The organism is Rhodococcus quanlei, from assembly GCF_055231015.1.
In genome coordinates, this window is record NZ_JBUYWD010000003.1 from 1 (window position 1) to 57,671 (window position 57,671).

Here is a 57,671-nt window from a genome sequence, read left to right on the forward strand (position 1 = left end):
CCTTCACTTCCCCACCCCCCCCCGCGCGGGGTTTTCCCAGCTTGCGCTGCACCCCCCCCCGCTTCGTCGTGCGGTCGGTCCTGCGTCACCACTTTCGCAATGTGGCAATCCGATCGGTCAACTGTTCGACGGTCGCGATTGCAGTCGGCGGTCCACCACACGTACGTCGCAATTCGCCGTGAATGACTCCGTGAGCCTTCCCGGTGCGGTGGTGGTGCATCGCCACCAGAGAGTTCAATTCGCGTCGCAGCTGGGCCAGCTGCGACGCTGCCGCCACCCGCTCGGCTGCCTGCGGCGGCGGATTGGGTGCTGCAGGCTCGGATGGGGTCTTGTCGAGTTGTTCCTGCTGCCGTTGTCGTAGCAGCGCCCGCATCTGCTCGGCGTCGAGCAGGCCCGGCAGACCGAGATAGTCTGCTTCCTCGTCGCTACCGGAGAACGTGGCCGATCCGAACGAGGAACCGTCGTAGATCACCTGGTCGAGTTCGGCGTCCGCACCGATCGAGGTGAAGGCTTTCTCGTCTTCGCCGGGCTCGTCCTTCTGTTTGTTCGCATCCGCAAGAAGCTCGTCGTCGAACCCTTCCTTCTCCCGATGCGGTTTGCCGAGAACGTGGTCGCGCTGTGCCTCCAATTGGCTGGCGAGGTCGAGGAGCACAGGCACCGACGGCAAGAACACACTCGCCGTTTCTCCCTTGCCCCGTGACCGCACGAAACGCCCGATCGCCTGCGCGAAGTACAACGGAGTGGACGCGCTCGTCGCGTAGACGCCCACCGCCAATCGCGGTACGTCGACGCCCTCGGACACCATGCGGACCGCCACCATCCACTTCTGGTCACTCGCGCCGAAGTCGGCGATACGCTTGGACGCGGTCGGATCGTCCGAAAGCACCACACACGGCTCTTCGCCGGTGACTGCCGTCAGAAGCTGTGCGTAAGCGCGAGCAACGGTCTGGTCCGTGGCGATGACCAGTCCACCGGCGTCGGGCATGCCGCCGCTGCGAAGTTGACCCAATCGGGTGTTGGCTGCGTGCAGCACGGCCGGTATCCATTCACCGGCGGGATCCAACGCGGTGCGCCACGCCCGGGCCGTCTGCTCCGCGTTCAGCGGCTCACCGAGACGAGCGGTGAACTCTTCGCCGGCGTTGTTCCGCCACCGCGCCTCACCCGAATAGGCCAAGAACACGACGGGGCGCACGACGCCGTCCGCAAGTGCGTCGGAGTAGCCGTACGAGTGGTCCGCCTTCGACCGCATGAGGCCTTCGCGGTCCGGCTCGTAAGTGACGAACGGAATGGCGCTGTCGTCGCTGCGGAACGGCGTTCCGGTCAGTGCGAGACGCCGGGTCGCTCCGTCGAAGGCCTCCCGGATGGCCTCACCCCAGCTCTTCGCATCACCACCGTGGTGAATCTCGTCCAGAATGACCAAGGTTCGGCGCGCCTCGGTACGAACTCGATGTTTGAAGGGATGCGCGGCGACCTGTGCGTAGGTCAACACCACACCTTGATAGTCGCTGGAGGTTTGCCCTGTGGAGTTCGAAAAGCGCGAATCGAGCGCGATACCCGAACTGGCCGCCGACTCCGCCCACTGATGCTTCAGGTGTTCGGTGGGAGCGACGACCGTGATCTGGTCGACAGTGCGGTCCCGAAGTAGCTCGGACGCCACTCGCAGCGCGAACGTGGTCTTACCGGCACCGGGTGTTGCAACCGCGAGAAAGTCCCGCGGGTTGCTGGCCAGGTACCTGGTGAGCGCCCGGCGCTGCCACGCACGCAGGGCGCGCCCCTGGGCCGGTGTAGCGATCGGTGTGATGTCTGCGGACGCTGTTTCAGCACTCACAAGCAGTCCTGCGCTGAGATGGCACTTGGTATTCGAGCTCCTCTGTACGTGAAGGTCAAGCGGGAAGCATATCGGTCCTCGCGGTCACGACACGCATCCGATCTTGGCAGACGAATTGCGACACGAGGACACCGGCGGTGGGCATCCGGGCGTGTCGTACGGAATGCTGGACTCCATCATGAGCGAAACGCCTGCGACGAATCCCGACAGTGGGACCGCTGTACGCAGATCCGCATGGCATCCGCTTCGGACCGCGCTGCGCGTCGTCGGCCGCACGGCTGGGAACGCCTGGGACGATTCGATCTTCGCCAAGGCGGCCACTGCCGCGTTCTGGCAGACGCTCTCACTGCCGCCACTCCTGCTCGGGTTGCTCGGAATGCTCGGTTACGTGGGTGGATGGTTCGGCCCCAACACGGTCGACATCATCCAGTCGAAGATCATCACGTTCAGTGGCAGCGTATTCAGCGACAGTGTTGTCGAACAGATCATCGCTCCCACCGTCGAGGATGTGCTCCTCCGTGGCCGACCTCAGATCGTGTCGCTCAGTTTCGTGCTGTCCCTGTGGGCGGGGTCGTCGGCGATCTCGACGTTCGTCGACTCCATTGTCGAGGCGCACGGCCAGCAGGATGCTCGCCATCCGGTGTGGCAGCGAGTGTTCGCCCTCTTGCTGTATGTGATGTTTCTCATCATGGCGGTGTTCACGTTGCCCCTCGTTGCACTCGGCCCCACCCTCATCGGCGAGGTGCTGCCGACGTCCTGGCACAACACCGGCGCCGAAGTGGTCGACACGTTCTACTACCCCGCCGTCGGGCTGCTTCTGATCGTGGGACTGACCACGCTCTACAAGGTGGCGCTCGCCAAATCGCTGCCGTGGCACCGGTTGCTCGGCGGCGCATTCGTGGCGGGTGCGTTCTTTCTCGGGGCCAGCTCCGTCCTGCGGTGGTACCTGACCTGGGTCACCCAGACCGGGTACACGTACGGGGCCATGGCCACCCCGATCGCATTCCTGCTCTTCACCTTCTCTCTTGGCTTCTCGATCGTGATAGGTGCCGAGTTCAACGCGACGGTGCAGGAATTCTGGCCTGCTCGTGCCACACGCATCGAGCAGATGCGCGAATGGATCGCAGCTCAGGCAGCGCTGGACGATTCGGCCGGTGGCCCGGTCACGACGATCACGCGACGACTGACGACGGGCCCGATCCGCACGAATGACGAACACGCCGAGCCGAAGGCGCCGACCACCACAACTACAAGCGCACGACCGCGGCAATGAGCGAACATGGCACGGGGAGCGGGGAGCGCGCCGGTCACTCGCCTTTGCGCAGCCCCTCGTAGACCTTCTTGCAGTCGGGGCATACCGGAGAACCCGGCTTCGCCGACTTGGTCACGGGAAACACTTCACCGCACAGCGCGACCACGTGGGTGCCCATGACCGCGCTCTCCGCGATCTTGTTCTTCTTCACGTAGTGGAAGACCTTGGGAGAATCGTCGTCGGCCGACTCGTCGGTGTTGACGTCGGGACGTTCTTTCGTTTGAGTACTCACACCTCGATAATGCCGTACCACCCCGGTGCGTGTCTTGCCGCACGTCGAACACCGTCGTGCCGTGGTTCCCACGCACCGATGTGCAATCGAGAGCTCACAGTGGAACAGTGGGGGCATGGCACGAAGTGCAGGATTCGGTGGCAGTCACGAGGCCGGGTCCCCCGAGAATCCGTTTGTCATCACCGAGGCCGCCGATTCGGTCGAGGCGCAGCACCGTGCCCGCGTTCGCAAATACATGATCATCATGTCGGTGCGCTTCCCTGCGCTCATTCTGTCGGCGATCGCTTACGGCCTCTGGAGCAACCCTTGGATCTCCATGGCAATCATCGGGATCTCGATTCCACTTCCCTGGATCGCCGTTCTCATCGCGAACGACCGCCCGCCGCGCACGAAGGACGAGCCGAGCCGGTACGACCATCGACCGAGTGACGCGCCCGCCATCGCTCCCTCGTCGGACAGAACGATCGAGCGTTGATCGCTGACATCGCATCGGTGCCGACACCTGCAACAATGCTTCGGTGATCACCCGTGAACCGCTGACCGCGATCTGCTCCTCGCTTCGGCAGGCGCTGACCCGAAACCGTTACGACACCGACACGCTGATCGAGGTGCTCGGCCCCGAGGTGCACTCCGCGCTCGGGCGAAACGAACCGGTTCCCGTGCGGCGCGCGAGCGCCTCGTGCGGCGAACTCGGAACCTTGATTCGCCTGTTCCTGCTCGTCGACACCTGTCCCGAGCGCGATGTCGCCGCAGCACTCGCGCCATTGCCGATCGACGATGCAGTGGCCGCCGGCCTACTCGAACGCGAGGATCTCGAGGGCGACGACATCGTGACTCCAGGGGTGCGAGCCGCCGTCGACTTGCGTCCGGTCGACACCGGCGCAGGCGTCCGCTGGTTCTTCTCCGACCTCGATGGCGGAATGCGGCCGCGGACGACCACACCGGAGCACGTGATCGGTGTGGGGCACGCCTCCCTGTCGCTCCTGCGGGCCACCCCCACCGACCCGGTGAAGACTCTGCTCGATGTGGGAACAGGCTGCGGCATACAAGCGATCCACGCCGACGCCTATGCCGAGCACGTCACCGCCACCGACATCAATCCGCGCGCCCTCGCCCTCACTGCGGCAACCCTCGAGCTCAACGACTTGGACATGGAATTGATGGAAGGTTCGTGGTTCGCTCCTGTCAAGGGCCGACAGTTCGACCGGGTGGTAGCGAATCCACCGTTCGTCGTCAGTGAGGCCAAGGTGGTCGATACCTACCGCGACTCGGGGTGCAACCTCGACGGCGCGAGCGAACTCATGGTGTCCCGGGTGGTCGACCATCTGGCGCCTGGCGGAACCGCGGTTCTGCTCGCGTCGTGGCTGCACGTCGAGAACGAAGATTGGCGGGCGCGCGTTGCGTCCTGGATTCCCGCGCACGGCGTCGACGCCTGGGTGCTGCAGCGTGACGTCGCGGATCCGACTCTGTACGTCGGCACCTGGATGCGGGACGGGGGTCTCGATCCCTGCGATCCTGCTTCGGCGCAACGCACCGAAGAATGGTTGACCCACCTCGAGGACGCGAACGTAGAAGGAATCGGATTCGGATTCGTGTACCTGCGCCGCACCGACTCGCCATCGGATTTGCTCGCCGAGGATCTCCGGCACGGCTTCGAGGACTCGCTGGGGTTCGAAGCACTCGCCTATTTCGATCGCGTCGCATGGCTACGCGACCACGATGTTCTCACGGCACGGTTTCGTGTCGACGAGCACACGGCACTCGAACGCGTCCATCTGCCAGGTGACGAGGGGTGGAAACAGGTGGTCGTGCGAGTACACCGCGGCAACGGCCCGTTGTGGCAACACGAGGTGGACGACCTCACCGCAGCGCTCCTCGCCGGGATGCGCGCCGACGGACTTCCTCTCGGTGAGCTCCTCGAGATTCTGGCCTACGCGCACGACGAAGACCCCGCAGCCATCGCCGAGGCAGCGGTACCGCTCGTCCATTCACTCGTGCGTCACGGGTTGGTGTCGCCGGCCGGCCTCGCAACCACCACACCGGTTCCATGATTCGCCCCTGAGAGCATCTTCTCAGCAACTTCTCAGGACCGAACCGGAAAACCAGCAGGTCAAAGCCGATGCCCGGTTGTCGCCTCGGGAACTTTTCGGGTGCCACGGTGCGTTGATCCTTATGAGACACCACCGATGAGGAGGCAAGTCATGACAAGCCCCAGCACCACTACTCGTGTTCGCCCCAGCGCCGCCGACATGGATGCGCAGAGCCCGGCAGCCGACCTGGTCCGCGTCTACCTGAACGGAATCGGTCGCACCGCGCTGCTCACCGCTGCGGAGGAAGTGGAACTGTCCAAGCGAATCGAGGCGGGGCTCTACGCCAAGCACGTGATGGCAACCGGTAAGCGACTCACCGCTGCCAAGAAGCGGGATCTCGCAACCATCATCCGGGAAGGCGAATCGGCACGCGCGCACCTCCTCGAGGCCAATCTTCGCCTCGTGGTCTCCCTCGCGAAGCGCTACACGGGACGCGGTATGCCGCTGCTCGACCTCATCCAGGAGGGAAATCTGGGGCTGATCCGCGCGATGGAGAAGTTCGACTACGCCAAGGGGTTCAAGTTCTCCACGTACGCGACCTGGTGGATCCGTCAGGCGATCACCCGCGGCATGGCCGACCAGAGCCGCACGATCCGACTGCCAGTACATCTCGTCGAGCAGGTGAACAAGCTCGCGCGCATAAAGCGTGAACTGCACCAGCAGCTCGGCCGAGAGGCAACCGATGACGAACTCGCAGAAGAGTCGGGCATCCCGGCGCACAAGATCTCCGACCTCCTCGACCACAGCCGCGACCCGGTGAGCCTGGACATGCCGGTCGGTAGTGACGAGGAAGCACCGCTCGGCGACTTCATCGAGGACTCGGAGGCGACGTCTGCGGAGAGCGCCGTCATTGCCGGTCTGCTGCACACCGATGTGCGCAGCGTCCTGTCGACCCTCGACGAGCGTGAACAGCAGGTGATCCGCCTCCGCTACGGCCTGGACGACGGCCAGCCGCGCACACTCGACCAGATCGGCAAGCTCTTCGGGTTGTCCCGTGAGCGTGTCCGCCAGATCGAGCGTGAAGTGATGGGCAAGCTGCGTCAGGGTGATCGGGCCGAACGTCTGCGGTCGTACGCCAGCTGATCTCCGGGTTCACCCGACACCACGTCCGCGGGCATGTTTCCTCCCCCTCTGGAAACATGCCCGCGGATTTCTCGTGGGTAGCGTCAACGCAAGCGTCGTGGACCCAGATCCACGACGCCCAACTCCGGACCGATCCGCACCCGCGCATCCGTGATCTGGGCTCCCGTCGCCGACGCGAGAACCGGTTCACAGGCGAGTTCGCGAACCTCGGGTAGGTCGTCGGCCAGAGCCGAAATTCTCTGAACCAGATCGATCAACGCAGGCTTGTCCACCGGAACCGAGTTGCGATAGCCGGACAACAGGGGTGCGGCTTTGGGCGCGTCGATCAACTCTGTCGCGGCATCTTCCGTCAACGGCAGCACGCGGTACGCCCGGTCGCCGAGCAGATCGGAGATCACACCGGCCAATCCGAACGAGATCAGCGAGCCGAACGACGGGTCGTCCTGCACACCGACGACACACCCGATCCCTTTCGCACCCATCTTCTGCACGTGCAGCAACGGCTCACCGGACGCAGCCGCGAGGTCGCGGTATGCGGCCTGCACCGAATGTGGACCTCCGAGATCGAGCCGCACTCCCCCCAGGTCGGGGCGGTGCCGCCACTGCTCCCCCGTGGCTTTCACCGCGACCGGGTAACCCAGCTGTCGGGCGGCCGCGACGGCCTCCTCCTCGGATGTCGCCGACCGAAACGGCAGAACCTCCACGCCGTAGCAGGCCAACAGGTCTGCGGTTTCGGCGTCCGAAAGCCATCGCCCTGCAGGACCGGGATCCTCGCCGAGCCATCCCGAGATCAGATCCTTCGCTCGATCGGTGTCGAGCGACTGTGGTCGCACGACCTTCGAGATCGGTCTGCGCTGCCACTGCGCATAGCGCCACGCACGTGCCAGTGCCATCGCGGCGCGCTCCGGGCCGGGATACGACGGCACCGACCCCCGAATCGGGCGTCCGCCGGGTCCGCGAACAGCCAGTGCATCGGGAACACCTTCTGCGGCGAGAAACGTCGAGAGCACCGGCTTGTCGCTACCGCGAACGGCCTCTTTCACAGCCGCCGCGTACGGTTCCACGGCCAGCGCAACCGGCGGCACGAAAACTGCGATCACGGCGTCGACATCGAAAGACTGCAACGCCGTCCGCACCCCGTTCGCGAACTCGGTGGGTCCGGCCTGCGGGCCGAGATCGACCGGCTCTCCGACCTGGAGGCCCTCGCTGCGCGCAGCATCTGCAGCCAATACCCCCAACGCGGTCGAGTTACCGACCACTGCCACTCGGGGGCCGCCAGGCAACGGCTGGTACGCGAACAGCAGCGCACAGTCGAACAACTGCGAGATGGAACCGACCTGTACTACGCCGGACTGCTCGAACAGCGCCCGCACGATCGAATCGTCCATCTCGGTGCCGGTCGCCAATGCCGGCGGCACCGCGTGACGGCCACTCTTCACCGCGACAACAGGTTTCGTTCGCGCCACCCTTCGAGCAATCCGCGAGAACTTGCGCGGATTGCCGAAGCTCTCGAGGTAGAGCAACACCACCTCCGTGGCAGGGTCCGAATCCCAGTACTGCAGTAAGTCGTTGCCGGAAACATCCGCCCGGTTGCCGGCCGAAACGAAAGCCGACAGGCCGATCCGGCTGCGTGCAGCCTCGTCCAGGATTGCGATGCCGAGCGCACCCGACTGGCAGAAGAAGCCGACGTTTCCCGCCGCCGGCAGCACGGGCGCCAGCGTGGCATTCAACGAGATCTCGGGGTCGTTGTTCGCGACTCCGAGCGCATTGGGTCCGATCAATCTCATGCCGTGCTTCCGGGCCGCGTGCACCAGCCGCCGCTCCGACGTTCGACCTTCCTCTCCCGTCTCGCTGAATCCCGCCGACACCACCACGAGCGCCTTGACCCCCTTGTCGAGGCAGTCGTCGAGCACAGCGTCGATCGCCTCGGCGGGAACCGCGACCACTGCGAGATCGACCTCGTCCGGGATATCTCGAACGGTTCGGTATGCGCGCACACCGCGGATGGACCGGCTCTCGGCGTTGACCGGGTAGACCGGACCGGTGAATCCGCCCCGCAACAGGTTCACGAGGACAGCACTTCCCACCTTCGACCGGTCACCGGATGCACCGATCACCGCCACCGAACGTGGGTTCAGAACGTTCTTCATGCTGCGCGTCTCCGCGGCGCGTTCGCGCGAATTGCGCACTGACACCAATGCTTCGGTCGGGTCGATGTCGAACTCGAGACGAACCACTCCACCGTCGTACGATCTGCTGACCTGGTACCCGGCCTCCCGGAACACCGTGACCATGTTCCGGTTCTCCGACAGCACCTCGGCGACGAACTTCGTCAGTCCGTTCTCGGCGGCAGCTCCTGCCAGATGCTCGAGCAGGATCGGACCCAATCCGCGACCCTGATGCGCGTCGGCGACCACGAACGCGACTTCTGCGGAGTTACCGTCTCCGACACCGAGAAGCCGCTCGTATCGCCCGACGGCGATGATCTCGTTGCCGAGAACGACGACGAACGCGACGCGATTGTGGTGATCCACCGTCGTGAAATTCCTGATGTCCTTCTGCGACATCGTCGGATACGGACCGAAGTACCGCAGGTATCGGGTGCGCTCGGACAGCTTGCCGTGGAACGCGACGAGCCGCTCTGCATCGTCCGGCATGATCGGCCGCAACGACACCGCACCACCGTCCGAGGCGAGGATGTCTGCCACCCATGCCCGCGGAAACGGATGCGGTCCGTCACCGATGCGCTCCTGCAGTTTGGAGATATCGATAGGTTCAGTCACGTGGGTCCTCCGGGTCCAGACCGAGCAACGGGAAGCACGCGCGTCGCGTCGCCATGATTGCGGAGTCGACACGGGTGAGTGCCCGGTCAGCCACCGGGACACCGGTTTCCGGCGCCCCACCGGGACCGTCCCAGTGTCTGTAGTCGACGTCGCCCCCTTCACCCATGGTAGTGGGCAATTCGACGCCGGGTACGACCGTGCGAGCCTTCTCCGCCCACTCTTCGGGTATCGACCGAGCGGGCTCGATCTCGCGGTCGAGGGCAGCGCCGATCAGATGCGTCCACGCCCTCGGAACGACCCGCGCCAGGCCGTATCCCCCGCCACCGACGGCCAACCAGCGACCTTCCGCATAACGATCGGCAAGATCGCGCATCGCCAGAAACGCCGAACGCTGACCGTCCACGGTGAGTGAAAGATCGGCCAGTGGATCTTCGCGATGACTGTCCACGCCGCACTGACTGATCACGATCTGAGGCCGGAAAGCCGCGACTGCTGCCGGTACGACTGCGTGGAATCCGCGCAGCCACAGGTTGTCCGCGGTGCCGGGCAGGAACGGAAGGTTCACCGCCGTCCCCTCCGCCGGACCCTCGCCGATCTCGGCGGCCCAGCCGCTGTTGGGCCACAATGTCGCCGGGTGCTGATGCAACGACACGGTCAACACTCGCGGATCATGGAGGAACGCGTGCTGCACCCCGTCTCCGTGGTGGGCGTCGACATCGATGTAGGCGATACGATCGAACCCGTTGTCCAACAGCCAGGAAATCGCGACAGCCACATCGTTGTACACGCAGAATCCCGACGCTCGGTCGGGCATGGCATGGTGCATTCCGCCGCCGATGCTCACAGCGCGCTTGGTTCTACCCGAAGCGATCTCCTGTGCGGCGGCCAGGGAACCTCCCGCAAGGATTGCGCTCGCCTCGTGCATTCTCTCGAACACCGGGTTGTCCTCGGAGCCGAGACCGTGAGGTGGGTCCACATTCGTGATCCCCGGTCGACCGGAGTGGCCGGCCCGCTTCACCGCGTCGATGTAGGCGGGCGTGTGAATGCGGAGAAGATCCGCGTCCGTCGCGGACGCGGGACGCAGGAGTTCCGTCCCGGACAGCAGACCCAGACTTTCGGCAAGTGCCATGGTGAGTTCGAGGCGACCGGGGTGCATTGGATGATCCGAACTCCAGCGATAACCGAGGTAATCGGGACTCCACACCACAACGTGATCGGGTCCGGGTCCGGCTGTTACATCGGCGGGTCGGGACGACGCGGTCATGCGCTCACGCTACTGGCCGAATCGATCCGGTGCGAGCAACACCACAGACGACCGCCGCTTCCGTCCCCGACCACACCATCGGCGTTCGACACTCGGCGCTGCCCGGGGGAACGGCCGGAACAGGCCTCGCCCGGTAGACTCGCCTACGACGAAGGGGTGTGAGTGTGAAGGATCTGGTCGACACCACGGAGATGTACCTCCGAACGATCTACGATCTCGAGGAAGAGGGCGTTGTGCCACTGCGGGCACGCATCGCCGAACGACTCGAGCAAAGCGGTCCCACTGTCAGCCAAACGGTGGCTCGCATGGAGCGCGACGGACTGCTGCTGGTGGCGGGCGACCGCCACCTCGAACTGACCGAGAAGGGTCGTGAACTGGCCGTATCGGTCATGCGTAAACACCGGTTGGCCGAACGCCTGCTGGTCGACGTCATCGGCCTCAAGTGGGAAGAAGTCCACGCCGAGGCATGCCGTTGGGAACACGTCATGAGTGAGGAGGTCGAACGCCGTCTCGTCGTCGTCCTCAACAATCCGACGACGTCGCCCTACGGCAATCCGATCCCCGGCCTCGATCAGCTCGGGCTCGAGCAGGGCGCCGCGCAGACCGAAACCCTGGTCCGCCTTACCGAGGTGCCTGCCGGAAAACCCACTGCGGTGGTGGTTCGACGGCTCGCCGAACATGTCCAGTCGGATCCGGAGATCATTTCGCAGCTTCGCGAAGCCGGCGTGGTCCCCGATGCTCGTGTCACGGTCGAGACTCGTCCTGGCACCGTCACGATCACCGTTCCAGGCCACGACGCGGTCGACCTCCCTGAGGAAATGGCGCACGCGGTGCAGGTCAAGCGGGTTCAGGGCTGATCGATGAAACTTCTGGTCACCGGCGGAGCCGGTTACGTGGGCAGCGTGTGCGCCACAGTGCTTCTGGAACGCGGCCACGAGGTCGTCGTCGTGGACGATTTGTCCACCGGCAATCTAGATGCGGTTCCTGCCGGTGCCCAGTTCGTCGAGGGCGATATCGCCGAACTTGCCGACTCTGTGCTCGGGACTCCGGAACGCTCCACCGGTTTCGACGGGGTACTCCACTTCGCCGCACAATCGCTCGTCGGCGAATCGGTCGAAAAACCGGAACAGTACTGGCAGGGCAATGTCGTGACCACGTTGCGGTTGCTCGAGGCCATCCGAAAGTCGGGGACGCCCCGATTGGTTTTCTCGTCCACTGCGGCAACGTACGGGGAGCCGGAGCGATCCCCGATCACCGAGGCGGACCCAACGCGCCCCACCAACCCTTACGGGGCAACGAAACTTGCGATCGACCATGCCATCACGTCGTACTCGGCTGCCCATTCGCTTGCCGCGACCAGCTTGCGCTACTTCAACGTCGCCGGCGCCTACAAGTCGGCCGGCGAGAACCGAGTGATCGAAACGCACCTCATCCCCCTCGTCCTCCAGGTCGCGCTGGGTCAGCGCGACAAGATCTCCGTCTTCGGAACCGATTGGCCGACAGCGGATGGAACGGCAATCCGGGACTACATTCATGTTCTCGATCTCGCCCATGCGCATCTGTTGGCGTTGGAGTCTTCGGCTCCAGGCCGCCATCGCATCTACAACCTAGGCAGCGGCGCCGGATTCAGTGTTCGCGAAGTCATTTCCGCGTGTGAACGAGTCACCGGACTCCCGATCGCCGTAGAGGACGCGCCGCGGCGTGCCGGCGACCCCGCAGTTCTGATCGCGTCGAGCGAACTCGCCATCGACGAATTGGGATGGGAGCCCAAGCACACCGACCTCGACGAGATCGTGGCCGACGCCTGGACCTACCTCCAGGCTCTCGGCGATCGCTCTCACGCTGCGCGGCGCTGATCCCGTACGGCCGACCACGGCTCACATGTCGGTAGGCGGAGGCAACCGGACGCCGAGTGTGCGGGCGCACCCGAATCCGACATCCGCCAGTTCACGCACGACGGTCGGCCGAACTCCCGACTGCAGTGCGACATCCAGCATTCGTGCCAGGTTGTGGTCGGGGTCGGAATCGAGCGCTGCACCCAGCGCAACGCCGGCCAGCGGCCCATCCCCGCGCACATAGGCGCTGAAACCCAGGAGCGATGCGGCGCCTGCTCGCTCGGGGTCGGGAAGCGTCCTGCACAGCAGCATCCACATGCGCTCCGCATCGTCGGCACTCTCACCCACTGCCAGAGCCAACAAGCAATCCCGCACAGTCATGTTGGCGAGGGCGAGTGCAAGCTGAGCGCACGTTTCCGGCTGCGGGTCATGCCCCGATGCGAGGTCGGCGATCTCGCCGAGAACGAATGTCAGTTCCCGGCGATGACCGCTGTGGGGATCGTTCCGCTCCGACGCAAGGTCTCGCGAACCCGTGATGTCGTCGTATTCCTGATCGATCAGGGCACCGATCCGATCGCTGTCCGCTGTGAGTTCCATCTCCACCAACCGCTCGAGTTCTCGACGCGAGCCACGGATCACCCGCCCTCCCAGAACTTGTGCGAGGGCAACGTGTGACGCTGCGGGATCGGACTGCCGCCCGCTTTCTCCGTCGGGCAACAGACTGAACCACTCGCTCCCTTCCGAAATCTGTGCAGTCAGATACGAATCGATCAGTTCCACCCCTTGACGATTCACCGCATCTTCCAGGTACTCGACGACATCGATCACGGACGACCGGTGCCGTTCGAACGGCTCCCGGCAACGGTCGTCGACGAACACGACAAGCATCCCGGATGCGCCATCCCGACCACACACGGTGGCGAACTGATCCACCGCCATCCGCATGATGTCCGAGATTCCGTGACTCTCACCGAGAATCAAGTCGTGTCGCATCACCGCGCCGAGGGTGGGCCTGGTCTCGCCCGAAATGCAGATCGCGACGATCGATCTGGTCGGTGTGAATCCCAGCAGTGCAGGTATGGCGGCGATCAGGTCGCCGGGTTCGGACAGCCGAACCGTCGTGTGTGCGATTCGACCGAAGGCGCTCGAGGAGTCGGACGTGGAGCCGTGGGGGGACGCTGAGGTTGTCATGCCGAGAACTGTGCCTGCTGCCGCCGCCCCGAAACCGTCAGAATTCCAGGTGAAGGACCGGACTGGGGAATGTGCCTGCGGCTGTGCAGAATCTGCGTCCACACCACGCTGACGACGATCGCATCCAGGGCAGGTGTCGGACCCATGAGCTAGCGTGACGAGCAGCCCCGCCGTCCCTCACCGATCAGAAGTTCTGCACCTTCTGAACAGCGGAAACGAACGTGGCATCCAGCGGGGCCAGGTGCGGCCGCGAGGGGCCGAACGACATCATGGTCGCCGCGACGCGCACATCGTCTACCGCGGCGACAAGTGTCGTCATCGATTGCACGACAGCATCTCTGCTTCCCGACCGAACCGTGCGACGAAGAGCAAGAGTGTCATCGGCATCGACCACAGGTGGCGGCAGCACCTGCGTTGTCACGGTCGATTCGGTACCGCTCGACTTCACGGTGAAGCTGCCACACTCCGTCGCTTGACCCTCGAGTTCGTCGACGGTGGCCTGCGACCTGGTCAGCTCGACGGTGATCGTTGTGCGAGTATCGTTGTCGGTCCCCACCGCCATAGCGGTGGTGACCGGCCCGTAATCCTGTTGGGGTGGAGTGCATCCCGACGGTTTCACAGCAGCGTTCGCAGGCACTCCGGTCAGATCCGGCGCAGCAACCGACACCGCCTGCGGCGGTAGTACGACTGCGTCGAAACCATCCGGGAACTCGGCCGGATCCAACAACAGTTTGGACAGATCTACGAGCTGTTCCGGGCGAGCGTGTCCATCGACGGTGGTCGAACACGAGGCAAGAGGAACTGTGAACAACCCTGCTGCCACACACACAGCGCCGAAGGACGTCCGCCGACTGTTCGCCACGTGCTCTCCTGTCGTACGCCATTCGAACCAGCGAGGATGGAACGCGGTCAGTGGCCGCGGTTAATCCACTCTTCCAGGTGCGGCGATTCAGCACCGATGCGGGTGGCGGGACCGTGTCCGGTATGGACGGTCGTGTCGCCGGGAAGCTCGAGCAGACGAGACCGGATGGACTCGATGATGGTGGGGAAATCGGAATACGAGCGGCCCGTCGCCCCAGGCCCCCCTTCGAAAAGGGTGTCGCCACTGAAGAGCTCACCGGCCTCCGGGAGATACAGGCAGACCGACCCCGGCGAGTGACCGGGCGTGTGAATCACCTGCACATCGGTACCGGCCACCGAGATCCGCTGTCCGTCCTCGAGACCGCGGTACGTCACGTCCGGGTGCGTCTTCCGCCACAGAACATCGTCTCCGGGGTGCAGAAACATCGGAGTGTCGAACGCCGCCGACAGTTCCGGGGCAACGGTGACGTGGTCGTCGTGGCCGTGGGTGCACACGAGCGCCCGGACCGAGCGACCGGCGACTGCGTCGACGATCGGAGCCGAGTGGTGGGCGGCATCGACGACGACGACCTCGTTGTCGTCACCGATGATCCAGACGTTGTTGTCCACATCCCACGTTCCGCCGTCGAGGCTGAATGTCCCGGAGGTGACAACTTGTTCGATCCGCAGCGTCACAGGACCACCACCGAACGCAAAACCTTGCCTTCACCCATCGTGGTGAACGCGGCTTCCACTTCGTCGAGTCCGATGCGCTCGGTGACGAATTTGTCGAGGGGCAAACGTCCTTGTTGGTAGAGGTCGACCAACATCGGGAAGTCACGTTCGGGCAGGCAATCGCCGTACCAGGACGACTTCAGTGACCCTCCGTGACTGAAGAAGTCGATGAGCGGCATGTCGAGAGTCATGTCCGGGGTGGGGACTCCCACCAGAACGACGGTCCCGGCGAGATCGCGGGCGTAAAATGCCTGCTTCCAGGTCTCGGGACGACCCACGGCGTCGATCACCACATCGGCACCGAAGCCGCCGGTGAGGTCACGCACCGCCTCGACCACATCGGCCTGTTTCGCGTCGATCGTGTGCGTGGCCCCCAGGTCCTTGGCCCACTCGAGCTTTCCGGGGTCCATGTCTATGCCGATGATCGTCGATGCCCCGGCGAGGCGAGCGCCGACGAGCGCCGCGTCGCCGACCCCACCGCAGCCGATAACGGCCACCGAGTCGCCACGGCCGACATTTCCGGTGTTCATCGCGGCGCCGAGTCCCGCCATCACACCGCAGCCGAGGAGCCCGACGACAGCGGGATCGGCGTCCGCCGACACCTTCGTGCATTGCCCTTGGTGCACGAGTGTCTTCTCGGCGAAAGCGCCGATACCGAGAGCGGGGGTGAGTTCGGTGCCGTCGGACAGTGTCATCTTCTGGCTCGCATTGAAAGTGTCGAAACAGTATTGGGGCCGGCCACGTCTGCAGGCACGGCAGCTTCCGCAGACGGCGCGCCAGTTGAGCACCACGAAGTCGCCCACCGCGACGTGATCCACGTCCGGGCCGACCTGTTCGACGATGCCGGCGGCTTCGTGGCCCAGCAGGAACGGGAATTCGTCGTTGATCCCGCCTTCTCGGTAGTGCAAGTCGGTGTGACAAACGCCGCATGCCGCTATGTCGACGACCACTTCACCTGGTCCGGGGTCAGGAATGGTGACGGTCTCGATGGTGACGGGCGCACCTTTCGATTTCGCTACCACTGCACGAACGTCCTGCGACATGCTTACCTCCGCCGTTTTGGTTCTTCCGTCCTGCGAACTCACCACCGAACACGCAGTCGACGCACTGTTCGCCAGGATCCCACATTGCCACACCCTGCCCGTACATCTCGCTCTGAGCGAACAGTGAAAACCCGCATCCCGGGGAATCAGCGCGGGTCTCCGACGTGTTGAACACCGAAATGGCCGGCCGTGTGGTCGGCGGTCCCGGGACCGAACTTTCGGTCCGGCAGGGGTGTAAGGAACACTGGACAGCAGACACGGACAGATAGGGGCCTGCGATGACCGAGCAGTCGAAGATGTACGAGCTGGAGTTTCCGGCACCGCAGCTGGCATCCGCCGATGGCCTCGGCCCCGTGTTGGTTCACGGCCTCGAAGGGTTCTCCGACGCGGGGCACGCTGTCCGTCTCGCCACGCAGCACCTGCGCGACAGCCTCGAGTCCGAACTAGTCGCATCGTTCGCAATCGACGAGTTGATCGACTATCGGTCACGTCGCCCGACCATGACATTCAAGGCCGATCATTTCTCGGACTACGCGCAGCCGGAATTGAACCTGTATGCGGTGAAGGACACGAACGGCACACCGTTCCTGCTCCTCGCCGGTCTCGAACCCGATCTGCGGTGGGAACGGTTCACGACAGCGGTGCGACTGCTGGCCGAACAGCTCGACGTTCGTCGCACCATCGGGCTGAGCGCCATTCCGATGGCCGTCCCCCACACACGTCCCCTCGGCCTCACCGCTCACTCGACCAACAAGGATCTGATCCCTGAGGAGCATCGCTGGACGGGTGAACTTCAGATTCCGGGCAGTGCGTCGTCACTGATCGAACTGCGGATGGCGCAGCACGGCCACGAATCGATCGGATACTCGGTTCACGTGCCGCACTACTTGGCACAGACGGACTTCCCTTCGGCCGCGCAGACCCTCCTCGAGAACGTTGCCGAAATTGCTGATCTGGAACTACCGCTCACAGCGCTCGGTGAGGCCGCGGCGCGCGTGCGCGAGCAGATCGACGAGCACATCGCAGGAAACGAAGAGGTCGAAACCGTCGTTCAGGCACTCGAACGCCAGTACGATGCATTTGTCACCGCACAAGAACAGAAGTCCACACTTCTGGCTCGGGAGGAGGACCTTCCCAGCGGAGACGAACTCGGTGCCGAGTTCGAACGCTTCCTCGCGCAGCAGACGCGCGGTGACGACGCCAACGGCGAGCTCTGATCGACCCGCCCCGGATCCAACACGCAGGAAGTACGCCCCACAGCGGGCACAGGAGTCGCGATGACCACGACCCGCTTTCGTCAACTCCGACCTGTACCGGACGCCGAAGTGCGACTGGCGTTTCGCACGATCCATGGGTATCGGCGCGCCTTCCGTATCGTCGGCCAAGGTCCGGTGATTCTGTTACTGCACGGGATCGGTGACAATTCCTCGACGTGGTCGGACGTCATTCCGCACCTCGCGAAGAACCACACGGTCATCGCGCCGGACCTGCTCGGACATGGTCGTTCGGACAAGCCGCGGGCCGACTATTCGGTCGCGGCGTACGCCAACGGAATGCGCGACCTGTTGGTCACCCTGGGAATCGATCGCGCCACCATCGTCGGGCACTCACTGGGTGGCGGGGTCGCAATGCAGTTCGCGTACCAATTCCCACAGATGGTCGAGCGCCTGGTTCTCGTGTCTGCGGGCGGAATCACCAGAGACGTTCATCCCTTGCTGCGGTTGGCGTCGGTTCCGATCGTCAAGGAGGCGTTCGAGTTGCTCCGGATACCAGGGGCGATGCCGAGCATCCGCTTCGCGGGCACGCTACTGAGCCGATTGAGCGGCGCTCCCCTGCATCCGAGCAAGCTCCTGCACGACACCCCTGACCTGGTTCGAATCCTGGCGGAGCTTTCCGAGCCCAGTGCGCATGCCGCCTACCTGCGAACACTACGCGCCGTGGTCGATTGGCGTGGTCAGGTCGTGACCATGCTCGATCGCTGTTATCTCACCGAGAATCTGCCGGTGCAGCTCGTGTGGGGTGACAAGGATGTGGTGATACCGGTCGCCCATGCACATTTGGCGCATGCTGCCATGCCGACGTCACGGATCGACATCTTCCACGGTTCGGGTCACTTCCCCTTCCGCGACGAACCCATGCGGTTCCTCGAGGTGCTCGAAGAGTTCATCGATACCACGGAGCCGCTCGTCTTCGACGAGAAGCGTTGGCGACAGATACTCCTCGGGGGTGTGGGCGAATCCGCCATCGGCGGCAGCGCCGGCACCCGCATGGCCGTCCTCGATGCGATGGGTGCGGACGAGCGCAGCGCCACCTGATTCGCCCGCATGCTGTGCCCGATAGCCTGTATTGGTGCTGCTTCCAGACCATCTACCAGACGACGCCGATCCCGATTCGGTGTTCGATGCCTTCACGACGTGGACCACAGAACGTGGGTTGACGTTGTATCCGGCCCAGGAAGAGGCCGTCATGGAGTTGGTGTCGGGAGCCAATGTCATTCTGGCCACGCCGACCGGTTCGGGTAAGTCGATGGTGGCGATCGGCGCCCACGCCTACGCGATGGCCACCGGTAAGCGCACGTTCTACACGGCGCCGATCAAGGCACTCGTGAGTGAGAAGTTCTTCGCGTTGTGCGAGGTGTTCGGTGCGGACAATGTCGGGATGATGACCGGCGACGCCGCCGTGAACTCACGCGCCCCGATCATCTGTGCCACCGCGGAGATCGTGGCGAATCTGGCGCTGCGTGAAGGACCGGACTCCGACATCGGCCAGGTGGTGATGGACGAGTTCCACTTCTACTCCGAACCCGATCGTGGCTGGGCGTGGCAAGTGCCCCTCATCGAGTTGCCGAACGCCCAGTTCCTGCTGATGTCTGCGACGCTGGGCGACGTTTCGTTCTTCTCTGACGATCTGACGAGTCGAACCGGCCGACCCACCGTCGTCGTTGCAGGCACCGAACGTCCGGTCCCGCTGATGTTCTCGTATGCGAGAACACCGGTGGGTGAGACCATCGAGGAGCTTGTGACCACCGATCAGGCGCCGGTGTACGTCGTTCACTTCACGCAGGCCGCAGCCCTCGAGCGCGCCCAGGCGCTCACGAGTGTCAACTTCTGTTCACGTGCCGAGAAGGACGCGATCGCCGAAGCGCTCGGCGGCTTTCGCTTCACCACAGGTTTCGGCAAGACTCTTTCACGCCTCGTCCGTCACGGTATCGGCGTTCACCACGCGGGGATGCTGCCCAAGTACCGGCGACTCATCGAAAAGCTCGCGCAGGACGGGCTTCTCAAGGTCATCTGCGGCACCGACACTCTCGGTGTCGGCATCAACGTGCCTATCAGGACGGTATTGCTCACCGGTCTGACCAAGTACGACGGAACCCGCACCCGGCACCTCCGTGCCCGCGAATTCCACCAGATTGCCGGTCGTGCGGGTCGGGCCGGCTACGACACCCTGGGCACGGTCGTGGTGCAAGCCCCCGAGCACGAGATCGACAACATTCGGGCACTTGCCAAGGCGGGCGACGACCCGAAAAAGCGCCGAAAAGTTCAGCGCAAGAAGGCACCGGACGGCTTCGTGTCGTGGGGGGAGCCGACCTTCGATCGACTGGTTGCCGCGTCGCCTGAATCGTTGGTGTCCCGGTTCGACGTGAGCAACTCGATGCTGCTGAATGTGATCGCCAGGCCGGGAAACTGTTTTCAGTCGATGCGCCATCTGTTGGAGGACAACCACGAAACGCGAGCCGTCCAGCGCAAGCACATCCTCAAGGCGCTGTCGTTGTACCGGGGACTACTCGGCGCGGGGATCGTGCAGCGGCTCGACGAACCCGACGAAGACGGACGGATGACGCGTCTGACGGTGGAGTTGCAGCGTGACTTCGCACTGAACCAGCCACTGTCCCCATTCGCACTGGCGGCGTTGGAACTGCTGGATCCCGAATCGGAATCGTATGCACTCGATGTCGTGTCGATCATCGAGTCGACGCTGGATGATCCGCGACAGATCCTCATGGCGCAACAGCACGCGGCGCGCGGTGAGGCCGTGGCGCAGATGAAGGCCGACGGCATCGAGTACGACGAACGCATGGAACTGCTCGAAGAGGTCACGTGGCCGAAGCCGCTCGAGGATCTGCTGGTACCCGCATTCGAGATGTATCGGGAAGGCCACCCGTGGGTCTCGGAGTTCGCGCTGTCACCGAAGTCGGTGGTGCGCGACATGGTGGAGAAGGCGATGACCTTCGCCGAACTGGTCTCGCACTACGGTCTTGCACGGTCCGAGGGCCTTGTGCTGCGCTACCTCGCGGACGCGTACCGCGCACTGCGGCAGACGGTTCCCACAGAAGCCCGTACGGACGAACTCGAGGATCTGACGGAGTGGCTCGGTGAGCTGATCCGCCAGGTCGACTCGAGTCTGCTCGACGAGTGGGAGTCACTCACTGACCCGGGAGCCGAATCGGACGATCAGCAGGTTGCGTTCGGTGCGGATCAGCCCCGGCCGATTTCGGCAAACACTCGCGCATTCCGGGTGATGGTGCGCAACGCCATGTTCCGACGTATCGATCTCGCGTCACGGAGACGGTGGTCCGAACTCGAGGGCCTCGACGACGGTATCGACGCCGAGGAGTGGGAAGACCAATTGGCGCCTTACTTCGAGGAGTACCGCACTGTCGGGACAGGGCCGACTGCGCGTGGGCCGCACCTGTTTCAGATCACGGCCGAGCCGGAATTCTGGCGTGTTCGACAGGTGCTCGACGACCCCGAAGGTGACCACGGCTGGGCGCTCGTCGCCGTGGTCGATCTACCGGAGTCGGATGCAGCAGGCGAGATCGTGTTCGACGAACTCTCTATTGTCGAGGGTTAGTATGCTGTTCGAGGAGAGCGAAGGACAGGAAGGTCATCGGCCCCTGCTCTTCGAACTGGTTGCTGACGTTGCCGGCGATCCCGCCTTCGACTGCGAGCCTGCTCTGCAGGTCGAGTTTGCGTTGGGGAGCACTCTCGGTGAGATCGAGATCCGCGAGATCGACCCACACGATGTTGGGACGGGTGGTCGATTCGTAGACGAACCGCTTGTTCGTGAGGTCGGCGACGGTCTGCCAGATCGTCTGGGAGGCGTCAGGTTTCCCTGGGTCCGGAATGCGAAAAGGCTGCGCAGCGTTGCGGATGACACTGAACATACTTGCGATGGCGTCTGTTCGACTCTTCGGTGTCGGTAACCGACTCGAGTAATACGCCGCCCGGGCAAATCTGTGCTCGGCGTCGGTGTCACCCGGGAGCGGTTGGTCACCGCCCAAACCTTCCCATCGACGCAGCAACTGGATCTGTTGGTCGTAGGTGGGTGAGTTGGTCATGACGCGAAACGAGGAGTCGTGGTAGATACGTGGCATACCGTCGATGTACTCGATGATCGCCGAGTCTCCCGTTGCGTCATCGAGCGCCAGGTGGATGGTGGGCGGATTCCCGCCTGTAGGGTCCGGCATCTGGACGACCTGAACCTTGGTCTGATCGATCCAGTCCACCGCCTCTGCGACGGTAGCGAAGTTGTCGAGAAAGTACTGCAACCAGATTGCTTGACTCAGCGCCGGACGCGCCTCGTCACGCTCGCCGTAAGTGGACTCGGCCAGCCATAGGACGTGGCCGGCCAACCCGGCTTCGTTGAGGCCGTCGACGGAGATGAGGTCGAACGCCGCCGCGATCACACTGCCGTACCGAGACGTCCACGTGAGTTCCTCCGCGACGCCATCGTTGCGTTCGATCCCACGTGGCTGACTCCACAAATTGGTCATGAGGTCTTTGTGGAAATCCATATTGCGTCCCACCAGCACCGCACCAGCGGGGTCGGGCCAAAGCACTCGGGTGCACATCGTCGATCACCGCTCCTCTGTCCGCGCCGCACCAGTACGAGGGGCCCCGTCGGTTACGCCGAGAAGGTCCTGTGTCTCTGATCAGCGTAGTACCCGGAACGACCCCACACGGCTGGTTCGTCGTCGAGGGTGCAGCTCTCGATCACTGGAGCTAGGTCCGCCGCCGAGGCTGATCACGACGCGCCGCATCCCGCTCCTTGAGGCGAACCTTCTCCTGACGGACGGCCGCCTGGGTTGCGCGTTCTTGCTGCAACCACTCGGGGCGGTCGGCGAGCAGTGCGTCGATCTGCTCGGTCGTCAGTGGCTCCGTCATCCCACCTCTCGCGAGTCCGGCGATCGAGACACCCAGCTTGGCCGCCACCACCGGACGAGGGTGTGGGCCGTGGGCGCGCAACTCGGTCAGCCATTCGGGCGGATTCGTTTGCAACTCGCTGAGCTCTGCCCGCGATATCGTGCCTTCCTGAAATTGCGCAGGGGTGGCGTCGAGGTAGACACCCAGCTTCTTGGCCGCGGTGGCGGGCTTCATCGTCTGGGTGCTCTTGGGCTGACTCATGTCGTCAAGGATAACGATGACGTGAACCCGCTCCGACCACCCGCCGGGGTCGACCAGCCCGGTACTCTGGCGACGTGACCGACGCGGCGAAGGACCTTCCGTTCCGACTCGCGTACGTCCCGGGCGTGACGCCCGCCAAATGGGTGCGTGTGTGGAACGAACGCATCGCGACCCGGCTCGAGTTGGTCTCGGTGCCCGCCGACGACGCCGCCACCTTCGTCCGGGCAGGTCTCGCCGATGTCGGCCTTCTTCGGCTGCCCATCGACCGCACGGACATGAGCGCAATACCGCTCTACACGGAGGTGTCCGTCGTCGTGGTCGCGAAGGATCATGTCTACTGCGCGGCCGACGAGATCGTCGTCGCCGATCTGGCGGGCGAGGTGGTGCTCGACCCCCTGGACAATGCCCTGCACTGGCCGCCCCACCTTGGCGAACGCGCCGCCGAACGTCCGCAGACGACTGCCGACGCGATCGAACTGGTCGCCGCGGGGGTGGGCGTCGTGGTGGTTCCGCAATCGCTGGCCCGACTGCACCATCGCAAAGACCTCACGTATCGGCCGGTGGCGGACGCGCCGCAGTCGCGGATCGCGTTGGCCTGGCGTGAAGACCACACCACCGAGTTGGTCGAGGAATTCATCGGCATCGTTCGCGGCCGAACCGCCAACAGCTCCCGCGGCCGAACCCCGTCATCCACCGAGAAGAAGCCCGCACGAAAGGCTGCCGAGAGTGCACGACCTGCGAAGGCGCGGTCCACTGCCCGCCGCGGCGGCCCCTCCCGACGCGGCCGGAGGCGCCGCACCTAGTCGGCGGCACTGGCACGCGCTGGAGCCGTTGCCGAGATGAGCTCCGCCAGCTGCGCGTAGCCCTCGGCATGGGCACTCGACGACCGATACACCAATCCGATCGTTCTGCCCGGTACCGGTGCCGCGAACGTTGCGGTGGCCAGCGGCCCGCGCCCGGTCTCCACTGGCACTGCCGACTGCGGCACGAGAGTCACCCCGAGGCCGCCCGCAACGCATTGCACGACCGTCGACAGCGACGTCGCGCGTGTATCACCGGCGATACTCGGGTGTGCGTCGATCGATCGGCACAGATCCAGCGTTTGATCGCGTAGACAGTGCCCTTCGTCGAGCAGCAGTAGCGGTAGCTCGTCGAGCACGCCCGGCGACACGCCCTTCTCCCCTGCCAGCTCGTGCGAGTCCGGTACCACGAGAACGAAATCTTCGGTATAGAGCGGAATTTCGACGATGCCGGGTGCGTCCGACGGCAGTGCCAGCACAGCCACGTCGAGCGTCCCGGCACGCAACGCATCGAGCAGCCTCGCCGTCTGATCCTCGACGACGTGTGGCACGAGGGACGGCATCTCGGTCCGCAGCGCGGGCAGCACTGTCGGCAGCACATAGGGCGCGACCGTGGGAATCAAGCCGATCCGAAGCGGTCCGGACAGCGTGTCACCGACCCCCGCCGCGGCAGCCACGAAACCGTCGACGGCGTCGAGGCTGACCTTGGCCTGTCCAAGCAGCCGCTCCCCCGCTCCGGTTACGAGGACTCTGCGGGTACTGCGCTCGATCAGGGTCACCCCCAGCCCGGTTTCCAGCGACGCCAGCGCCTGCGACAATGTGGGTTGGCTCACACTCAAACGTGCTGCCGCAGTGCCGAAATGCCTGCATTCCGCGATGGCGACGAACGCACGCAGCTGCGACAGTGTGGGCTGATAACTCTGATCAGACATGCCTATCAGTCTACCGACATCTATCGCCTTTACCTTTTGCCGGTCTCGAGGCAGAATGGACTCACACCAGAAAACGGCGGTCGGTGAGCACCTCACCCGACCCCTTCCGGTACCGAATTCCCGACGAGTACCTAAGCACTCCGTCGTGCACTCGACAGATGTTCACAAGACAAGCAGGAGGACGAAACACATGGCTCTGCTCACCATCGGCGACCAGTTTCCCGCATACAACCTGACCGCCGTCATCGGAGGCGACCTGTCCAAGGTCGACGCTCAGCAGCCCGACGACTACTTCACCACCGTCACGAGCGACGATCACAGCGGCAAGTGGCGCATCGTGTTCTTCTGGCCGAAGGACTTCACCTTCGTGTGCCCCACGGAGATCTCCGCATTCGGCAAGCTGAACGATGAGTTCGCCGATCGTGACGCGCAGGTTCTCGGCGCTTCGGTCGACAACGAGTTCGTGCACTTCCAGTGGCGCGCACAGCACGACGACCTCAAGACCCTTCCCTTCCCGATGCTCTCCGACCTCAAGCGTGAGCTCGCAGAAGCAACAGGCGTTCTCAACGCCGACGGCGTCGCGGACCGCGCCACCTTCATCGTGGACCCCAACAACGAGATTCAGTTCGTCTCCGTCACCGCAGGGTCCGTCGGCCGCAACGTCGAAGAAGTTCTGCGCGTGCTCGACGCGCTGCAGTCCGACGAGCTGTGCGCCTGCAACTGGAAGAAGGGCGACCCGACCATCGATGCAGGCGAACTGCTGAACGCGAGCGTGTAAACCATGACTGTCGAGAATCTCAAGAACGCACTGCCCAAGTACGCCAAGGACCTCAAGCTCAACCTGAGCTCCCTGGCTCGCACGACCGTCCTCAACGAGCAGCAGCTGTGGGGCACGCTCCTCGCCACGGCGGCCGCGAGCAAGTCGGCGACCACCCTGAAGGAGATCTCCGAGGAAGCAGCGGACACGTTGTCGGCCGAGGCCTACAACGCCGCACTCGGTGCCGCGTCGATCATGGGCATGAACAACGTCTTCTACCGCACCAAGGGCTACCTCCACGGCAAGTACGACGACCTTCGTGCCGGCCTGCGGATGAACATCATCGGTAACCCGGGTGTCGACAAGGCCGACTTCGAGCTGTGGTCACTGGCCGTGTCCGCAGTCAACGGCTGCAATCACTGCCTCGAAGCTCACGAGAGCACTCTCCGCAAAGAAGGTGTCGACCGCGAGGTCATCTTCGAATCGATCCGTGCCGCGTCCATCGTGGCCGGCGTCGCACAGGCCGTGGAGGCAGGCGAAATCCTCGCCGGCGTCAACGCCTGAGTGCGCTCGTGACCTGAAACGCTCGAGCAGTGTGGCCCCGTCCGACCGGACGGGGCCACACTGCTGTAGGAGCGGTCGCGTTCAGGCAGGAAATGTGAACTCCACCTTGCGTTCGTCCACATCGACGGTCGTGAGCCGCACCTTGGCGTACTCACCTTCCCTGGGATCACCGACGCAGGAGGCGATCGCCATCACCGAGGACACGAAAACCTCGGCAGTGCGCTTGTTCTCGTGCGACCGAAGAACGGTAGCCTCGAAAACCTCACCCACCCGGCTTTCGAGCATGGTGGCCTCCGTCAGGTCGATGCACGCTCGATCGATCTTGTTGGACAACGAATCCGAACCCGACATCACACCCGGCATCTCGGGCAGCGCTTCCCGCGCCCACGCCGGAATCTCACGGTCTGCCGAGATGGCCAGGCACACTTCGGTGGTGAATCGGTCCGACAAACGACGCAGCGGAGCCGTCACGTGAGCGTACGGCGCGGCGATCGCCGAATGCTCGACGAGCTCGGGAAGCGTTCCGTCGAAAGCCGCGTAGTCTGCACCGCGTAGCACTTTCGGTGCCTCCGACATGAGTGCAAGTGTAGTCGTGTCGTTGGGATCCAGGCCGGCCAGAATCTCACCTGCACCGACTCCATCGGGCCAGGCGATCCCGAGAGCAAGAGCCGTTTTACGCAGGTCGGCCAGCGCGCCCGGTGCCGCCCGCGGCAGGGTCCGCAGCAGCCCGACCTTCGCGTCGATCATCATGCGCGCAGCACACATGCCGGTCAGCAGCGACACTTCCGCATTCCAATCGTCTGCCTCGGTCCGGACAGCTGCGGCAACTCGCCACCTCGCATTCGCGTCCTCGACGACCTCCTGCTCCGGCAATTTCAGTTCGATGGCGCCCCTGGTTATTGCCGCCGCCATCCGCCGTTTCCCGAACTCGGGCAACGCGGTCAACGAGGGATGCAGACGTCCCGAATCCGCATCGGACTGCACCGCGGCGTAATCGAACCTCGCGACCGACCGGACGAGCGCTCGGGTGACCGACCACGACACGGGCTGCGCATTCACGTCCAACTCGATGTGCCACAGCACAGCCGGCCGTGTCCGATCGGGCAACAAGCTCGCAGACCCCTCGCAGAGTTCACGAGGATGCAGTGGGATCGATCCGTCCGGCAGATAGAGGGTCTGCCCCCGCTTGCGCGTCTCGCCGTCGAGGGCGCCACCGGGTTGCACGACCGCGGCGACGTCGGCGATCGCATAGTGCAGCACGTAGCCGCTGGCCGTGCGCGCGATGTGCAGAGCCTGGTCGAGGTCCTTCGATCCGGGCGGATCGATGGTGACCAATGCGAGGTCGGTTCGGTCCTCGCGTTCGTCCGCGTGCCGGTCGGTTGCCGAATCAGCTTCCTTCATCGCCTCGGCGGTGAACTCGTCGTTCAAGTCGAACTCGGTGCGAATCGATGCGAAATCGATCCCCCGCGCAACAATCCGGCTCAACGGCACGTTTCTTCACTCCAATCCGGTCCGCGAGCTTCGCGGACCTGCGCTCGTACGATCCCAACCTTGCCGAATCGCATCAGTTCTTCCAGTCGTCCTCTTCGCGGTCGGCTTCCTTGTTGCGCTCGGCCGCAATCTGGAGCGCCTTCTCCGCGGAGGCCCGATCAGGGTACGGTCCCATCCGCGACAGATAGCCCGTGGCCTTGCCCTGCGACACCGTTCCGTCGTCGACGTTGTAGTACCAGAGATCTTCTTCATCGCCCATGATTTCAGTGTTGCATCATGTTGCCCGTGTTGTGCTTCACATCGCGACTGATATTCTCGGGACTTGCCCGCACAGAGAATGGAGCAAGCATGTCCACGATCATCTTCGATCAGCTACTTCCCTACCTCGGCGCCGACGCCGCCACGTACTGGGCCCAGGTTTTGATGGTCAACCCGGTCTGACGGGTGACCACACGAAAGCCCCCGCCGATTCTCTTCGGCGGGGGCTTCGTCGTGGGCGGACGAGTCGGCGTGTAAGCCGGATCCTGTGCCCGGCGCCGAAGCACCGGGCGGCGATCATCCATCTGGGCACACCGTCGCCGGGTACCTCGAGCGGTTCACCCGCAGGCTCGGGCGAGCAGCCCTCGAACACCTGCGCAGCCCCACTCTCGCGAGTGTGGCCTTCAACCTTGCTCCGGGCGGGGTTTACCTAGCCACCCCGGTCACCCGGGGTGCTGGTGCGCTCTTACCGCACCGTTTCACCCTGACCTGCCCCAAGGGGCAGGCGGTCTGTTTTCTGTGGCACTGTCCCGCGAGTCACCTCGGGTTGCCGTTAACAACCGCCCTGCTCTGTGGAGTCCGGACTTTCCTCGATCCGGGGCCTGACCCTCACGCCGAAACGTAGTACCGGTTCCCCGAGCCGCGACCGCCCAGCCAACTCGTCCGCCCGAACAGAGTACTCGCCGCACCGTCCCGGGCACACATACAGGTGATGCTTCGTAAGCTGGGAGCGTGACGAAAACCGGAACTGAGTCCCGAGCGCACGCCTCGACGCCGAGGCTCGACTTCGTCCACGGCCGGCGCGACGATTCCGACCTCGTCATCATCGCGCACGGTGGACAAGAGAACTCCTACGCCCATACGCACGCGCGCCTGCCTGCGTTGCTCCGAATGTGGCCGTTCGTCCGCGCCGCCCATACCGCCGCTCCCTCGGCGGCAGTGAGCCTACTGCGCTACAGGTTCCGAGGGTGGAACGGGCAGCACTCGCACCCGCTCGAGGATCTGCGCGCAGTTCTGCGTGATCTACCGGCCGACGTACGCCGAGTCGTCCTGGTGGGGCATTCGATGGGGGCCAGGACCGTCGTGCAGTGCGCCGACGACCCGCGGGTAGCGGGTGTGCTCGCACTTGCACCGTGGTTGCCGGACGCGGAACCGATACCCAACCCGTCGACGGACTGGAATTCGGACACGTTCATCGTGACGGCACACGGAACCCGAGATCGAGTCACCGACCCACGCGCGACATCGACCTACGTGCGACGCCTTCGCCGGGCCACCCACGCGGCGGCGGAATTCCGGGTTCGTGGGGACGGCCACGCTCTGTTGGAGCGTCACGGCGACTGGGACGAACTGGTGCGACGTTTCGTGGCGTCCGCCCTGGGCACCACAGTCGATCCTGCGCTCGCTCGTGCGTCCACGAAGGATCCAACACATGTTCCCGACGAACTTCCCCGCTGGAGCAGCGGCGGCGGGCCAGGCGGCGCCGTGCTGTCGATCGTTCGCGCTCGGATCACTGTGTCGGTGCCACGGTCTATCGTCGGGGCATGACCAGGTACTGCGCACTACTCCGCGGAATCAACGTCGGAGGCATCAACATCAAGATGACGGATCTGCGCAGCGTGTTCGGCGAACTGGGTTTCACCGACGTGCGAACGGTCCTCGCCTCGGGCAATGTGCTCTTCGACTCGGACAACGCCGATGCCCGCGCACTGAAGGCCGACATCGAAAAGGCTCTGTCGGATCGTTTCGGTTACGACGCGTGGGTATTCGTCCTGGATGTGCACTCCATCGCCGACGTGGTGGCGGCCTATCCGTTCGAGCCCGATCGCGACGGGTGGCACTCGTACGTGGTCTTCGTCGAGGGCACGAGTGCCCTCGACGAACTGTTGACTTGTCGACGTGATCTCGACGGCGATCTGGAACGGATCGAGGGCGGCGACTCCGTCGTGTTCTGGGAGGTCGAACGCGGACAAACCCTGAAGAGCCCGTTCGGCAAGCACACCGGTCGAGCAAAATTCAAAGCCGTCACCACCACCCGAAACCTACGAACCCTCCGCAAGCTCGTGACGTGATGTCAGCGCAGATGTGAGGTGTCGTTCAGGTGTGACGTGTCGTTCACCAGTCGCACGGACGCACCCCCGTCCCGATAGAATTCCGCCACACTCAGGGACGCGAGGTCCAGGTGCAGCCGGTACAGCAACGACGGTCCGGCATCCAACGCAAGTTGCAGCAGGGTCTTGATCGGAGTCACGTGGGTGACCACCAAGACCGTCTTCCCCGCGTAGGTGGTCACGAGTTCGTCCCGAGTCGCCACGATCCGTTTCCGAACCTGATCGAAGCTCTCGCCGCCGGGCGGGTGCACAGAGGTGTCCGACAGCCATGTCCGGTGCAGATCCGGGTACTGCTCTGCGGCTTCCCGGAAGGTCAAGCCCTCCCACGCCCCGAAATCCGTTTCCGTCAGGCCGTCGTGGACGTTCACCGGTAGCTCCAGAGCGTCGGCCACGGCCCCGGCCGTCTGCTGTGCCCGGTCCAAGGGCGAGGACACGATCGCGTCGATTCCACCATGCGCGACCAACCGTGAGGCAGCACCCCGTGCCTGTTCTCCCCCCAGTTCGGTCAGGGGCGGGTTGCCGCGGCCCGAATAGCGGCGCTCGACCGACAGTGGTGTCTGGCCATGTCGCAACAACACCAGGCGCGTCGGAGTACCGACGTCACCCATCCAGGCCGGTGACGCCGGTGAGTCCCGGGCGGTCTTGACGGAACTGTCGTCCTCACCGTCCATGGCCTCGTTCGCCAATCGGTCGGCATGCGAGTTCTCGGCTCGCGGAATCCAGCTGTACTCGATTCGGTCGAACTGCCCTGCGATATCGGCAGCCCGGCGCTGCAGCGGGATCATGTCGCGGTGCTTGACTTTCCAGCGTCCACACATCTGCTCGATCACAAGCTTCGAGTCCATCCGCACTGCCACGTCGGACGCGCCGAGTTCCGCGGCGGCGGTCAGGCCGGCGATCAAACCCCGGTATTCCGCAACATTGTTGGTGACGACGCCGAGGCTTTCCTTGCGTTCTGCCAGCACGGATCGAGCATCCGCGTCGAGAACGACGGCGCCGTAACCGGCAGGCCCAGGGTTTCCTCGCGAACCACCGTCGGCCTCGACGATCACCGGGCCAATCACAGACCGGACTCCTTGGTGCGCACCAAGACTGCGCCGCACTCGGAGCACCGCACCACGGCGTCGGGGGCAGTACCGGCGATTCGGGAGATTTCACCCCGGTCGAGTTCGATCCGGCAGGCACCGCAACGCCGCGCCTGCAGCAGCGCCGCCCCGATCCCGTGCGACGCACGCTGCTTCTCGTACAGCGCTGTCAGTTCGTCGGGGAGTCCCTCCGCCAGACGTGATCGGTCTGCCGTGCGGGATTCGAATGTCGAATCCAGGTCGGCCATCGCATCGTCACGCCGCCGACGTGCGTCGATCAGCTCGTCTTCGATCTGCGTCAACTGTGCGCCGGCATGATCGTGGTCGGCCTGCGACGCCTCCCTGCGCTCCATCACCTCGAGAAGCTCGTCCTCGAGCAACCCTTGTCGGCGAACCAGGCTGCCGAGTTCGTGCTCGAGTTCCGTCAGTTGCTTGGCGCCCACGGTGCCACCCTCGAGAAGCTTTCGGTCCCGCTCTTCACGCTTGCGGACCGCGTCCACTTCACCTTCGAGTTTGCGGATGTCCCGGTCGAGGTCGTCCAAGACGATCTCCACACCCACGGCGGCGTCCTTGCGGGTCACCCGCTCGGCATCGAGGCGGTCGACCTCCTGCTGCTCGGGCAAGGTCTTGCGCTTGTGCCCGATTCGCGACAGCTCCGCATCGACGCCGGCGAGTTCGAGAAGCTTGGACTGCACCTGTGGTTCGACGTTCACGCGTGGTAACTCCTGCTGTCTGCTGTTGACGGTTGCTGCTGGAAATCAGCATCTGCAACCGTACCCCGGTGAACGACGGTCACCGTGCGCTGTGCGTCCACGGGTCGGTCCGAACGTCCGAGACGCGTACGTATACGCGGGCCGTGTCACCGAATGCATCGTCCAAGACCACTTTGGCTTGGCCGCACCACGGAAACTCGGTGGCCCAATGTGCCACGTCGATCAATGCCGGCCCCCCGGCCCGCAGGTGTTCATCCGCCGGGTGGTGACGCAGGTCCGAGGTCACATACGCGTCGACGCCCAGCTGATTCACGGTGTCGAGGAACGAGTCGCCCGCCCCTCCGCACACGGCCACCGATCGCACCTGCGCTTCGGGGTCGCCTGCCGTACGCACTCCCCAGGTGGTCTTCGGCAAGGCCTCGGCGACCCGGGCGGTGAACTCACGCAGGGTCAGAGGCGCGGCCAGGTTCCCGACCCTGCCGATTCCCTGCGCACTCGGAACATCGGCCATCTCGAACACGTCGAAGGCCACTTCCTCGTACGGGTGCGCCGCCCGCAATGCGGTCAACACCGCCGTCCGCAGCCGTCGAGGTGCGATCACCTCCACCCGGTTCTCGGGTAACTGTTCGAGCTCACCCACCGCGCCAACAGTGGGGTTCGCTTCCCCCACCGGCAGGAACTGACCGAACCCGGCAACTGTCCAACTGCAGTTCTGGTAGTTCCCGATTCGTCCTGCCCCGGCCTCGAACAGCGCGGATCGGACTGCTTCGGTGTCGCCGATGGGCACCATCACCGCCCACTTGTCGAGCGGTTCCGCCGGCTGCGGCTCGATGGGGCCGGTGACCGTCAGACCCAACGCCGCCGCCAAAGCATCGGACACTCCGGGGTCGGCCGCGTCGGCGTTGGTGTGCGCGGTGAACAGAGCACAACCCGCCCGGATCAGTTTGTGGATCAACCGGCCCTTCGGTGTGTGTGCACCGACCGTGTCGACCCCGCGTAGTAGCAGCGGATGGTGCGTGATCAGCAGTTGTGCCCCCGATTCGATCGCGTCGTCCACAACTTCCTCGGTCGGATCCACGGCCAGGATCACCGTGGTCACCGGTTCGTCGGGGTCACCGCACACCAAGCCCACCGAGTCCCACTGTTGCGCCAGCGACGGTGGGTACGCCCGCTCGAGTTCGGCAATGACGTCACATATTCGGACGTCGGGTGCACCGGAGTCTGCCACACGAACATCGGTCACAGGATCTCCTCCAAAGCACTGATGAGAACGTCGGTTTCGGTGTATCCGCGTACTGCCACCCGGAGGTGATCGCTCCCGAGACCCGGAAAGGTGTCGCCGCGCCGCACCACAATCCCCTTCGACCGGAGTCGGTGGCGCACTGCATTGCCGTCCGGAACCCGAACCAGCAGAAAGGGCGCCGCGGCGGGGCCATGCACGGTCACGCCGGTGGCAGTCAACCGGGCGGCCATCTCTCGGCGCTGATCCCCGAGACGGTGGGCTCGTTTTTGCGCCGAGGTCACGGCAGCCGGTTCACAACAGGCTTCGATGGCCTCGAGTTGCAGACTGCCCAACGGCCAGTGCGCTCGCCCCAGTTGCAGACGGTGCAGCACGTCGGGGCTACCCAGCGCGTACCCGCAGCGCAGACCCGCGAGTGCCCAGGTCTTGGTGAGGCTGCGGAGCACCACCACATCGGGCAAGGACATACCTGCCACGGATTCCGGTTCACCCGGAACCGCATCCGAAAACGCCTCGTCCACCACGACGATCCGCCCTGCTCGCCGAAGCGCGAGGATTTCCGAGGCCGGGTGCAGGACGGAGGTCGGGTTGGTCGGATTGCCGACCACCACCAGATCCGCCGCCTCGGGTACCTCCGCACCCGGTAACTCGTACGGCGGTCCCAGAGTTACTCGGGTAACCGGAACCCGCGCCTGCCGAAGCATCCATTCGGGCTCGGTGAAGGAAGGGTGAATCAGGGCCGCCAGAGTCGGCTCGAGTTTGGGCAGCATCGCGAATCCTTCGGCCCCGCCTGCCAGCAACAACACCTCGTCCGAGGTTCTGCCGTGCCGGGCCGCAACCGCCTCACGTGCCCGCTGATGCGCGGTTTCCGACGGATAGGACCCCAAAGTGTTCAAGGAGTCGGCCAGTCGGCGACGCAACCATTCGGGCGGTGCGTCGCCTTGAACGTTGACCGCGAAGTCGAGGAGTCCAGGCGCCGTCTCGGCATCACCGTGATGACGCAGGGCGTCCAAGTCGGCCGTTTCGATCGTCACAACTGTCGAGCCTACGACGACGCCGACCGCATCGGCACGACTCCACCTCGTGTAGGAGAATGCGACTGTGTCAGACAGTTCCCATCACGCATCCCCCCGATCGCCGATCGTCCTCTTCGACCTCGACGGAACCCTCACGGACTCCGCACCGGGAATTCACGAGGGCTTCCGGCGTGCGCTCGCTGCTGTAGGCCTTCCCGAACCCACGCCCGACATGCTGGACGGCGTGGTGGGGCCGCCCATGGTCGACACCTTTCGGTCGATGGGACTCGACGAATCCACCATCGACCGGGCCATCGCCGCCTACTTGGAGTACTACGAGGACGCGGGCTGGTCCGAAAACTCTGTGTTCGACGGCATCGGCGACCTTCTGGACCGAGTCGGTCGCTTCTCCTGCCGTCTCGCGATCACCACGTCGAAGAACGAACGGATCGCCGTCCGAATTCTCACGCACTTCGGTCTGGACGGTCATTTCGAGTTCATCGGCGGCGCCAGCGACGACGGCAGCCGGCGAACCAAGTCCGATGTCATCGCCCATGCGTTGTCCGCGCTCGGAGCCACACCGACCGAGGGTGCAACGCGTGACGTGATCCTGGTCGGAGACCGCGATCACGACGTCGTCGGCGCGGCGTGTTGGGGAATTCCCACCGTCTTCGTCGAGTGGGGGTACGGATCGTCCGCGGAGTCCGTGGGCGCCCGGTGGACAGCCGCCTCCACCGCCGAAGTGGAAAGGATCATCGCCGAGCATGTCCGATAGCACCGGAGCCGCCACCCGGCTGCATGTCACGTTCGTGTGCACCGGGAACATCTGCCGGTCACCGATGGCCGAGAAGATCTTCGCGGAACATCTTCGTCTCGCCGACCTGGACGACGTGGTGGACGTGAGTAGCGCTGGAACCCACGGCTTTCATGTCGGCAGCGAGGCGGACCACCGAACGGATCGCGTGCTGAAGCGACACGGATATCCGACCGGTCACACCGCAGCGAAGGTGGGCCCCTTTCATCTCGGTGCCGATCTCGTCGTCCCGCTTGCAGTCGGTCACGACCGCCAGTTGGCCGCGCTGGGTGTGCCGACGGAGCGTCGACGGCTCCTGAGGTCCTTCGATCCTGTGGCCGCAGACGAGTCCGTCTCGGATCCCTACTACGGCGATCTCGCCGATTTCGAACGTGTGCACGACGAAGTCGTGGCGGCGGTCCCTGGCATGCTCGACTGGGTACGCGACCGCCTCGAGCTGCGCGACTGAACCCACGAATACATCCTCGACCAGCCAGACGCTACCGTGGACATGTGCGAAGGCTGAAGTTTCTGTTGCGTCCGGGCTGGGTGGTGCTGGCCCTGATTGTGGCCGGTTTCGCATATTTGTGCTTCACGGTGCTCGCGCCGTGGCAGCTCGGGAAGAACGCCTCGACCGAGGAACGCAATCAGCAGATCGCCGATTCCGTCGAAGCAGATCCTGTTGCGTTGGCCACTCTGTTCGATGACGGTCGCCCGGTGCAGGAATCCGAATGGCACCGGATCACCGCCGTCGGTTCGTACGTCGCGGACAGCGACCTTCTCGTCCGGCTACGTTCGATCGACTCCGCACCTGCCTACGAGGTACTCACACCCTTCCAGCTGAGCGACGGCCGCACGATCATCGTCAACCGCGGTTACGTGCGTCCGGTGCAGGGCACCCAGGCTCCGCCGATCGAGCCCGCACCCGCAGGCGAACACACCCTCGAGGGACGTATCAGAATGTCCGAGGGGACCTTCGCAGGCAAAGAGCCGTTCGCCGAGGACGGGCGCAAGCAGGTGTACTCCATCAACGTGTCCCAGATCGAGGCATTCACGGGCGCAGAGTTGATGGACGCATATGTTCAGCTCGAGCCGGATCAGCCCGGCGGTCTGGGCACCGTCCCACTCCCCCAACTCGATGCCGGCCCCTACCTGTCGTACGGCTTGCAATGGTTGGCGTTCGGAGTCATGGCACCGCTGGGTCTCGCATACTTCGTCCGCGCGGAATGGTTGGAGCGTCGCAGGGAGAAAACCAAAGCGGGCTCTGGCGACGACAACAAGCCCGTGGGTCCACAAGGACCGGGTGACGACGAGGAACCGGTGGTGGGCAAAACGTCAACCGCGTCGGAGTCCACGGCGAACCGTGACAACACTCATGCGGCGACGCTCACTGCGACGCAGGCGAAACTCGCTGATCGCTACGGCAAGCGCCGCTGAGCCGAGACCGCCCCCGATCTGCACAGCGCGGGACAGTTGTGCCCCACGGCGCAGATCCCGCACGGTCGGTGCGGGGCCACCGCCGAGCATCGGCCGGTGCTCCACCCCGTACGAGTACTCGGTTCGACCGCCGAGACCGACTCCGAGTGCCCCTGCAGCGGTTGCTTCGGCAACCCCTGCGTTCGGGCTGGGGTGTTTGGCGGCGTCTTTCCGCCACGCCTGCCATGCCTTTGCCGGCCTGCCGTGCACTATGGGCGCCGCCAACACCGTCAGGGCTCCCGTGGCCCGTGCAGGCACCAGGTTGACCAGATCGTCCCACCGGGCCGCCGCCCACCCGAATCGCAGGTAGCGGTCCGACCGGTAGCCGATCATGGCGTCCAACGTGTTGGATGCCCGGTAACCGATCAGGCCGGGAACACCGGCGACAGCGCCCCAGAACAGGGCGCCGATCGCCGCATCAGAGGTGTTCTCGGCCACCGATTCGAGCGCCGCCCGCGCCAGCGCGTCCTGGCCAAGATGGCTCGGGTCGCGCCCGCACAGTGAAGGCAGCACTTCTCGTGCGCCTGCGATGTCGTCACGCCCCAGCAGTTCGGCCATGGTCTCACCGGTGCGCGCCAGCGATGTTCCGCCGAGCACACACCACGTCACCACCGCTGTGACGGCGACCTGCCCGCCCCAGCCCATTCGTTTGGCTGTGCCTTCTGCCGCAGCGCCGACCACCGCCGAACCGCCGACCAGGAGTGCGACGTGCAGGACACCGGACATGCGCGAGTCTCGGTAGGTGCGGGTTTCGAGCCTTGCCGCACCGATCCCGAACCCGGCTACGGGGTGAAACCTTCGCGGATCGCCGAAGACCCGATCTGCCACCAAACCGACAAGCAGTCCGGTCGCTCGAGCCGTGGCATCACCATTTCGAAACACCACGTAGTTCTACCGCCTCGACCGACACGAACCGTTCACCGGACCCCACACGCGACTGTGTCTACCTGTATACGGATCCGCGCACTGATCAAGTGCTCTACGTCGGCAAGGGCCGAGGCAATCGGGCTTTGCGCATCTCTCCGAGACCAGGGAGCACGAGAAGACTCAACGGATCGCGGAAATCCGTGATGCTGGATACGAGCCGCGGATCGAAATTCTGGCCTTCGGACTCGACGAGAACACTGCGTACAAGGTGGAAGCTGCGGCGATCGACCTCATTGGATTCGAGAATCTGACCAACAGGGTCGTCGGGCGCGATGCGAAGCAGTTCGGTCGGATGTCCGTCGACGCGGTTCACGCGAAATTGTCGGCGCGAAAGCTCGAAAGGTTCGAGAATCGCCGCATTGCGATCACTGTTACGAACAGCTTGGCACTAGCGCGGGAACGACTCGGACCTCGCTTTGACGCCTCCTCCGATGATGCGACCGCAGCACTCTACGACGCGACCCGAGGTACCTGGCGAGTGGACCTGAATCGCGCCCAGAGTTGCGAATTCGCACTCGCCGTCAACGGTGGCGTCGTACGGGAGGTTTACCGGATCGCGCAGTGGCTTCCCGGAGGATCCACTCATTACGCGGATTCCGCGTCGAACCCGCTCGAAGACCGCTACGAATTCTCGGCAAGATCGCCGAAGACGACGTTCGGGGGATGTACCGGTTCGAACTGATCGGACCGTCGACACAGAACCCCATTCGCTATTTCGAACCCGGTGATACTCCCAACTGAGAGTTCGAGTGCGAAAAGGCGCGTATCATTCACTCTGAACGGGGAAAGAGTCTGCTATCACGCCAGGTTTACGGCTAGCTCAGGCGTTCGGCGGCAGCGGCGATGTCGTCGAGATCCTGTCGTAGGGCCTTCACGGTGGCGCGTTTCGCGAGCGGTCCGGCGAGCGTCATCAGCGCTTCCTGCACGGCTCCGAGCGGCCCGGAGTCGCCCGAGAACTCCATCGTCAGATTCGTTCCGGTCGAGGTGGGTGTCAGCTCGAACACCGTTCGATAACGCGCACGCCCGGATTCTGAGGTGACGACGGTGCGCTGCCCGGGTACGCAATCGGTCACCAGCATCTCTTCGCTCGCCGATTTGCCGAACATCACCCGCGTCTCACGCCACTGGGTTCCGATCCCGTACTCGCGGCCACCGTCGCCATCGAGGCGTTCGACTGCAGTGACACCGCGCAACGTGTCCGGTGTGGAATCAAGATCGGTGAGGACCGCCCACACCGCAGCCGGAGATGCGGCAATGGACCGGGCGACGGTGATGCGTTGTTCCACTGATTCACACCTTTCGAGCAGACGGGCCATACAGCGGTTCCGCGATGCCGGATCTTCTGCTTGGTCGTTGGAACCAGTCGATCCTGAACGCTACCCGCAATTGGTCGGCGGTCACACCGAGTCTGGACTCCCTGCGTCGCCAGTTGCGCTTACGCGTGCCGAGAAGGGCTGCGCGGTCGACGTCGTGATGCAATACTCGCCCCGAAGCCGGATGACTGCGGTCAGGGGAACGGCCGCTACGTCACAGGCCGGGCGCTATCGGACATGGTTGAGCGACAACGACGTCGGGGAGTGTTGGATGCACAGAGAGCTGCAGGATGTCGCGCAACAAGTGTCCACCGGACGTCTACCCCGGTGGGAGTCGGTCGAGACGATCGTGGGGGCCGCATACCGACGCTACCTGCGGATGACCGACGGGTCGGTGGCCGACTACATACCGGCGCTTGCGGACGCCGACCCGGAGTTGTTCGCGGTTGCCGTCTCGGAAATCGGTGGAGGTATGCACGAGGCCGGGGACGTGGCGGCCGAGTTCACCATCCAATCGATATCGAAGGCATTCGTTTTCGCGCTGGTCTGTGAAGCACACGGGCACATGGCGGTCCGTGAGCGCATCGGCGTCGACAACACAGGCCTGCCTTTCAACTCGGTGATCGCGATCGAGCTCGGCGACGGCCACCCGCGCAACCCGATGGTCAACGCGGGCGCGATCGCTACGACCGCACTGATTCCCGGGGCCACACCTGCAGAACAGTGGGAGCGGGTACGCCGAGGGCTTTCACGTTTCGCCGGTCGCGCACTCGAACTCGACGGCCAGGCGTACCACTCGGAGATGCTGACCAACCACCGGAACCGGGCCATCACGCAACTGCTCGAGAGCTATGGTCGAATCGAGGCCGAACCGGCGACCCTCGTCGACGTGTACACCAGGCAGTGCTCGCTACGCGTGAACGCGCACGACCTCGCAATCATGGGCGCCACCCTGGCGGACGGCGGGGTCAACCCGGTCACCGGAGAACGGGTCGTGTCGGCGCAGGTGTGCCGCGACACCCTGTCCGTGCTCGCCTCCACCGGCATGTACGAGCGCTCAGGACAGTGGCTGTTCGAAGTGGGCCTACCCGCGAAATCCGGTGTCTCCGGCGGAATTGTCGCCATCGTCCCGGGCAAAGGGGCCATCGGCACGTTCTCACCGCGGTTGGACGAAGCGGGAAACAGCGTTCGCGGCCAGCGGGCAACGGCGTACCTCTCCCGGGCGCTCGGGCTCAATCTGTTCGCCTCGGACGTACATACAGGCGGAGACCACCTCGATACCTTCGCGCACGAACCTGCACGGCGCACCGCCGAAGAGCAGATCGCACCGCAGACGAAAGGGCACATCGCATGAGCGCTGAGACCGCAGTGTCGGACGACGAAGCCGCGCGCACATCCTGGGTACCGATGATCGGGCTGTTCTTGGCCCAGATGCTGATGTCCTTCAATGTGGCGCTTCTGCCCATATCCCTCGGCGGGATGGTCGACTCGTTCGGTGCGCCTCCGACGACCGTTGCGGCGACGATCGTCGTCTACGGCCTCGTCGTGGCCGCGCTTGTCATGGTGGGCGCCAAGGTCGGTCAGAAGGTGGGCTGGCTACGGGTTTTCCGTGCCGTCGTCGTCTTGTTCGCTGTCTCCTCGATCATCATGCTGGTCTCGCCGAGCGTCGGCTGGGCCATCACCGGCCAGGGTCTCGCTGGTGCGTCGGCGGCGATCATCGTCCCTGCCCTCGTCGCCCTGATCGCCGAGAACTACAAGGGCCTCCAGCAGGCGACAGCAGTCGGCTCGCTCGGCTCGGCGCGAGCGTTGTCCGGGGTCTCCGCATTCCTCATCGGCGGCGCGCTGGCCAGTACCGTCGGCTGGCGCCCGTCGTTCGCCATCGTGCTGGGCATCGCGGTAGCGGTGTTCGTGCTCAGCTTCACACTGCGCTCCGACAAGGGCGACAAGGACATCGACATCGACATCGTGGCCGCGATCCTCATCGGTGTCGCGATCGTGCTGATCACCATGGGATTCCAGAATCTCAACGCGTGGGGCGTGTGGTTCGCCTCCCCCGACGCACCATTCGACATAGTCGGAGTATCGCCGGCACCGCTGCTCGTGGTGATCGGCTTGGTGTTCGGCCAGGGCTTCTTCCAGTGGACGCGGGCAAGGATCAAGGCGGGCAAGACGCCGCTGGTGGAACTCTCCGTACTCGGGTCGGGCCGCGAGCGTGCTGCCGTCTACGCGATGTTCATCGTCGTAGCGATGGAGGCTGCGCTGAACTTCACGGTGCCGCTGTACATTCAGATCGTCCAGGGGCGCTCCGCATTCGACACGTCCATCGCGATGCTGCCGTTCAACCTCACCGTGTTCGTCACGGCAATGCTGGTGGTGCGGGTCTACAAGCACTTCAGCCCCAGGACCATCGGCCTGTTCTCGTTCGTACTCACCACGACCGCGCTGGTGTGGCTGGCGTACGTGGTGAGCAACAACTGGGAGACGATTCCGACGATCATCGGCCTGATCGTCTTCGGCATCGGTCAGGGTGCACTCGTCACTCTCGTGTTCAACGTGCTGGTCACCAGCGCACCAAAACGCCTGGCTGGCGATGTCGGCTCGATCCGTGGGACCACGCAAAATCTCGCTTCCGCCGTCGGCACCGCCGTGATCGGCGCGATCCTCGTCTCAGTGCTCTCACTGGGGATCGGAAACGCAGTGGCGCACCAGACTGCGATACCGGACTCGCTCGTCGTCCAAGTCGACCTGGACAAGGTCGACTTCGTCCGTAACGACGATCTGCGTGAGCACCTCGAAACCACCACGAACGCTACTTCGCAGCAGATCGACAGGGCCGTGGAGATCAACGCGGACGTGCGGCTGCAGACACTCAAGTACGGCCTGCTCGTCCTCGCGATCGTCAGCGCGATCGCCATTCTGCCGGCTTCCCGTCTGCCGCGGTATCGTCCGGGCGAGATCCCGGCACCGGATGCAGAGCAGTAGTGACACAACGGACGCCGACCGTGTCGGATCAGGACGGCCGCATTGCACAAGCAGGAAACGCTGCGCCGGCGGCACAGAAGCCCGAGATCGGGAGGGCCCAGCAGCGCAGGCGCGAGTTTCCGTTGTTTGCCAAAGCCCCCTATCTCGGCCTCGTCGTGGCGGTGGTGTTCTTCTGGGCTTCGCTGACTCCCACACTGCTGCCGCGCGGCGCCCTCTTCCAGGGCACGGTGTCGGGCGCTGCTGCCGCCATCGGCTACGGCATCGGCATCGTGGCCTCGATATTCCTGCGGTGGTTGCTCGAATGGGAGCCGCCTCGGCTTCTCGCTCGAATCGCCTGGTGGATGCTGCCGGTTGTGTGCGTTGCCGGCACAGGCGCGATGCTCGTATGGTTCTCGCAGTGGCAGTCGCAGCTACGGTCGATCATGAACGCGCCGGATCTGTCGTGGACCGCCTACCCGGTACTGCTGGTGGTCACCGCTGCGATATTCACGGCACTGGTGCTGTTGGGCCGATCCTTCCTATGGCTGATGCGCTGGTGTGTGCGCGCCGCCCGCCGAGTCCTGCCTCGCCGATTGGCGGCCGTGGCCGGGTTGGTGATCGCCGCATTCCTTGTGACGACCCTGGTGGACGGCCTGCTGGCCAAATGGGTGATGAATGGGCTGAACTCGTCTTTTGCCGCCATCAACGAAGAAACCGAAGCGGCGAGCAGTCCACCCGACTCACCGCTGCGATCGGGCAGCACACAATCTCTGGTCTCCTGGAACTCGCTGGGCAGAATGGGACGCCGATTCGTCTCCAGTGGCCCCTCTGCGGCGAACATCGCACAGTTCACCGGAAAACCGGCATCCGAGCCGATCCGGGCTTACATCGGCCTCGCCTCGGCGGACGGCGGACCAGAGGCGCACGCGCGGCTGACCGTCGACGAGCTCGAGCGCACCGGCGCCTTCGACCGTGCGGTGATAGCGGTGGCCAATACCACCGGTAGCGGGTGGATCAACGAGTCGGCAGCCGCCTCTCTGGAGTACATGTACGGCGGAGACACGGCGATCGTCAGCATGCAATACTCTTATCTGCCCAGCTGGCTCTCGTTCATCGCGGACAAGGATCGCGCCAGACAGGCCGGGCGCGCACTGTTCCGGGAAGTCTCGGCACAGGTACAACAGATCCCGCCGGACCAACGCCCACAGCTGGTGACCTTCGGCGAAAGTCTCGGTTCGTTCTCGGCCGAGGCAGCTTTCGCGGGCGACCTGGACCTGGCATCGCGTACCGACGGCGCACTGTTCGTGGGCCCCACCAACAGCAACGAGTTGTGGCGGCGGTTCACTGCGGCACGTGACGAAGACTCCCCGCAGACGCTACCGATCTATCGAGACGGGGAAACGGTCCGATTCGTTTCCTCACCGGCGGACCTGGAACGGCCGGACGAACCGTGGGAGGGCACACGCGTGGTGTACCTGCAGAACGCCTCCGATCCGATCACCTGGTGGAACCCGGAACTGCTGTTCTCCGAACCCGACTGGCTGCGCGAGCCGCGAGGCGACGGTGTGCTGCCATCGACGCAGTGGTATCCGATCGTCACGTTCCTTCAGGTCTCGGCGGATATGGCAGTGGCGAACAGTGTGCCCGACGGATTCGGCCACACCTTCGTCGCCGACCTCGCGAACGCCTGGGCCGCCATCCTCGAACCACCCGGGTGGACTGATGCCGACACGAGCCGATTGAGAGAGATACTCACAAGGGAGTGAGACCGTCCACCCGAGCGCACCAGATTCGAATGAGCCCCGACCCGCAGCCATCGGCAGGTCGGGGCTCATTCATCGGTGGGCGCGGAGGGTTTCGAACCCCCGACCGCTGGTGTGTAAAACCAGAGCTCTACCACTGAGCTACACGCCCGAACAGTCGGCGAAAAATCGCCGACTGCGCATCAGGACTCTAGCGCGGCGAGCGCATTCTCCCAAGCTCCCTGGTCACGGGCCTCTCCAGGACCGTTCATCTCCGAGAACTTGATGACGCCATCCTTGTCGATGACGAAGGTCCCGCGGTTCGCGAATCCCAACTTGTCGTTGAAGACGCCGTAGGCCTGAGCGACCTCGCCGTGCGGCCAGAAATCCGACAGCAACGGAAAGGTGTAACCCTGCTCCGCGGACCAGATCTTGTGCGTCGGTGACGCACCGACGGAAATCGCAAGGATCGCGGTGTCATCGTTCTCGAACTTGGGAAGTTCGTCGCGTACCTTGCACAGTTCGCCCTGACAGGTTCCCGTGAATGCGAGTGGATAGAACACCAGAAGCACATTCTTCTCGCCGCGGAAGTCGGAGAGCGTCACCTCTTGGTTGTTCTGATCCTTCAGGGTGAAGTCCGGGGCAGCAGTGCCCACTTCGAGTGGCATATCGGTCCTTGATCCGAAAGAAGGGATGTCAGCGCTTGTTCGACGGGCGCGACTTGGGCTGCACCAACCGACTCCCCGACCAGTTGCCGAGGTTGGAGGCTGAGGTTTGAGTCAATCCGGCGGTGGGTGCCGACTCTGCGATCTCACTCGGCTCCACGTGGCCGGGCTGACCCGTTTTCGGGGTCAGAACCCAGACGAAGCCTTCCTCCGACAGCGGGCCGATTGCGTCCATCAACGCATCCACCAGGTCACCGTCCTCGTCGCGCCACCACAGCAGCACGACGTCGATCACCTCGTCGGAATCATCCTCGAGAATCTCCCCACCGATCGTGTCCTCGACCGCGGCACGCAGGTCGTCGTCGGTGTCCTCGTCCCAGCCCAGTTCTTGCACCACCATATCGGAGGTGATTCCGAGTTTCTGAACATAGCTTTGGGCGTCCGCCGCGGCGACCACGGTGAGGTCCTCCTTTTGTCGATGATGTCCAGCTTGTCCGGGCACCTTGTGGGTGAAGATCGATAAGTGAAGCGAACATGCTCGACGGCTTTCGCGCAAGCCGACCGCGCAGAAAACCTCGAGAAATGCATCGAACGGTCGTGTTCCTCGACAGTACGGTGTCGATCGCAGTCTTTCAGCATTCTGCGGCGATGGCGTTCTTGATGTCGTATCCACGGTCCGCGAGAACGTTGAGTGCATCGCCGGTCTTACCGGACTCGACCGCATCCGCCAGTTCGGAATAGATGCCGGCATAGTCATCGAACAGCGCGGCGAGTTCGGGCGGAACAGCGGCCGCATCCTCACGCGCCGAAGCTGCGGCGTCCCGGTACGTCTTCACCGCAGCGGCGGCCTTCTCCTCGACATCGGGCGCTTCCTGATTGGCGGCCTCGATGAATGCGTTGTACGGGTCCACCGCCGCCGCAGCTTCCTCGAAGAGGGTCGAACATGCCTGGTCGACCTGGGCTGCTGCTCGCGACGACGACGCCGCGGCCGCTGAAGACGTCACCTCAGCGGCATATTCCGCCGCCTGCACATCGTTCGGACGCGGCGTTCCCTCGACAGTCGCGCTGCACCCGGCGATCAACCCGAACCCGATGACCAATGCGCCCGTCGCACCCACGAGACCGGTCCCGCGCGTGACCCTCTGCATTTCTTCTTCCCCTCTGACTCTCGTACGGCACCGACTCTCCATCGGCGCCGTTCTCCACCGCAGCATCGCACGAACGACCCAACTCTACGGACACCAGCGAAAACAGTACTGGCCGGTAACCGAAGGGGGCTGTGCCGGTCGTCACGCAATGGGGAAAGATGAGGGTTGCACCATATTACGAATGAGGTGACGAATCGGGCCCACCACGGCCCGATCGCTGGGAACGGACGCCACACAGGGCGTCCAACCACAAAGAGGAGCAACCTTGTCAGACCTGAGTCAGGAGTCAGCTTCACACTCGCCCTCTGCCACACCAGGCGGAGCGAAAGGCGACGGTTCCACACACACTGGATCCGCATCCGCACAAGGCGAGCGTGTCCGCGTAATTCGCGAGGGTGTCGCGTCGTACCTTCCGGACATCGATCCCGACGAGACGCACGAGTGGCTCGAATCGTTCGACGGACTCCTCGACCGGTCCGGTCCCGCCCGCGCCCGCTATCTGATGCTGCGCATGCTCGAACGCGCCGGCGAAAAACACGTGGCCCTGCCGGCATTGACGTCGACCGACTACGTGAACACCATTCCGACGGAGAACGAACCATGGTTCCCCGGCGACGAAGAGGTCGAACGCCGTTACCGCGCCTTCATCCGGTGGAACGCAGCGATCATGGTCACCCGTGCCCAACGACCCGGAGTGGGAGTCGGCGGACACATATCCACTTACGCCTCCTCCGCTGCTCTGTACGAGGTCGGTTTCAATCACTTCTTCCGCGGCAAGGATCATCCCGGCGGCGGCGACCAGATATTCATCCAGGGCCACGCCTCACCGGGCATCTACGCCCGCGCCTTCCTCGAAGGGCGGATTCCGGCAGAACAGCTCGATGGTTTCCGGCAGGAACACAGCCACGCCGACCAGGGTGGCGGGCTGCCGTCGTACCCACATCCGCGGCTGCTTCCCGACTTCTGGGAGTTCCCGACGGTGTCGATGGGGCTCGGCCCGATGAACGCGATCTACCAGGCCCGATTCAACCACTACCTGCACGATCGCGGCATCAAGGACACTTCGCAACAGCACGTGTGGGCGTTCCTCGGTGACGGCGAAATGGACGAGCCGGAATCGCGCGGGCTTGCGCACGTCGCAGCGACCGAGGGCCTGGACAATCTCACCTTCGTCGTCAACTGCAACCTGCAGCGCCTCGACGGACCTGTCCGCGGCAACGGCAAGATAATTCAGGAGCTCGAGTCCTTCTTCCGGGGTGCCGGCTGGAACGTCATCAAGGTCGTGTGGGGCCGCGAATGGGACGCTCTGCTGCACGCGGACCGCGACGGTGCGCTGGTGAACCTCATGAACGTCACCCCTGACGGCGACTACCAGACGTACAAGGCCAACGATGGCGCGTTCGTGCGCGATCACTTCTTCGGGCGCGATCCCCGGACCAAAGCGCTCGTCAAAGATCTGACCGATGCGCAGATCTGGAACCTCAAACGCGGCGGCCACGACTATCGCAAGATTCATGCCGCCTACGCTGCGGCGATGGCCCACCAGGGTCAGCCGACCGTCATCTTGGCAAAAACCATCAAGGGCTACACCCTCGGTAAGCACTTCGAGGGCCGCAACGCGACCCACCAGATGAAGAAGCTGACCCTCGAAGATCTCAAGTACTTCCGCGACGTACAGCGCATCCCGATCTCCGACGAAGAGTTGGAGAAGAACCCCAAGATGCCGCCGTACTACCACCCCGGCAAGAACGCGCCCGAAATCCAGTACATGCTCGAACGGCGCCGGGCGCTGGGCGGCTTCCTGCCGTCCCGGAACACCAAGGCATCTCCGCTGCCGCTGCCACCCGACAAGACCTACGACGTCGTCCGCAAGGGCTCCGGCAAGCAGCAAGTTGCCACCACCATGGCTTTGGTGCGCATCATGAAGGAGTTGCTGCGCGACAAGGAGATCGGCCCCCGGATCGTGCCGATCATTCCCGACGAGGCCCGCACCTTCGGTATGGACTCGTGGTTCCCGTCCCTGAAGATCTACAACCCCAACGGGCAGCTCTACACCGCAGTGGACGCCGATCTGATGCTCGCCTACAAGGAGAGCGAGGTCGGACAGATCCTGCACGAGGGCATCAACGAGGCCGGGTCCACGGCGTCGTTCACCGCCGTCGGCTCGTCGTACGCGACGCACGGCATACCGATGATTCCGCTGTACATCTTCTACTCGATGTTCGGGTTCCAGCGCACCGGTGATGGCCTGTGGGCTGCGGCAGATCAGATGACGCGCGGGTTCGTACTCGGTGCCACGGCGGGACGCACCACCCTCACCGGAGAAGGCCTGCAGCACGCCGATGGGCATTCGCTGCTGCTGGCATCGACCAACCCTGCCGCGGTTGCGTACGACCCCGCCTTCTCCTACGAGATCGCCCACATCGTCAAGGACGGCCTACGCCGGATGTACGGCGGCACCGAGGGGGTCGAAGGCTTCGGCGGGGAGAACGTCTTCTACTACATCACCCTCTACAACGAACCCTATGTGCAGCCGGCGGAGCCGTCGGATCTCGACGTCAACGGGCTCTTGAAGGGCATCTACCTGTACCGACGCGCCGAGGGACACGGGCCGAAGGCTCAGATTCTGGTTTCCGGTGTCACCATGCCCGAGGGTCTGCGGGCCCAGCAGTTGCTGGCCGACGACTGGGGCGTGCAGGCCGACGTCTGGTCGGTGACGTCGTGGGGCGAGTTGCGCCGTGACGGTGTCGAATGCGAGAAGCAGCAGCTGCGCTCGGCGGGTCAGGACACGAAGGTGCCCTACGTGACCACCGCTCTGTCCGACGCGGAAGGCCCGTTCGTCGCTGCATCGGACTGGATGCGGGCCGTCGCCGACCAGATCCGCCAATGGATACCCGGCGATTACACCACCCTCGGAACCGACGGATTCGGGTTCTCCGACACCCGGCCGGCGGCACGACGGGTCTTCAATGTCGATGCCGAATCGATCGCGGTCGCCACTCTCGTCGCATTGGCGAACGAAGGCTCGATCGACGCCGCGAATGCGGTGGAAGCGGCCGCCAGGTACCGCATCGAGGATGTGCATGCGGCACCCGAACAGACGTCCGACTCCGGGGTCGCCTGACCTTGCAGACACCGCCGTTCACCGACGGGTTACCCGTCGGTGGACGGCGGTGGGCGTAGGTTCTTGTGCATGCCAGAGCAGAGGCCGATGGTTGCCCGACGACAGCCGCAACGTGACCCACTACCGGACGCGCTGCTGCGCCGCGTGAAGCAGTTCTCCGGACGCTTGTCCACCGAGGCAGTCACGACCATGCAGGAACAGCTGCCCTTCTTCGACGATCTCGACGCCTCGCAGCGCGCCAACGTCCAATTACTCGTGCAAACTGCCGTCGTCAATTTCCTCGAATGGCTGAAAGACCCGGAGAACGACAAGAACGACATCCGTTTCAGCCTCGACGCGTTCCAGGTGATTCCGCAGGATCTGGCGCGCCGCCTGACGTTGCGTCAGACGGTGGAGATGGTTCGGGTTGCCATGGAGTTCTTCGAGCAGTGGCTTCCGGCACTCGCGCGGAACGACCAGCAACTCGTCGCGCTGACCGAGGCCATCCTGCGGTACGGCCGTGAACTCGGGTTCGCAGCCGCGTCCGTCTACGCCAGTGCCGCAGAGTCACGAGGAGCTTGGGACACCCGACTCGAGGCGTTGGTCGTCGATGCGGTGGTCCGTGGGGACACCGGGTCGGACATGCTCTCGAGGGCAGCGACCCTCAACTGGGATGCCACTGCGCCCGCCACCGTCATCGTCGGTACTCCCCCGCCCGACGAGCGTGTGTCCGTCGTCGGAACCGTGCACACCATCGCCGAGAGGCACGACCGGGCCGCTCTGGCAGTGGTACTGGGCTCGCGCCTCGTGATGGTGGTCAGCGGCGACCTTCACAAACCTGCGAGCGGGTCGCAGTTCATGCGCGACCTGCTCACGAAGTTCGCGGACGAACCCGTGGTCATCGGTCCCACGACCCCGACGCTGGGCGCAGCACATTCGAGTGCGGTCGAGGCTCTGTCCGGCATGCAGGCCGTCGCCGGTTGGCGTGCCGCGCCGAGGCCCGTCTTCGCGGCCGAGCTCCTTCCGGAGCGAGCACTTCTCGGAGATTCCGCGGCGATGACTGCGCTCAACGAGACGTTGGTTGCGCCGCTGTCGGCGGCCGGATCGGTGCTCACCGACACACTCGATGCCTACCTCGACTGTGGTGGCGCTGTCGAAACATGTGCCCGTCAGCTGTTTGTTCATCCAAATACAGTTCGTTATCGGTTGAAAAGAATAGGAGAAGTCACAGGACGAGAACCGACAAATCCTCGTGATGCGTACGTGCTCAGGATCGCGGCTACGGTCGGTCGTTTGACTCAATCTCGTCACGAACCAACCACTCGTTTAACAGCAGTCACACCATTCACATTCGGAGAAGACGTGCTGTAACGCCCGAGCCCGCCATTCCGATGCGAGGCCCCGACTAGGGCTTTTGTGGAAACCCAACAAATCCGATCAAGAGAGTTCATGGCGTACGACATCTCGCGTCACCGGTGTGACGGTGTTCTCTTGAGTAGTGATTTCGTTGCTTGCCCCGGGTCAGGGCTCTCAGACACCCGGAATGCTCGCGCCATGGCTCGAGCTGCCCGGTACCCAGGACCGACTCGAACTCTGGTCGAAGGCATCCGGCCTCGACCTCGTTCGGCTCGGCACCACCGCCACCGCGGAGGAGATCACCGACACGGCGGTGACACAGCCGCTCGTGGTGGCTGCCGCTCTGCTGGCGTACGAGGAGATCGAACGCAAGGGCCTCGTCCCGGCCGACACGATCGCGGCCGGCCACTCGGTCGGCGAACTCGCTGCCGCTGCTGTCGCCGGTGTCCTCACCACGGACGACGCCGTGGCGCTGGCCGCGGTTCGTGGCTCCGAAATGGCGAAGGCCTGCTCGCTCGAGCCCACCGGCATGTCGGCCGTGCTCGGCGGTGACGAAACAGCCGTACTCGCCCGCCTCGAAGAACTCGACCTCGTGCCTGCGAATCGCAATGCTGCAGGCCAGATCGTTGCTGCCGGTCTGCTCACTGCACTCGAAGAGCTCGCCGCGAATCCGCCGGAGAAGGCACGTGTGCGCGCACTCCCCGTCGCAGGCGCATTCCATACCCGCTTCATGGCACCCGCCCAGGAAGCAGTGACCGCAGCAGCCGCCAAGATCACGCCGTCCGAGCCCACTCGGACCCTCCTGTCCAACGCCGACGGCGCACCGGTCACCTCCGGCGCCGACGCACTGACCAAGCTGGCAGCGCAAGTGACCAAGCCCGTGCGCTGGGACCTGTGCACCGCACACCTGCGCGACGCCCAAGTTGCTGCAATCGCGGAGCTTCCGCCTGCCGGAACGTTGATCGGAATCGCGAAGCGCGAGATGCGTGGCACACCGACGCTTGCACTCAAGACCCCGGGGGAAATCTCCGCACTGGCCGAGCTGAGCACAGTCGGCTAGTTTGCTGCACGCACCCACGTGCGTGTAGGGCCGCAGGTCCGGTCGTGAGGCCCACGACCTGCACAACTGGAAATGACGTATACACCGAACCCAGAAGGGAGCCACCCCGTGGCACTCACCCAGGAAGAAATCGTTGCCGAGCTCGGACAGATCATCGAGGAGGTCACCGGCATCGAACCCTCCGAGGTGACCGTCGAGAAGTCCTTCGTCGACGACCTCGACATCGACTCCCTGTCGATGGTGGAGATCGCTGTTCAGACCGAGGACAAGTACGGCGTCAAGATCCCCGACGAGGACCTCGCCAGCCTCCGCACCGTCGGTGACGCAGTGGGCTACATCCAGAAGCTCGAGGCCGAGGGCGGCGCCGAGGCAGAAGCAGTGAAGGCGAAGCTCGAAGCCGCCAAGAACGACGAGGAGTGAGCCCAACCGTGACTTCCGCAACCCGCAACGGGAACTTCCCCAATATCGTCGTCACCAGCCTTGCGGCTTCGACGTCGGTCGCCGGTGATGTGGATGGCACGTGGAAGGGCCTACTGGCCGGCGAGAGCGGCATCGACGTCCTCCACGACGACTTCATCGAAGAGTACGAACTTCCGGTGAAGATCGGCGGCCACCTGAAGGTGTCTCCGGACGAGTCGCTCTCACGCGTGGAGTTGAGGCGCATGAGCTTCGTCGAGCGGCTCGCCATCGTTCTCGGCCGCAAGGTCTGGGAAGAGGCGGGCAGCCCGGACGTCGACAAGGATCGTCTCGGTGTCGTCATCGGAACCGGCCTCGGTGGCGGCGAAGCTCTTGTCGACGCCGTCGACAAGATGAAGAACGGCGGCTACCGCAAGGTGTCTCCGTTCTCCGTGCAGATGATCATGCCGAACGGGCCGTCGGCGACGGTCGGTCTCGAACTCGGAGCACGCGCCGGCGTCATCACTCCGGTGTCGGCGTGTTCCTCGGGCTCCGAGGCGATCGCGCATGCGTACCGGATGCTGATCATGGGCGATGCGGACATCATCGTCGCGGGTGGCGCCGAGGGCTTCCTCGATGCCGTTCCGATCGCGAGCTTCGCGATGATGCGCGCATTGAGCACCAACAACGAGAACCCGAAGGGGGCCTCGCGTCCGTTCGACAAGGATCGCGACGGTTTCGTCTTCGGTGAGGCCGGCGCCCTGATGGTCCTCGAGACCGAAGAGCACGCCAAGGCTCGTGGTGCCACCATCCACGCCCGTTTGCTGGGCGCGGGTATCACGTCGGACGGATTCCACATCGTCGCTCCGGATCCCTCGGGTTCCGGTGCTGCACGCGCAATGACAAGGGCCATCCAGTCGGCCGGGCTGACCAAGCAGGACATTCAGCACATCAACGCGCACGCCACGGCGACCCCGATCGGCGACACGGCAGAGGCGAAGGCCATCAATGCCGCTGTCGGTAAGCACGCTTCGATCTACGCACCGAAGTCTGCGTTGGGGCACTCGATCGGCGCCGTCGGCGCTCTCGAATCGGTGCTCACGGTCCTGAGTGTGCGGGACGGAATCGTTCCGCCCACACTCAATCTCGAGAATCAGGATCCAGAAATCGACCTCGATGTCGTCAAGGGCGAAGCCCGCAGCGGACAGATCGATTTCGCGCTCAACAACTCGTTCGGGTTCGGTGGGCACAATGTCGCGCTCGCCTTCGGCCGGGCATAACAACCCGGTTCGAATCAGCCAGATCGCGGGTGGAGATTCCGCACGATATGTAACGCGGAATCTCCACCCATCGACAGCCCCGGTAGGGGCCTGCTACAGGAGGACGCGATGACAATACTGGCGCCGTCGACGAAGTCGGATCAGTCGACCGATCCGCGCGATCCCCTGGCCCGGCTCGAGCGTCTGTTCGACGCCGGCACGGTCACCGCCCTCCACGCACCGGACAAATCCGGTGTCCTGGCCGCCACCGGCACCATCGACGGCGTCCGCTCGGTCGCCTACTGCTCCGACGCCACCGTCATGGGTGGCGCCATGGGAGTCGAAGGCTGCAAGCACATCGTCAACGCCATCGATACCGCGCTCGACCAAGAGGCCCCGATCGTCGGACTCTGGCACTCGGGTGGTGCACGCCTCGCCGAAGGCGTCGAAGCACTCCACGCCGTGGGCTTGGTATTCGAAGCCATGGTGCGAGCCTCGGGCCGCATCCCCCAAATTTCCGTCGTTCTCGGGTTCGCCGCAGGTGGAGCCGCCTACGGGCCGGCGCTGACCGACGTCGTCATCATGGCCCCCGAAGGTCGTGTCTTCGTGACAGGGCCCGACGTCGTTCGCAGCGTGACCGGCGAGCAGGTCGACATGAACTCGCTCGGCGGCCCGGACACCCACACCAAGAAGTCCGGTGTCGCCCACATCGCCGCCAGAGACGAGGACGATGCACTCCACCGTGCTCGGCGTCTCGTCTCGATGCTCGCCGATCAGGGCGAATTCGATCAGGCCGCCGCAGAGCACGGCGACACGGACTTGCGTGCGCTCATGCCGGAGTCCCCGAAGCGCGCCTACGACGTTCGTCCGATCGTTAACGAGCTTCTCGACAACGTCGAGGGTGAGTCCAGTTTCGAGGAACTGCAGGCGAACTACGCCCGGAGTATCGTCACCGGATTCGGCCGGCTCGGTGGTCGCACCGTGGGCCTCATCGCGAACAATCCTCTCCGGCTCGGTGGTTGCCTCAATTCCGAAAGCGCCGAGAAGTCCGCTCGTTTCGTTCGGTTGTGCAATGCATTCGGCATTCCGCTGGTCGTGATCGTGGACGTCCCCGGTTACCTACCCGGTGTCAGCATGGAATGGGAAGGTGTCGTTCGTCGTGGCGCCAAGTTGCTCCATGCATTCGCCGAGGCGACCGTTCCCCGCGTCACGGTGGTGACCCGCAAGATCTACGGCGGCGCCTACATCGCCATGAACTCACGTGCGCTCGGCGCTACCGCGGTGTACGCGTGGCCGGGTGCCGAAGTGGCCGTGATGGGCGCGAAGGCGGCCGTCGGAATCCTCCACAAGCGTGCGCTCGCCGCCGCGCCGGAGGAAGAACGCGAGGCACTGCACGATCGCTTGGCCGTCGAACACGAGGCCATTGCCGGAGGAGTCACACGTGCCGTGGAAATCGGCGTGGTCGACGAGGAGATCGATCCTGCCACCACTCGCAGCGTGGTCGCCGCCGCCCTTGCTGCAGCGACACCGGCACGCGGGAATCACAAGAATATCCCCCTGTGATGCACTGACCCCGCTGCCCGCTCTGACGGTCGGCGCAAGGGTCATCGACCAGTCCCAGGGTTTCGCCGCGGGGCGCCTCTTCGAGTTCGGAAACGGCCACGTAATGCCCGTCGCCGCGGCACTCGATCTGTCAGCCGACTTGCTTGTGTATCCACATCACTTCTGCGCCGTCGCCACCACCACGGAATGGTTCGAGAGCCTCGTCCCATTCGGCGCCGAGAGCCAGGTCCAGTTGCGCGCCGATGTCCGCGCCACTCGACATGATGGACCGAAGCCGCATCTCCCCGATCATCACGTCCCCGTTTGCGCTGGTCGAGCCATGCCACAAGCCCAGTTCCGGGACGTAACTGAATCGCTCACCGTCGACTCCTTCGCTGGGGTCCTCTGTGACTTCGAAACGAAGCATCGGCCACGCGCGGAGGGCGCTGACCAGCCGAGCGCCGGTCCCGACCGGCCCTACCCAGTTACTGATCGCCTGGAGCACACCACTCGATGCGGGCTGCGAAGTCCACACGAAGTCTGCACGGCAGTCGAGTGTTGCGGTCAACGCCCACTCGACATGTGGACACACCGCCGCCGGCGACGAGTGGATGTAGACAACACCAGCCGTCACGTCCGCGAACTGATTCAATGCGCGCACCAGAGCCTCCTGCAATCTCGACGAGGGACGTCTTCCCCAACGACCTCGGTTCGACCTGCAATCGAAGAACTCTGATCACCAGTGTGCCCCGTGTTAGCCGTGTTGCGCTAGTGGTAATCGAGAAATATGTGTCAGACTGGCCGATTCGATTCGGCACCAACGGTCAGCACGGCATCGCTCAAGGCCGGCCACAGCGGTTTGGCCCAGTCCCCGAAATCACGGTCGGTGAGCACCACCAGTGCCGTCCGAACGGTTGGATCGACCCACAGAAACGTCCCGGATTGGCCGAAATGCCCGAAGGTCTGCGGCGAGTTCGACGACCCGGTCCAGTGTGGGTCTTTGGTACCTCGCAACTCGAATCCCAGCCCCCAATCGTTGGGGCGTTGGCGCCCGTAGCCCGGTAGCAGGCCGTCGAGACCGGGAAACTGGACGTTCACAGCGGCGGAATACGTAGGAGTCGCGATCAGCGTCGGTTCGAGCAGTTCGGCAGCAAACCGCGTCAGATCTACAACCGAAGCCTGTGCGCCGTGACCGGCCGAACCCACCAACTCCGCCGTTTCCATTCCCAGCGGCGCGAAGACGGCCTCCCGTAGATAGTCACCGAACGCAATGCCGGATTCGCCGGCGACCAGATCGGCAAGGACCTCGAACCCGGCACTCGAGTAGATCCGTTTGCGCTCCGGCGGAGACTGCACCACGTTCTCGCCGAATGCCAGCCCCGATGCATGTGCAAGTAGGTGGCGGACGGTGGAGCCCTCCGGTCCAGCCGGCTGGTCCAGCTCGATTGCGCCTTCCTCGACCGCGATCAGCACGGCGTACGCCACCAGCAGCTTGGTCACGGACGCCAACGGAAATACTCGCGTGACGTCTCCGTAGGTCGCCCGAGTTCCCGAGTTCGACACCACCGCAGCCGAGGCGCCCTCCACGGGCCACTGTGCGATGCGCTCGAGGATGTGCTGCTCAGTTCTTCCCACGCGACCACCCTACGAGAGACCCTCGGCACTCCATCGCGCCCGTGCACGTCGACGGCCGACGACCCCGAACGACAACGATTCTACGCAGCTCCGACATCGTGCAGGTGATGGATCGGATCGTGCACGAAGTACCTCGCCAGACTGTCCACGGTGAATCGCGAACCGTTGCTGCGGCGTCCGGTGCGATCGCGCTCCGCGGCCGGTACGGCACCGAAGGCGCGTGCGACGCGACCTGCAGACTCCAACAACTCGTGTGTGACCGCCGCAGGGTCCTGTTCGTTGTACCGCTCCCGCACAGCGGTTGCATCCTGATCCCAGTCGTCGAATCGTGGATCGTCCTCGTCGACCATCAACTGCACCCGGCTTGCGAAGAGGTCGAACACATCGCGCACGTGTGCGGCGTACTCCAGCGCCGACCAAGTCCGAGCATCCGGCCGCACGCGCACGTCGGCGCGGCGAAGCACGCCCACCCACCGGGCCGCGTTGTCGTCCACGATGGCAGAAATCCGCTCGTACTCCATCGCGCGGGCGTCGAAACCACACTCGGGGCACCGGTCCTCGATGACCCAGGTCCAATCCTTACCGTCGGGAGTGATCACCATGGCGCCCATCGTATTTGTGCTCACCTTCTGGGCGCGACTTCCCCGATCAATTCGTCGATCCGGTCACGGCCGAATGGCGCACCAGGAAAGTCGGCGACACGTCCGATCGGCATCGAGCCCATCATCTTCAGCAAACTGGGATCGGCGAACATGGTGGGTCCGACCGACTCCATCGCCTGGCGCAGGGCGGCGGCGCCGACAGGATGGTCGAACCATTCGTCGATCGTCGATTCCGCGGTCAGAACCGGCAACGGCGCGTCCCCCTCGACCGTGACGGCACGGTGGGCACGCAGGTCTCGCGACGATGCGCCGACGAACACTTGATACTCGCCGCCCTCGACCACCCACTGCCCCAACGAGGTATCGAAGTACGAAAGATCTGCCCAGGGGAGATCGATCGTCACCGTCCGGTTTTCTGCCCGTGGCACGAGTACGTTCGCGAATCCCTTCAATTCGCGTGCTGGGCGTTGCACGGACGAACCAGGAACGCCGACGTACACCTGAATCACCTCGCGGCCGTCACGATCCCCGGTGTTGGTTACCGTCGTCGTCACCGCGAGCCCGGATACGGACGGACGAACCGACATATCGCGGTAGTCGAATGCCGTGTAGGACAATCCGTGCCCGAAAGGAAATTCGACCGGGATGTCCCGTGCGTCGTAGTGGCGATACCCGACGAACAGCCCTTCCCCGTAGCGAACGTGGCCGGCCTCGCCGGGGAAGTTCAGATAAGCCGGGGTGTCCTCGATCCGCACGGGAACAGTTTCGGTGAGACGGCCGGACGGATTGACCACCCCGAACAGAACATCTGCAAGTGCACCCCCTCCTGCCTGGCCGAGCAACCAGCCTTCGACTACCGCCGACGGCCCGTCCACCCATTCCGACACACGGACCACACCGCCGTTCGACAGCACCACAACCACACGCTGATTGACTTCGAGGATCGAACGAAGGAGCGCGGTTTGCTCGTTCGGGAGTTCGATGTCCTTGCGATCGAAGCCTTCCGATTCGACGTCCTCGGGCAGCCCGAGAAATACGACTGCCGTATCCGCGGCGGACGCAACCGCCACTGCTTCGGCCGCAAGCGCTGCAGAATCGTCCTCGCTTCCGGGGACGAATCCGGCAGCGAAAGTCACCGGGGACGAACCGGCGAGCACACGAATCTCGTCGAGCGCATTGTCCAGCCGGGTCGGTGCGATCTGCGAGCTTCCCGCTCCCTGGTAACGCGGTGTACGGGCGAACTCCCCGATCACCGCGATGCGACTTCCACTATCGGGCTCGAGGGGCAGCACGACGTCGTTCTTCAGGAGGACGACACTGCGCCCTGCCACTTCCCGCGCCAGCTGGTGGTGGCTGTCAACGTCGAATTCGGCACCGTCTGCGGTGTTCGCACGAACCTTGTCCACCAGCGCGAGCACCCGACCTGCAGCGGAATCGAGAACGGACTCCTCGACGTCACCGGACTCGATCGCCGCGACCACTTGTGTGTCCGTGACGCCGCCACTCGACGGCATCTCGAGGTCCAGTCCCGCAACCAGTGCGGGCACCCTGTTCGCCACAGCTCCCCAATCCGATACGACCAACCCGTCATACCCCCACTCTCCGCGGAGAACGTCCGTGAGGAGCCAGCGGTTCTGCGACGCGTACGTACCGTTGATCCGGTTGTACGAGCACATGACCGTCCACGGCGACGTGTGCCGAACCACATGCTCGAACGCCCGCAGGTATATCTCGCGCAGCGGCCGCTCGTCGACGTCCGAGCTGACACGGAGACGGTCGGTTTCCTGATTGTTCGCGGCAAAATGTTTGACCGATGCCCCCACACCGTTGGTTTGCAGTCCGTTGACCACTGCGGCCGCGAGGCGCCCGGTCAGGATCGGGTCTTCGGAGAAGTACTCGAAGTTTCGCCCACACAACGGCGAACGTTTGATGTTCATGCCAGGGCCCAGCAACACTCCGACGCGCTGCGCCTTCGCCTCTACCGCCAGCGCCGTACCGACTCGCTCGAGCAGTTCCACGTCCCAGCTCGAACCGAGCGCCACAGCGGGCGGAAAGCAGGTGGCGGGAATACTGTCGCCGATAC

At 64.3% G+C, this 57,671-nt stretch carries 54 protein-coding genes, 1 tRNA gene, 1 other RNA gene and 1 pseudogene (1 of these 57 running past the window's edge); 28 read left to right on the plus strand and 29 right to left on the minus strand.

Annotated features, from left to right (window positions below; translation table 11 throughout):
* Positions 1-85: 85 nt before the first annotated feature.
* Positions 86-1,828: a DEAD/DEAH box helicase gene (locus tag ACZI8Q_RS01800; protein ID WP_463371797.1), complete on the minus strand. Its 1,743-nt coding sequence runs from the start codon at positions 1,826-1,828 to the stop codon at positions 86-88.
* Positions 1,829-2,006: 178 nt separating this feature from the next.
* Here ACZI8Q_RS01800 and ACZI8Q_RS01805 point away from each other — a divergent pair, with 178 nt between their 5' ends.
* A complete protein-coding gene (locus ACZI8Q_RS01805) occupies positions 2,007-3,101 on the plus strand; it encodes a YihY/virulence factor BrkB family protein (RefSeq protein ID WP_463371924.1) in 1,095 nt (364 codons plus the stop codon).
* A 34-nt stretch (positions 3,102-3,135) separates the two neighbouring features.
* On the opposite strand, the gene ACZI8Q_RS01810 is transcribed toward ACZI8Q_RS01805, so the two are convergent.
* Complete coding sequence (locus ACZI8Q_RS01810; protein WP_463371798.1) at positions 3,136-3,372, minus strand: DUF3039 domain-containing protein; 237 nt, start codon at positions 3,370-3,372, stop codon at positions 3,136-3,138.
* A gap of 115 nt (positions 3,373-3,487) precedes the next feature.
* Between ACZI8Q_RS01810 and ACZI8Q_RS01815 the strand changes: the two genes are divergently transcribed.
* The 3 genes from ACZI8Q_RS01815 to ACZI8Q_RS01825 all read left to right on the plus strand — a co-directional run bounded on the left by ACZI8Q_RS01815 (position 3,488) and on the right by ACZI8Q_RS01825 (position 6,545).
* Complete coding sequence (locus ACZI8Q_RS01815; RefSeq protein ID WP_463371799.1) at positions 3,488-3,847, plus strand: DUF3099 domain-containing protein; 360 nt, start codon at positions 3,488-3,490, stop codon at positions 3,845-3,847.
* Positions 3,848-3,893: 46 nt separating this feature from the next.
* Positions 3,894-5,423 carry a DUF7782 domain-containing protein gene (locus ACZI8Q_RS01820; protein WP_463371925.1) on the plus strand — a complete coding sequence of 510 codons (1,530 nt, stop codon included), beginning with the start codon at positions 3,894-3,896 and terminating at the stop codon, positions 5,421-5,423.
* A 150-nt stretch (positions 5,424-5,573) separates the two neighbouring features.
* A complete protein-coding gene (locus ACZI8Q_RS01825; RefSeq protein WP_463371800.1) occupies positions 5,574-6,545 on the plus strand; it encodes a sigma-70 family RNA polymerase sigma factor in 972 nt (323 codons plus the stop codon).
* An 83-nt stretch (positions 6,546-6,628) separates the two neighbouring features.
* Here ACZI8Q_RS01825 and ACZI8Q_RS01830 read toward each other — a convergent pair whose 3' ends face one another.
* Positions 6,629-9,316: a bifunctional acetate--CoA ligase family protein/GNAT family N-acetyltransferase gene (locus tag ACZI8Q_RS01830; protein ID WP_463371926.1), complete on the minus strand. Its 2,688-nt coding sequence runs from the start codon at positions 9,314-9,316 to the stop codon at positions 6,629-6,631.
* A 4-nt stretch (positions 9,317-9,320) separates the two neighbouring features.
* Positions 9,321-10,592, minus strand: coding sequence for an acetoin utilization protein AcuC (locus ACZI8Q_RS01835; protein WP_463371801.1), 1,272 nt, complete (start codon positions 10,590-10,592; stop codon positions 9,321-9,323).
* A 164-nt stretch (positions 10,593-10,756) separates the two neighbouring features.
* Here ACZI8Q_RS01835 and ACZI8Q_RS01840 point away from each other — a divergent pair, with 164 nt between their 5' ends.
* Positions 10,757-11,449: a metal-dependent transcriptional regulator gene (locus tag ACZI8Q_RS01840; RefSeq protein ID WP_463371927.1), complete on the plus strand. Its 693-nt coding sequence runs from the start codon at positions 10,757-10,759 to the stop codon at positions 11,447-11,449.
* Positions 11,450-11,452: 3 nt separating this feature from the next.
* A complete protein-coding gene (gene galE / locus ACZI8Q_RS01845) occupies positions 11,453-12,448 on the plus strand; it encodes a UDP-glucose 4-epimerase GalE (protein ID WP_463371802.1) in 996 nt (331 codons plus the stop codon).
* Positions 12,449-12,469: 21 nt separating this feature from the next.
* Here galE and ACZI8Q_RS01850 read toward each other — a convergent pair whose 3' ends face one another.
* From ACZI8Q_RS01850 to ACZI8Q_RS01870, 5 genes are read right to left on the minus strand one after another with little or no spacing between them, the layout of a single operon-like run.
* Positions 12,470-13,618 (minus strand): DUF4192 domain-containing protein, encoded by a 1,149-nt coding sequence (locus ACZI8Q_RS01850; RefSeq protein WP_463371803.1) that lies wholly within the window; start codon positions 13,616-13,618, stop codon positions 12,470-12,472.
* The gene (locus tag ACZI8Q_RS01855; RefSeq protein WP_463371804.1) at positions 13,615-13,764 is read right to left on the minus strand and encodes a hypothetical protein; all 150 of its coding nucleotides are present in this window, start codon (positions 13,762-13,764) and stop codon (positions 13,615-13,617) included. The genes ACZI8Q_RS01850 and ACZI8Q_RS01855 overlap by 4 nt, the downstream gene beginning before the upstream one ends.
* Before the next feature lie 38 nt (positions 13,765-13,802).
* Positions 13,803-14,480, minus strand: coding sequence for a sensor domain-containing protein (locus tag ACZI8Q_RS01860; RefSeq protein WP_463371805.1), 678 nt, complete (start codon positions 14,478-14,480; stop codon positions 13,803-13,805).
* Positions 14,481-14,527: 47 nt separating this feature from the next.
* Complete coding sequence (locus ACZI8Q_RS01865; RefSeq protein WP_463371806.1) at positions 14,528-15,154, minus strand: MBL fold metallo-hydrolase; 627 nt, start codon at positions 15,152-15,154, stop codon at positions 14,528-14,530.
* Positions 15,151-16,236, minus strand: a complete 1,086-nt coding sequence (locus ACZI8Q_RS01870) for an S-(hydroxymethyl)mycothiol dehydrogenase (protein ID WP_463371807.1) — start codon at positions 16,234-16,236, stop codon at positions 15,151-15,153. The genes ACZI8Q_RS01865 and ACZI8Q_RS01870 overlap by 4 nt, the downstream gene beginning before the upstream one ends.
* Before the next feature lie 278 nt (positions 16,237-16,514).
* Here ACZI8Q_RS01870 and ACZI8Q_RS01875 point away from each other — a divergent pair, with 278 nt between their 5' ends.
* From ACZI8Q_RS01875 to ACZI8Q_RS01885, 3 genes are read left to right on the plus strand one after another with little or no spacing between them, the layout of a single operon-like run.
* Positions 16,515-17,453, plus strand: coding sequence for a proteasome assembly chaperone family protein (locus ACZI8Q_RS01875; RefSeq protein ID WP_463371808.1), 939 nt, complete (start codon positions 16,515-16,517; stop codon positions 17,451-17,453).
* Between the two features lie 60 nt (positions 17,454-17,513).
* The gene (locus ACZI8Q_RS01880) at positions 17,514-18,551 is read left to right on the plus strand and encodes an alpha/beta fold hydrolase (RefSeq protein ID WP_463371809.1); all 1,038 of its coding nucleotides are present in this window, start codon (positions 17,514-17,516) and stop codon (positions 18,549-18,551) included.
* A gap of 34 nt (positions 18,552-18,585) precedes the next feature.
* Positions 18,586-21,090: a DEAD/DEAH box helicase gene (locus ACZI8Q_RS01885; RefSeq protein WP_463371810.1), complete on the plus strand. Its 2,505-nt coding sequence runs from the start codon at positions 18,586-18,588 to the stop codon at positions 21,088-21,090.
* Here ACZI8Q_RS01885 and ACZI8Q_RS01890 read toward each other — a convergent pair.
* Positions 21,074-22,090 carry a linear amide C-N hydrolase gene (locus ACZI8Q_RS01890; RefSeq protein WP_463371811.1) on the minus strand — a complete coding sequence of 339 codons (1,017 nt, stop codon included), beginning with the start codon at positions 22,088-22,090 and terminating at the stop codon, positions 21,074-21,076. The two genes, ACZI8Q_RS01885 and ACZI8Q_RS01890, sit on opposite strands and share 17 nt — an antisense overlap.
* 151 nt (positions 22,091-22,241) lie before the next feature.
* Complete coding sequence (locus tag ACZI8Q_RS01895) at positions 22,242-22,643, minus strand: DUF5997 family protein (RefSeq protein WP_463371812.1); 402 nt, start codon at positions 22,641-22,643, stop codon at positions 22,242-22,244.
* A gap of 74 nt (positions 22,644-22,717) precedes the next feature.
* Between ACZI8Q_RS01895 and ACZI8Q_RS01900 the strand changes: the two genes are divergently transcribed.
* The gene (locus tag ACZI8Q_RS01900) at positions 22,718-23,446 is read left to right on the plus strand and encodes a LysR family transcriptional regulator substrate-binding protein (RefSeq protein WP_463371813.1); all 729 of its coding nucleotides are present in this window, start codon (positions 22,718-22,720) and stop codon (positions 23,444-23,446) included.
* Here the strand turns inward: ACZI8Q_RS01900 and ACZI8Q_RS01905 are convergent.
* Positions 23,443-24,375 carry a LysR substrate-binding domain-containing protein gene (locus ACZI8Q_RS01905; protein ID WP_463371814.1) on the minus strand — a complete coding sequence of 311 codons (933 nt, stop codon included), beginning with the start codon at positions 24,373-24,375 and terminating at the stop codon, positions 23,443-23,445. The two genes, ACZI8Q_RS01900 and ACZI8Q_RS01905, sit on opposite strands and share 4 nt — an antisense overlap.
* Before the next feature lie 190 nt (positions 24,376-24,565).
* Between ACZI8Q_RS01905 and ACZI8Q_RS01910 the strand changes: the two genes are divergently transcribed.
* Together ACZI8Q_RS01910 and ACZI8Q_RS01915 are read left to right on the plus strand one after the other, a co-directional pair.
* A complete protein-coding gene (locus tag ACZI8Q_RS01910) occupies positions 24,566-25,153 on the plus strand; it encodes a peroxiredoxin (protein WP_463371815.1) in 588 nt (195 codons plus the stop codon).
* Positions 25,154-25,156: 3 nt separating this feature from the next.
* On the plus strand, positions 25,157-25,696 hold the full coding sequence (locus tag ACZI8Q_RS01915) for a carboxymuconolactone decarboxylase family protein (protein ID WP_463371816.1): 540 nt from the start codon (positions 25,157-25,159) through the stop codon (positions 25,694-25,696).
* Between the two features lie 81 nt (positions 25,697-25,777).
* Here the strand turns inward: ACZI8Q_RS01915 and ACZI8Q_RS01920 are convergent, their stop codons facing one another.
* From ACZI8Q_RS01920 to rnpB, 3 genes are all read right to left on the minus strand, one after another.
* Entirely contained in the window at positions 25,778-27,181 is a 1,404-nt protein-coding gene (locus ACZI8Q_RS01920; RefSeq protein WP_463371817.1) for an RNB domain-containing ribonuclease, read from the minus strand.
* 79 nt (positions 27,182-27,260) lie between these two features.
* A complete protein-coding gene (locus ACZI8Q_RS01925) occupies positions 27,261-27,446 on the minus strand; it encodes a hypothetical protein (RefSeq protein WP_463371818.1) in 186 nt (61 codons plus the stop codon).
* Positions 27,447-27,684: 238 nt separating this feature from the next.
* An RNA gene (gene rnpB / locus ACZI8Q_RS01930) (RNase P RNA component class A) lies at positions 27,685-28,107 on the minus strand.
* A 70-nt stretch (positions 28,108-28,177) separates the two neighbouring features.
* Here rnpB and ACZI8Q_RS01935 point away from each other — a divergent pair.
* Both ACZI8Q_RS01935 and ACZI8Q_RS01940 read left to right on the plus strand, forming a co-directional pair.
* The gene (locus ACZI8Q_RS01935; protein ID WP_463371819.1) at positions 28,178-28,993 is read left to right on the plus strand and encodes an alpha/beta hydrolase; all 816 of its coding nucleotides are present in this window, start codon (positions 28,178-28,180) and stop codon (positions 28,991-28,993) included.
* Positions 28,990-29,517 (plus strand): DUF1697 domain-containing protein, encoded by a 528-nt coding sequence (locus ACZI8Q_RS01940; RefSeq protein ID WP_463371820.1) that lies wholly within the window; start codon positions 28,990-28,992, stop codon positions 29,515-29,517. Before ACZI8Q_RS01935 ends, ACZI8Q_RS01940 begins: the two co-directional genes overlap by 4 nt.
* Positions 29,518-29,519: 2 nt before the next feature.
* Here the strand turns inward: ACZI8Q_RS01940 and ACZI8Q_RS01945 are convergent, their stop codons facing one another.
* The 4 genes from ACZI8Q_RS01945 to cobC form a co-directional block, all read right to left on the minus strand.
* Positions 29,520-30,617 carry a bifunctional RNase H/acid phosphatase gene (locus ACZI8Q_RS01945; protein ID WP_463371928.1) on the minus strand — a complete coding sequence of 366 codons (1,098 nt, stop codon included), beginning with the start codon at positions 30,615-30,617 and terminating at the stop codon, positions 29,520-29,522.
* Positions 30,617-31,354 (minus strand): zinc ribbon domain-containing protein, encoded by a 738-nt coding sequence (locus tag ACZI8Q_RS01950; RefSeq protein WP_463371821.1) that lies wholly within the window; start codon positions 31,352-31,354, stop codon positions 30,617-30,619. Before ACZI8Q_RS01950 ends, ACZI8Q_RS01945 begins: the two co-directional genes overlap by 1 nt.
* A 79-nt stretch (positions 31,355-31,433) precedes the next feature.
* Complete coding sequence (locus tag ACZI8Q_RS01955) at positions 31,434-32,597, minus strand: Nif3-like dinuclear metal center hexameric protein (protein WP_463371822.1); 1,164 nt, start codon at positions 32,595-32,597, stop codon at positions 31,434-31,436.
* Positions 32,594-33,706, minus strand: a complete 1,113-nt coding sequence (cobC, locus tag ACZI8Q_RS01960; protein ID WP_463371929.1) for an Rv2231c family pyridoxal phosphate-dependent protein CobC — start codon at positions 33,704-33,706, stop codon at positions 32,594-32,596. Before cobC ends, ACZI8Q_RS01955 begins: the two co-directional genes overlap by 4 nt.
* On the opposite strand from cobC, the gene ACZI8Q_RS01965 reads away from it, so the two are divergent.
* From ACZI8Q_RS01965 to ACZI8Q_RS01975, 3 genes are read left to right on the plus strand one after another with little or no spacing between them, the layout of a single operon-like run.
* Positions 33,696-34,385: an HAD hydrolase-like protein gene (locus tag ACZI8Q_RS01965; protein ID WP_463371823.1), complete on the plus strand. Its 690-nt coding sequence runs from the start codon at positions 33,696-33,698 to the stop codon at positions 34,383-34,385. The genes cobC and ACZI8Q_RS01965 overlap by 11 nt on opposite strands.
* On the plus strand, positions 34,375-34,872 hold the full coding sequence (locus ACZI8Q_RS01970; RefSeq protein ID WP_463371824.1) for a low molecular weight protein-tyrosine-phosphatase: 498 nt from the start codon (positions 34,375-34,377) through the stop codon (positions 34,870-34,872). Before ACZI8Q_RS01965 ends, ACZI8Q_RS01970 begins: the two co-directional genes overlap by 11 nt.
* Positions 34,873-34,916: 44 nt before the next feature.
* Positions 34,917-35,840 (plus strand): SURF1 family cytochrome oxidase biogenesis protein, encoded by a 924-nt coding sequence (locus ACZI8Q_RS01975; RefSeq protein WP_463371825.1) that lies wholly within the window; start codon positions 34,917-34,919, stop codon positions 35,838-35,840.
* On the opposite strand, the gene ACZI8Q_RS01980 is transcribed toward ACZI8Q_RS01975, so the two are convergent.
* Positions 35,739-36,764, minus strand: a complete 1,026-nt coding sequence (locus ACZI8Q_RS01980) for a cobalamin biosynthesis protein (RefSeq protein ID WP_463371826.1) — start codon at positions 36,762-36,764, stop codon at positions 35,739-35,741. The two genes, ACZI8Q_RS01975 and ACZI8Q_RS01980, sit on opposite strands and share 102 nt — an antisense overlap.
* Before the next feature lie 178 nt (positions 36,765-36,942).
* On the opposite strand from ACZI8Q_RS01980, the pseudogene ACZI8Q_RS01985 reads away from it, so the two are divergent.
* Both ACZI8Q_RS01985 and ACZI8Q_RS01990 read left to right on the plus strand, forming a co-directional pair.
* A pseudogene (locus ACZI8Q_RS01985) lies at positions 36,943-37,023 on the plus strand (hypothetical protein); the annotation flags it as partial.
* 261 nt (positions 37,024-37,284) lie between these two features.
* Positions 37,285-37,488 carry a hypothetical protein gene (locus tag ACZI8Q_RS01990; RefSeq protein ID WP_463371827.1) on the plus strand — a complete coding sequence of 68 codons (204 nt, stop codon included), beginning with the start codon at positions 37,285-37,287 and terminating at the stop codon, positions 37,486-37,488.
* Positions 37,489-37,621: 133 nt separating this feature from the next.
* Here ACZI8Q_RS01990 and ACZI8Q_RS01995 read toward each other — a convergent pair whose 3' ends face one another.
* Positions 37,622-38,092 carry an SRPBCC family protein gene (locus ACZI8Q_RS01995; protein ID WP_463371828.1) on the minus strand — a complete coding sequence of 157 codons (471 nt, stop codon included), beginning with the start codon at positions 38,090-38,092 and terminating at the stop codon, positions 37,622-37,624.
* A 298-nt stretch (positions 38,093-38,390) separates the two neighbouring features.
* Between ACZI8Q_RS01995 and glsA the strand changes: the two genes are divergently transcribed.
* The 3 genes from glsA to ACZI8Q_RS02010 are packed head-to-tail and all read left to right on the plus strand — an operon-like array spanning position 38,391 to position 42,846.
* Positions 38,391-39,473, plus strand: a complete 1,083-nt coding sequence (gene glsA, locus ACZI8Q_RS02000; protein ID WP_463371829.1) for a glutaminase A — start codon at positions 38,391-38,393, stop codon at positions 39,471-39,473.
* Positions 39,470-41,101 carry an MFS transporter gene (locus tag ACZI8Q_RS02005; RefSeq protein ID WP_463371830.1) on the plus strand — a complete coding sequence of 544 codons (1,632 nt, stop codon included), beginning with the start codon at positions 39,470-39,472 and terminating at the stop codon, positions 41,099-41,101. The genes glsA and ACZI8Q_RS02005 overlap by 4 nt, the downstream gene beginning before the upstream one ends.
* Positions 41,101-42,846 carry an alpha/beta hydrolase gene (locus tag ACZI8Q_RS02010; RefSeq protein ID WP_463371831.1) on the plus strand — a complete coding sequence of 582 codons (1,746 nt, stop codon included), beginning with the start codon at positions 41,101-41,103 and terminating at the stop codon, positions 42,844-42,846. The genes ACZI8Q_RS02005 and ACZI8Q_RS02010 overlap by 1 nt, the downstream gene beginning before the upstream one ends.
* 76 nt (positions 42,847-42,922) lie before the next feature.
* Here the strand turns inward: ACZI8Q_RS02010 and ACZI8Q_RS02015 are convergent.
* The 4 genes from ACZI8Q_RS02015 to ACZI8Q_RS02030 all read right to left on the minus strand — a co-directional run bounded on the left by ACZI8Q_RS02015 (position 42,923) and on the right by ACZI8Q_RS02030 (position 44,635).
* Positions 42,923-42,994 (minus strand) — tRNA-Val (locus tag ACZI8Q_RS02015).
* 31 nt (positions 42,995-43,025) lie between these two features.
* Positions 43,026-43,490: a peroxiredoxin gene (locus tag ACZI8Q_RS02020; protein WP_463371832.1), complete on the minus strand. Its 465-nt coding sequence runs from the start codon at positions 43,488-43,490 to the stop codon at positions 43,026-43,028.
* A 28-nt stretch (positions 43,491-43,518) separates the two neighbouring features.
* Entirely contained in the window at positions 43,519-43,944 is a 426-nt protein-coding gene (locus tag ACZI8Q_RS02025) for a DUF3052 domain-containing protein (protein WP_463371833.1), read from the minus strand.
* Positions 43,945-44,119: 175 nt separating this feature from the next.
* Positions 44,120-44,635, minus strand: coding sequence for a hypothetical protein (locus ACZI8Q_RS02030; protein ID WP_463371834.1), 516 nt, complete (start codon positions 44,633-44,635; stop codon positions 44,120-44,122).
* A gap of 265 nt (positions 44,636-44,900) precedes the next feature.
* On the opposite strand from ACZI8Q_RS02030, the gene aceE reads away from it, so the two are divergent.
* From aceE to ACZI8Q_RS02060, 6 genes are all read left to right on the plus strand, one after another.
* Positions 44,901-47,759: a pyruvate dehydrogenase (acetyl-transferring), homodimeric type gene (aceE, locus tag ACZI8Q_RS02035; protein WP_463371835.1), complete on the plus strand. Its 2,859-nt coding sequence runs from the start codon at positions 44,901-44,903 to the stop codon at positions 47,757-47,759.
* Positions 47,760-47,828: 69 nt separating this feature from the next.
* On the plus strand, positions 47,829-49,109 hold the full coding sequence (locus ACZI8Q_RS02040; protein ID WP_463371836.1) for a PucR family transcriptional regulator: 1,281 nt from the start codon (positions 47,829-47,831) through the stop codon (positions 49,107-49,109).
* A gap of 127 nt (positions 49,110-49,236) precedes the next feature.
* A complete protein-coding gene (locus ACZI8Q_RS02045; protein ID WP_463371837.1) occupies positions 49,237-50,154 on the plus strand; it encodes an ACP S-malonyltransferase in 918 nt (305 codons plus the stop codon).
* A 108-nt stretch (positions 50,155-50,262) separates the two neighbouring features.
* Positions 50,263-50,574: a meromycolate extension acyl carrier protein AcpM gene (acpM, locus tag ACZI8Q_RS02050; RefSeq protein WP_463371838.1), complete on the plus strand. Its 312-nt coding sequence runs from the start codon at positions 50,263-50,265 to the stop codon at positions 50,572-50,574.
* Between the two features lie 8 nt (positions 50,575-50,582).
* Positions 50,583-51,830, plus strand: coding sequence for a KasA/KasB family beta-ketoacyl-ACP synthase (locus ACZI8Q_RS02055; protein WP_463371839.1), 1,248 nt, complete (start codon positions 50,583-50,585; stop codon positions 51,828-51,830).
* A 108-nt stretch (positions 51,831-51,938) separates the two neighbouring features.
* Complete coding sequence (locus ACZI8Q_RS02060) at positions 51,939-53,372, plus strand: acyl-CoA carboxylase subunit beta (RefSeq protein ID WP_463371840.1); 1,434 nt, start codon at positions 51,939-51,941, stop codon at positions 53,370-53,372.
* Positions 53,373-53,502: 130 nt separating this feature from the next.
* Here ACZI8Q_RS02060 and ACZI8Q_RS02065 read toward each other — a convergent pair whose 3' ends face one another.
* The 4 genes from ACZI8Q_RS02065 to ACZI8Q_RS02080 form a co-directional block, all read right to left on the minus strand.
* Positions 53,503-54,012, minus strand: a complete 510-nt coding sequence (locus ACZI8Q_RS02065) for a DUF3145 domain-containing protein (protein ID WP_463371841.1) — start codon at positions 54,010-54,012, stop codon at positions 53,503-53,505.
* 131 nt (positions 54,013-54,143) lie between these two features.
* The gene (locus tag ACZI8Q_RS02070; RefSeq protein ID WP_463371842.1) at positions 54,144-54,986 is read right to left on the minus strand and encodes a serine hydrolase domain-containing protein; all 843 of its coding nucleotides are present in this window, start codon (positions 54,984-54,986) and stop codon (positions 54,144-54,146) included.
* A gap of 80 nt (positions 54,987-55,066) precedes the next feature.
* Entirely contained in the window at positions 55,067-55,588 is a 522-nt protein-coding gene (locus ACZI8Q_RS02075; protein ID WP_463371843.1) for a DinB family protein, read from the minus strand.
* A gap of 20 nt (positions 55,589-55,608) precedes the next feature.
* A protein-coding gene (locus tag ACZI8Q_RS02080) for a glycoside hydrolase family 3 C-terminal domain-containing protein (protein WP_463371844.1) crosses the window boundary here: on the minus strand, positions 55,609-57,671 show its 3' portion. 172 nt of this gene lie beyond the right edge of the window; only the last 2,063 of its 2,235 coding nucleotides appear in the window; the start codon falls outside the window, past its right edge; it ends in the stop codon at positions 55,609-55,611.

Coding starts and splice junctions, on each gene's coding strand:
- ACZI8Q_RS01940 (WP_463371820.1), top strand. CDS start 28,990: ATGACCAGGTACTGCGCACTACTCCGCGGAATCAACGTCGGAGGCATC.
- ACZI8Q_RS01855 (WP_463371804.1), bottom strand. CDS start 13,764: ATGGGTCCGACACCTGCCCTGGATGCGATCGTCGTCAGCGTGGTGTGG.
- ACZI8Q_RS01850 (WP_463371803.1), bottom strand. CDS start 13,618: ATGACAACCTCAGCGTCCCCCCACGGCTCCACGTCCGACTCCTCGAGC.
- glsA (WP_463371829.1), top strand. CDS start 38,391: ATGCACAGAGAGCTGCAGGATGTCGCGCAACAAGTGTCCACCGGACGT.
- ACZI8Q_RS01895 (WP_463371812.1), bottom strand. CDS start 22,643: ATGAGTCAGCCCAAGAGCACCCAGACGATGAAGCCCGCCACCGCGGCC.
- ACZI8Q_RS02005 (WP_463371830.1), top strand. CDS start 39,470: ATGAGCGCTGAGACCGCAGTGTCGGACGACGAAGCCGCGCGCACATCC.
- ACZI8Q_RS01815 (WP_463371799.1), top strand. CDS start 3,488: ATGGCACGAAGTGCAGGATTCGGTGGCAGTCACGAGGCCGGGTCCCCC.
- ACZI8Q_RS01890 (WP_463371811.1), bottom strand. CDS start 22,090: ATGTGCACCCGAGTGCTTTGGCCCGACCCCGCTGGTGCGGTGCTGGTG.
- ACZI8Q_RS01925 (WP_463371818.1), bottom strand. CDS start 27,446: ATGGGCGATGAAGAAGATCTCTGGTACTACAACGTCGACGACGGAACG.
- ACZI8Q_RS01880 (WP_463371809.1), top strand. CDS start 17,514: ATGACCACGACCCGCTTTCGTCAACTCCGACCTGTACCGGACGCCGAA.
- ACZI8Q_RS01970 (WP_463371824.1), top strand. CDS start 34,375: ATGTCCGATAGCACCGGAGCCGCCACCCGGCTGCATGTCACGTTCGTG.
- ACZI8Q_RS02060 (WP_463371840.1), top strand. CDS start 51,939: ATGACAATACTGGCGCCGTCGACGAAGTCGGATCAGTCGACCGATCCG.
- ACZI8Q_RS01870 (WP_463371807.1), bottom strand. CDS start 16,236: ATGTCGCAGGACGTTCGTGCAGTGGTAGCGAAATCGAAAGGTGCGCCC.
- ACZI8Q_RS02040 (WP_463371836.1), top strand. CDS start 47,829: ATGCCAGAGCAGAGGCCGATGGTTGCCCGACGACAGCCGCAACGTGAC.
- ACZI8Q_RS01835 (WP_463371801.1), bottom strand. CDS start 10,592: ATGACCGCGTCGTCCCGACCCGCCGATGTAACAGCCGGACCCGGACCC.
- ACZI8Q_RS02020 (WP_463371832.1), bottom strand. CDS start 43,490: ATGCCACTCGAAGTGGGCACTGCTGCCCCGGACTTCACCCTGAAGGAT.
- ACZI8Q_RS01905 (WP_463371814.1), bottom strand. CDS start 24,375: ATGTCTGATCAGAGTTATCAGCCCACACTGTCGCAGCTGCGTGCGTTC.
- ACZI8Q_RS02075 (WP_463371843.1), bottom strand. CDS start 55,588: ATGGTGATCACTCCCGACGGTAAGGATTGGACCTGGGTCATCGAGGAC.
- ACZI8Q_RS01825 (WP_463371800.1), top strand. CDS start 5,574: ATGACAAGCCCCAGCACCACTACTCGTGTTCGCCCCAGCGCCGCCGAC.
- ACZI8Q_RS01805 (WP_463371924.1), top strand. CDS start 2,007: ATGAGCGAAACGCCTGCGACGAATCCCGACAGTGGGACCGCTGTACGC.
- galE (WP_463371802.1), top strand. CDS start 11,453: ATGAAACTTCTGGTCACCGGCGGAGCCGGTTACGTGGGCAGCGTGTGC.
- ACZI8Q_RS01875 (WP_463371808.1), top strand. CDS start 16,515: ATGACCGAGCAGTCGAAGATGTACGAGCTGGAGTTTCCGGCACCGCAG.
- ACZI8Q_RS01910 (WP_463371815.1), top strand. CDS start 24,566: ATGGCTCTGCTCACCATCGGCGACCAGTTTCCCGCATACAACCTGACC.
- ACZI8Q_RS01915 (WP_463371816.1), top strand. CDS start 25,157: ATGACTGTCGAGAATCTCAAGAACGCACTGCCCAAGTACGCCAAGGAC.
- ACZI8Q_RS02030 (WP_463371834.1), bottom strand. CDS start 44,635: ATGCAGAGGGTCACGCGCGGGACCGGTCTCGTGGGTGCGACGGGCGCA.